At 35.7% G+C, this 57,671-nt stretch carries 66 protein-coding genes and 1 tRNA gene (1 of these 67 running past the window's edge); 47 read left to right on the top strand and 20 right to left on the bottom strand.

Going from position 1 to position 57,671, the window contains the following annotated elements; all coding sequences use genetic code 11:
• A protein-coding gene (locus C237_RS0102465; protein WP_018674905.1) for a CDP-alcohol phosphatidyltransferase family protein crosses the window boundary here: on the top strand, positions 1-293 show its end. The gene continues 307 nt to the left of window position 1, outside the view; the window shows 293 of its 600 coding nt (coding positions 308-600); its start codon lies off the left edge, out of view; its stop codon occupies positions 291-293.
• A gap of 77 nt (positions 294-370) precedes the next feature.
• Here C237_RS0102465 and kbl read toward each other — a convergent pair whose 3' ends face one another.
• Complete coding sequence (gene kbl, locus C237_RS0102460) at positions 371-1,564, bottom strand: glycine C-acetyltransferase (protein WP_018674904.1); 1,194 nt, start codon at positions 1,562-1,564, stop codon at positions 371-373.
• 33 nt (positions 1,565-1,597) lie between these two features.
• The gene (locus C237_RS0102455; RefSeq protein ID WP_018674903.1) at positions 1,598-2,539 is read right to left on the bottom strand and encodes an SPFH domain-containing protein; all 942 of its coding nucleotides are present in this window, start codon (positions 2,537-2,539) and stop codon (positions 1,598-1,600) included.
• A 302-nt stretch (positions 2,540-2,841) separates the two neighbouring features.
• On the opposite strand from C237_RS0102455, the gene C237_RS0102450 reads away from it, so the two are divergent.
• The gene (locus C237_RS0102450; RefSeq protein WP_018674902.1) at positions 2,842-3,156 is read left to right on the top strand and encodes a DUF4286 family protein; all 315 of its coding nucleotides are present in this window, start codon (positions 2,842-2,844) and stop codon (positions 3,154-3,156) included.
• On the opposite strand, the gene C237_RS0102445 is transcribed toward C237_RS0102450, so the two are convergent.
• Positions 3,151-3,570: an NUDIX hydrolase gene (locus C237_RS0102445; RefSeq protein ID WP_018674901.1), complete on the bottom strand. Its 420-nt coding sequence runs from the start codon at positions 3,568-3,570 to the stop codon at positions 3,151-3,153. The two genes, C237_RS0102450 and C237_RS0102445, sit on opposite strands and share 6 nt — an antisense overlap.
• A 46-nt stretch (positions 3,571-3,616) precedes the next feature.
• Between C237_RS0102445 and C237_RS0102440 the strand changes: the two genes are divergently transcribed.
• The 7 genes from C237_RS0102440 to C237_RS0102410 all read left to right on the top strand — a co-directional run bounded on the left by C237_RS0102440 (position 3,617) and on the right by C237_RS0102410 (position 11,266).
• A complete protein-coding gene (locus C237_RS0102440) occupies positions 3,617-4,498 on the top strand; it encodes a hypothetical protein (RefSeq protein ID WP_018674900.1) in 882 nt (293 codons plus the stop codon).
• A gap of 39 nt (positions 4,499-4,537) precedes the next feature.
• Entirely contained in the window at positions 4,538-5,515 is a 978-nt protein-coding gene (locus tag C237_RS0102435; RefSeq protein WP_018674899.1) for a polyprenyl synthetase family protein, read from the top strand.
• A gap of 189 nt (positions 5,516-5,704) precedes the next feature.
• A complete protein-coding gene (gene gldJ, locus C237_RS0102430) occupies positions 5,705-7,318 on the top strand; it encodes a gliding motility lipoprotein GldJ (protein ID WP_018674898.1) in 1,614 nt (537 codons plus the stop codon).
• A gap of 64 nt (positions 7,319-7,382) precedes the next feature.
• Positions 7,383-8,657, top strand: a complete 1,275-nt coding sequence (locus tag C237_RS0102425) for a UDP-N-acetylmuramoyl-tripeptide--D-alanyl-D-alanine ligase (protein ID WP_018674897.1) — start codon at positions 7,383-7,385, stop codon at positions 8,655-8,657.
• 71 nt (positions 8,658-8,728) lie between these two features.
• Positions 8,729-9,565 (top strand): 1,4-dihydroxy-2-naphthoyl-CoA synthase, encoded by an 837-nt coding sequence (locus C237_RS0102420; protein WP_018674896.1) that lies wholly within the window; start codon positions 8,729-8,731, stop codon positions 9,563-9,565.
• A 57-nt stretch (positions 9,566-9,622) separates the two neighbouring features.
• Complete coding sequence (gene menA / locus C237_RS0102415) at positions 9,623-10,555, top strand: 1,4-dihydroxy-2-naphthoate octaprenyltransferase (RefSeq protein ID WP_018674895.1); 933 nt, start codon at positions 9,623-9,625, stop codon at positions 10,553-10,555.
• A 30-nt stretch (positions 10,556-10,585) separates the two neighbouring features.
• Positions 10,586-11,266, top strand: a complete 681-nt coding sequence (locus C237_RS0102410) for a metal-dependent hydrolase (RefSeq protein ID WP_018674894.1) — start codon at positions 10,586-10,588, stop codon at positions 11,264-11,266.
• 71 nt (positions 11,267-11,337) lie between these two features.
• Here the strand turns inward: C237_RS0102410 and C237_RS0102405 are convergent, their stop codons facing one another.
• The 7 genes from C237_RS0102405 to C237_RS0102370 form a co-directional block, all read right to left on the bottom strand.
• Positions 11,338-13,485 (bottom strand): glycoside hydrolase family 97 protein, encoded by a 2,148-nt coding sequence (locus C237_RS0102405; protein ID WP_026315444.1) that lies wholly within the window; start codon positions 13,483-13,485, stop codon positions 11,338-11,340.
• 86 nt (positions 13,486-13,571) lie between these two features.
• Positions 13,572-15,164, bottom strand: a complete 1,593-nt coding sequence (locus tag C237_RS0102400) for a RagB/SusD family nutrient uptake outer membrane protein (RefSeq protein ID WP_018674892.1) — start codon at positions 15,162-15,164, stop codon at positions 13,572-13,574.
• An 18-nt stretch (positions 15,165-15,182) separates the two neighbouring features.
• Entirely contained in the window at positions 15,183-17,915 is a 2,733-nt protein-coding gene (locus tag C237_RS0102395; protein ID WP_018674891.1) for a SusC/RagA family TonB-linked outer membrane protein, read from the bottom strand.
• Positions 17,916-17,944: 29 nt separating this feature from the next.
• Complete coding sequence (locus C237_RS0102390; RefSeq protein WP_018674890.1) at positions 17,945-19,141, bottom strand: pyridoxal phosphate-dependent aminotransferase; 1,197 nt, start codon at positions 19,139-19,141, stop codon at positions 17,945-17,947.
• 156 nt (positions 19,142-19,297) lie between these two features.
• Positions 19,298-20,680, bottom strand: a complete 1,383-nt coding sequence (locus C237_RS0102385; protein WP_033398528.1) for a nucleoside permease — start codon at positions 20,678-20,680, stop codon at positions 19,298-19,300.
• Between the two features lie 11 nt (positions 20,681-20,691).
• Positions 20,692-21,279 carry a bifunctional nuclease family protein gene (locus C237_RS0102380; RefSeq protein WP_018674888.1) on the bottom strand — a complete coding sequence of 196 codons (588 nt, stop codon included), beginning with the start codon at positions 21,277-21,279 and terminating at the stop codon, positions 20,692-20,694.
• A gap of 345 nt (positions 21,280-21,624) precedes the next feature.
• Entirely contained in the window at positions 21,625-22,767 is a 1,143-nt protein-coding gene (locus tag C237_RS0102370; RefSeq protein WP_018674886.1) for an acyl-CoA dehydrogenase, read from the bottom strand.
• A 153-nt stretch (positions 22,768-22,920) separates the two neighbouring features.
• Between C237_RS0102370 and C237_RS0102365 the strand changes: the two genes are divergently transcribed.
• Positions 22,921-23,439 (top strand): nitroreductase family protein, encoded by a 519-nt coding sequence (locus C237_RS0102365; RefSeq protein WP_018674885.1) that lies wholly within the window; start codon positions 22,921-22,923, stop codon positions 23,437-23,439.
• 49 nt (positions 23,440-23,488) lie between these two features.
• Here the strand turns inward: C237_RS0102365 and C237_RS0102360 are convergent, their stop codons facing one another.
• From C237_RS0102360 to C237_RS0102310, 8 genes are all read right to left on the bottom strand, one after another.
• Complete coding sequence (locus C237_RS0102360) at positions 23,489-25,642, bottom strand: polyribonucleotide nucleotidyltransferase (RefSeq protein WP_018674884.1); 2,154 nt, start codon at positions 25,640-25,642, stop codon at positions 23,489-23,491.
• Between the two features lie 546 nt (positions 25,643-26,188).
• Positions 26,189-27,475, bottom strand: a complete 1,287-nt coding sequence (locus C237_RS13835) for a site-specific integrase (protein ID WP_018674882.1) — start codon at positions 27,473-27,475, stop codon at positions 26,189-26,191.
• Positions 27,468-27,761, bottom strand: a complete 294-nt coding sequence (locus C237_RS0102345) for a hypothetical protein (RefSeq protein WP_018674881.1) — start codon at positions 27,759-27,761, stop codon at positions 27,468-27,470. Before C237_RS0102345 ends, C237_RS13835 begins: the two co-directional genes overlap by 8 nt.
• A 5-nt stretch (positions 27,762-27,766) precedes the next feature.
• A complete protein-coding gene (locus C237_RS0102340) occupies positions 27,767-28,291 on the bottom strand; it encodes a hypothetical protein (RefSeq protein WP_018674880.1) in 525 nt (174 codons plus the stop codon).
• A 47-nt stretch (positions 28,292-28,338) separates the two neighbouring features.
• On the bottom strand, positions 28,339-29,199 hold the full coding sequence (locus C237_RS0102335) for a KilA-N domain-containing protein (RefSeq protein WP_018674879.1): 861 nt from the start codon (positions 29,197-29,199) through the stop codon (positions 28,339-28,341).
• A gap of 53 nt (positions 29,200-29,252) precedes the next feature.
• Complete coding sequence (locus C237_RS0102330) at positions 29,253-29,636, bottom strand: DUF3157 family protein (RefSeq protein WP_018674878.1); 384 nt, start codon at positions 29,634-29,636, stop codon at positions 29,253-29,255.
• 12 nt (positions 29,637-29,648) lie between these two features.
• Complete coding sequence (locus C237_RS14805; RefSeq protein WP_018674877.1) at positions 29,649-30,632, bottom strand: S24 family peptidase; 984 nt, start codon at positions 30,630-30,632, stop codon at positions 29,649-29,651.
• A 216-nt stretch (positions 30,633-30,848) separates the two neighbouring features.
• Positions 30,849-32,168, bottom strand: a complete 1,320-nt coding sequence (locus C237_RS0102310) for a coiled-coil domain-containing protein (protein WP_018674876.1) — start codon at positions 32,166-32,168, stop codon at positions 30,849-30,851.
• 133 nt (positions 32,169-32,301) lie between these two features.
• On the opposite strand from C237_RS0102310, the gene C237_RS0102305 reads away from it, so the two are divergent.
• From C237_RS0102305 to C237_RS0102180, 26 genes are all read left to right on the top strand, one after another.
• Entirely contained in the window at positions 32,302-32,532 is a 231-nt protein-coding gene (locus tag C237_RS0102305; RefSeq protein ID WP_018674875.1) for a hypothetical protein, read from the top strand.
• Positions 32,533-32,549: 17 nt separating this feature from the next.
• On the top strand, positions 32,550-32,780 hold the full coding sequence (locus C237_RS0102300; RefSeq protein ID WP_018674874.1) for a hypothetical protein: 231 nt from the start codon (positions 32,550-32,552) through the stop codon (positions 32,778-32,780).
• Positions 32,752-33,048 (top strand): DUF3853 family protein, encoded by a 297-nt coding sequence (locus C237_RS0102295; protein WP_026315442.1) that lies wholly within the window; start codon positions 32,752-32,754, stop codon positions 33,046-33,048. Before C237_RS0102300 ends, C237_RS0102295 begins: the two co-directional genes overlap by 29 nt.
• Positions 33,045-33,464 carry a hypothetical protein gene (locus C237_RS0102290; RefSeq protein ID WP_018674872.1) on the top strand — a complete coding sequence of 140 codons (420 nt, stop codon included), beginning with the start codon at positions 33,045-33,047 and terminating at the stop codon, positions 33,462-33,464. The genes C237_RS0102295 and C237_RS0102290 overlap by 4 nt, the downstream gene beginning before the upstream one ends.
• Complete coding sequence (locus tag C237_RS0102285) at positions 33,454-34,134, top strand: ERF family protein (protein WP_018674871.1); 681 nt, start codon at positions 33,454-33,456, stop codon at positions 34,132-34,134. The genes C237_RS0102290 and C237_RS0102285 overlap by 11 nt, the downstream gene beginning before the upstream one ends.
• Positions 34,134-34,307, top strand: a complete 174-nt coding sequence (locus tag C237_RS14460; protein WP_018674870.1) for a hypothetical protein — start codon at positions 34,134-34,136, stop codon at positions 34,305-34,307. Before C237_RS0102285 ends, C237_RS14460 begins: the two co-directional genes overlap by 1 nt.
• Positions 34,294-35,304 carry a PD-(D/E)XK nuclease-like domain-containing protein gene (locus C237_RS0102275; RefSeq protein WP_018674869.1) on the top strand — a complete coding sequence of 337 codons (1,011 nt, stop codon included), beginning with the start codon at positions 34,294-34,296 and terminating at the stop codon, positions 35,302-35,304. Before C237_RS14460 ends, C237_RS0102275 begins: the two co-directional genes overlap by 14 nt.
• A 1-nt stretch (position 35,305) precedes the next feature.
• Complete coding sequence (locus C237_RS12715; RefSeq protein WP_018674868.1) at positions 35,306-35,719, top strand: DUF1367 family protein; 414 nt, start codon at positions 35,306-35,308, stop codon at positions 35,717-35,719.
• An 11-nt stretch (positions 35,720-35,730) separates the two neighbouring features.
• Positions 35,731-36,411 carry a DUF6291 domain-containing protein gene (locus tag C237_RS13825; protein WP_018674867.1) on the top strand — a complete coding sequence of 227 codons (681 nt, stop codon included), beginning with the start codon at positions 35,731-35,733 and terminating at the stop codon, positions 36,409-36,411.
• Positions 36,412-36,423: 12 nt separating this feature from the next.
• Positions 36,424-38,238: a bifunctional DNA primase/helicase gene (locus tag C237_RS12705; RefSeq protein WP_083917621.1), complete on the top strand. Its 1,815-nt coding sequence runs from the start codon at positions 36,424-36,426 to the stop codon at positions 38,236-38,238.
• Positions 38,213-38,470: a hypothetical protein gene (locus C237_RS0102255; RefSeq protein ID WP_018674865.1), complete on the top strand. Its 258-nt coding sequence runs from the start codon at positions 38,213-38,215 to the stop codon at positions 38,468-38,470. Before C237_RS12705 ends, C237_RS0102255 begins: the two co-directional genes overlap by 26 nt.
• Positions 38,467-38,724, top strand: a complete 258-nt coding sequence (locus tag C237_RS0102250) for a hypothetical protein (protein ID WP_018674864.1) — start codon at positions 38,467-38,469, stop codon at positions 38,722-38,724. The genes C237_RS0102255 and C237_RS0102250 overlap by 4 nt, the downstream gene beginning before the upstream one ends.
• Positions 38,725-38,783: 59 nt before the next feature.
• Positions 38,784-39,194, top strand: coding sequence for a single-stranded DNA-binding protein (locus C237_RS13820; protein WP_018674863.1), 411 nt, complete (start codon positions 38,784-38,786; stop codon positions 39,192-39,194).
• Between the two features lie 11 nt (positions 39,195-39,205).
• On the top strand, positions 39,206-39,904 hold the full coding sequence (locus tag C237_RS13815; protein ID WP_018674862.1) for an N-6 DNA methylase: 699 nt from the start codon (positions 39,206-39,208) through the stop codon (positions 39,902-39,904).
• A gap of 79 nt (positions 39,905-39,983) precedes the next feature.
• Positions 39,984-40,193: a hypothetical protein gene (locus C237_RS0102235; RefSeq protein WP_018674861.1), complete on the top strand. Its 210-nt coding sequence runs from the start codon at positions 39,984-39,986 to the stop codon at positions 40,191-40,193.
• Positions 40,178-40,390, top strand: coding sequence for a hypothetical protein (locus C237_RS14455; RefSeq protein ID WP_018674860.1), 213 nt, complete (start codon positions 40,178-40,180; stop codon positions 40,388-40,390). The genes C237_RS0102235 and C237_RS14455 overlap by 16 nt, the downstream gene beginning before the upstream one ends.
• 149 nt (positions 40,391-40,539) lie before the next feature.
• Positions 40,540-41,172 carry a helix-turn-helix domain-containing protein gene (locus C237_RS14140; RefSeq protein WP_018674859.1) on the top strand — a complete coding sequence of 211 codons (633 nt, stop codon included), beginning with the start codon at positions 40,540-40,542 and terminating at the stop codon, positions 41,170-41,172.
• A 71-nt stretch (positions 41,173-41,243) separates the two neighbouring features.
• Positions 41,244-41,355 (top strand) — tRNA-OTHER (locus C237_RS14450).
• Positions 41,356-41,638: 283 nt separating this feature from the next.
• Positions 41,639-42,217, top strand: a complete 579-nt coding sequence (locus C237_RS13810) for a ParB N-terminal domain-containing protein (protein WP_156809703.1) — start codon at positions 41,639-41,641, stop codon at positions 42,215-42,217.
• A gap of 2 nt (positions 42,218-42,219) precedes the next feature.
• Positions 42,220-42,750 carry a ParB N-terminal domain-containing protein gene (locus C237_RS14135; protein ID WP_018674857.1) on the top strand — a complete coding sequence of 177 codons (531 nt, stop codon included), beginning with the start codon at positions 42,220-42,222 and terminating at the stop codon, positions 42,748-42,750.
• A complete protein-coding gene (locus C237_RS0102205) occupies positions 42,743-43,192 on the top strand; it encodes a hypothetical protein (RefSeq protein WP_156809702.1) in 450 nt (149 codons plus the stop codon). Before C237_RS14135 ends, C237_RS0102205 begins: the two co-directional genes overlap by 8 nt.
• Complete coding sequence (gene terL / locus C237_RS12680) at positions 43,185-44,657, top strand: phage terminase large subunit (RefSeq protein WP_018674855.1); 1,473 nt, start codon at positions 43,185-43,187, stop codon at positions 44,655-44,657. Before C237_RS0102205 ends, terL begins: the two co-directional genes overlap by 8 nt.
• A gap of 15 nt (positions 44,658-44,672) precedes the next feature.
• Positions 44,673-46,103, top strand: coding sequence for a phage portal protein (locus C237_RS12675; protein ID WP_018674854.1), 1,431 nt, complete (start codon positions 44,673-44,675; stop codon positions 46,101-46,103).
• Between the two features lie 5 nt (positions 46,104-46,108).
• Entirely contained in the window at positions 46,109-46,837 is a 729-nt protein-coding gene (locus C237_RS0102190) for a hypothetical protein (protein ID WP_221403453.1), read from the top strand.
• 3 nt (positions 46,838-46,840) lie between these two features.
• Complete coding sequence (locus tag C237_RS0102185) at positions 46,841-47,644, top strand: phosphoadenosine phosphosulfate reductase domain-containing protein (protein WP_018674852.1); 804 nt, start codon at positions 46,841-46,843, stop codon at positions 47,642-47,644.
• A complete protein-coding gene (locus C237_RS0102180; protein ID WP_018674851.1) occupies positions 47,625-49,361 on the top strand; it encodes a hypothetical protein in 1,737 nt (578 codons plus the stop codon). The genes C237_RS0102185 and C237_RS0102180 overlap by 20 nt, the downstream gene beginning before the upstream one ends.
• Before the next feature lie 143 nt (positions 49,362-49,504).
• Here C237_RS0102180 and C237_RS12670 read toward each other — a convergent pair whose 3' ends face one another.
• Positions 49,505-49,732 (bottom strand): hypothetical protein, encoded by a 228-nt coding sequence (locus tag C237_RS12670; protein ID WP_018674850.1) that lies wholly within the window; start codon positions 49,730-49,732, stop codon positions 49,505-49,507.
• 30 nt (positions 49,733-49,762) lie between these two features.
• A complete protein-coding gene (locus C237_RS0102170) occupies positions 49,763-50,137 on the bottom strand; it encodes a hypothetical protein (RefSeq protein ID WP_018674849.1) in 375 nt (124 codons plus the stop codon).
• Between the two features lie 173 nt (positions 50,138-50,310).
• On the opposite strand from C237_RS0102170, the gene C237_RS0102165 reads away from it, so the two are divergent.
• The 11 genes from C237_RS0102165 to C237_RS0102115 all read left to right on the top strand — a co-directional run.
• Positions 50,311-50,922, top strand: a complete 612-nt coding sequence (locus C237_RS0102165; RefSeq protein WP_018674848.1) for a hypothetical protein — start codon at positions 50,311-50,313, stop codon at positions 50,920-50,922.
• Between the two features lie 12 nt (positions 50,923-50,934).
• Positions 50,935-51,291, top strand: coding sequence for a hypothetical protein (locus tag C237_RS0102160; protein ID WP_018674847.1), 357 nt, complete (start codon positions 50,935-50,937; stop codon positions 51,289-51,291).
• A gap of 18 nt (positions 51,292-51,309) precedes the next feature.
• Positions 51,310-52,392 (top strand): major capsid protein, encoded by a 1,083-nt coding sequence (locus C237_RS0102155; protein WP_018674846.1) that lies wholly within the window; start codon positions 51,310-51,312, stop codon positions 52,390-52,392.
• A 27-nt stretch (positions 52,393-52,419) separates the two neighbouring features.
• Complete coding sequence (locus tag C237_RS0102150; protein WP_018674845.1) at positions 52,420-52,752, top strand: DUF6706 family protein; 333 nt, start codon at positions 52,420-52,422, stop codon at positions 52,750-52,752.
• Entirely contained in the window at positions 52,749-53,069 is a 321-nt protein-coding gene (locus C237_RS12665) for a hypothetical protein (protein WP_018674844.1), read from the top strand. Before C237_RS0102150 ends, C237_RS12665 begins: the two co-directional genes overlap by 4 nt.
• Positions 53,060-53,542, top strand: a complete 483-nt coding sequence (locus C237_RS0102140) for a hypothetical protein (protein WP_018674843.1) — start codon at positions 53,060-53,062, stop codon at positions 53,540-53,542. The genes C237_RS12665 and C237_RS0102140 overlap by 10 nt, the downstream gene beginning before the upstream one ends.
• Positions 53,539-53,940, top strand: a complete 402-nt coding sequence (locus tag C237_RS0102135) for a hypothetical protein (RefSeq protein ID WP_156809701.1) — start codon at positions 53,539-53,541, stop codon at positions 53,938-53,940. Before C237_RS0102140 ends, C237_RS0102135 begins: the two co-directional genes overlap by 4 nt.
• 12 nt (positions 53,941-53,952) lie before the next feature.
• A complete protein-coding gene (locus C237_RS0102130; RefSeq protein WP_018674841.1) occupies positions 53,953-54,453 on the top strand; it encodes a hypothetical protein in 501 nt (166 codons plus the stop codon).
• A 72-nt stretch (positions 54,454-54,525) separates the two neighbouring features.
• Positions 54,526-54,978 carry a hypothetical protein gene (locus C237_RS0102125; RefSeq protein ID WP_018674840.1) on the top strand — a complete coding sequence of 151 codons (453 nt, stop codon included), beginning with the start codon at positions 54,526-54,528 and terminating at the stop codon, positions 54,976-54,978.
• Positions 54,979-55,019: 41 nt separating this feature from the next.
• Positions 55,020-55,214, top strand: a complete 195-nt coding sequence (locus C237_RS14445; RefSeq protein ID WP_156809700.1) for a hypothetical protein — start codon at positions 55,020-55,022, stop codon at positions 55,212-55,214.
• On the top strand, positions 55,211-57,671 hold a 2,461-nt coding region (locus C237_RS0102115), incomplete at its 3' end, for a tape measure protein (protein WP_018674838.1). The genes C237_RS14445 and C237_RS0102115, both read left to right, overlap by 4 nt.

Here is a 57,671-nt window from a genome sequence, read left to right as displayed (position 1 = left end):
GATTGTGCTATGCGGTGAGTTTTATAAAATTTGGAAAAGAGACTTGCACCCATGCATTTTTATCCAAAATCTGGGGACTCTTATTGTTCAGCACTTTTGTTGGGATGATTGTGTTTTCGTATGGAGGAATTCTTTTAAAAATAACGATTATTTGGGGAATAATTTCACAGTTGGATGTCATTTTAATTATACTTTTACTCCCTAAATGGCAGAATGATATTCCAAGTGTCTACCATGCGTATCTTATCCGAAAAGGAAGACCCATCAAAAAAAGTAAATGGCTGAATAGTTGATAAAGCACTATAGTAGTTGAGTCATAATATCAATAAAAATCCCTTAACAGATAGTAGTTAAGGGATTGTGAGTTGAATTAAATAACGCCTAGTTCTTTACCGACTTTCTCAAAAGCAGCAATGGCTTTATCCAAATGCTCACGCGTATGGGCAGCAGACAGTTGCACTCTAATCCTCGCCTTGCCTTTCGGCACCACAGGATAGAAAAATCCAATGACATAAATGCCTTCATCCATTAGCTTTTCTGCCATTTTTTGGGAAAGTGGCGCATCGTATAACATCACAGGGACAATTGCGGCATCTCCATCTGGAATATCAAAACCTCGGATTTTCATCTCCGTACGAAAATATTGCGCATTTTCCATAACTTTGTCTCTAAGGCTAGTATTCTCGGAAATCATTTCTAAAACTTTTAAAGCAGCACCTACAATCCCTGGAGCCAATGAATTAGAGAATAAATAAGGGCGAGAGCGCTGTCTAAGCATATCTATAATCTCCTTTTTTCCAGAAGTAAATCCGCCCAAAGCACCACCTAAAGCCTTACCCAAAGTGGAAGTGATAATATCCACACGCCCCATCACTTCGTTGGCTTCGTGAGTTCCTCTACCCGTTTTTCCGATGAAACCCGTGGCGTGGGAGTCATCCACCATGACCAAAGCATTATATTTTTCGGCTAAATCACAAACCCCTTTTAAATCTGCCACAATGCCATCCATAGAAAATACACCATCGGTAACGATGATTTTAAAGCGGTGATCTTTTTCACTGGCGGCTTGGAGCTGGGCTTCCAAATCTGCCATATCATTATTTTTGTATCGGTATCTTGCTGCTTTACAAAGCCTTACCCCATCAATAATAGAAGCGTGATTCAGTTCATCGGAAATAATGGCATCTTGGTCGGTAAAAAGTGGTTCAAAAACGCCGCCATTAGCATCAAAACAAGCGGCATAGAGAATGGTATCTTCCATTCCTAAAAACTCGGAAATCTTGGCTTCCAACTGCTTGTGAATGTCCTGTGTGCCACAAATAAACCGCACTGAAGACATCCCATATCCGTGTGAGGCGATGGCTTCCTGAGAGGCTTTCATCACTTCTGGATGGTTGGAAAGTCCCAAATAATTATTGGCACAAAAGTTCAGTAATTTTTTACCATTAGCAACAATCTCCGCTGACTGCTGCGAGGTAATAATGCGTTCGTTTTTGTAAAGACCTTCGTTTTTAATATTTTGAAGTTCGTTTTGTAAGTGTTCTAAATACTGTTTTGAAATCATAAGATTATTAATTAGTTTATTTTAGCTATTGATTTATTCGGTAAAATTATTTTTCTTTTTCATTTCCTCACCAATGATGTTCGCCGTAGAGAAGGAAGCAATCATGTTATTCAGCATATCCCCAGCCGCACTTGGCGAGTTAGGCAGTAAAATTAAATTAGATTTGTTAGTACCTCCGATAGAAGATAATGTGTCGTAATGTTGAGTCACAACTATTAATGCGGATGCCTCTTGGGAGTTAATCCCCACCCTATTGAGTACATTTACAGATTCTTCCAATCCTTTGGCAATTTCTCGTCTTTGGTCGGCAATACCTTGACCTTGTAATCTTTTACTTTCGGCTTCGGCTTTTGCTTTTTCCACGATTAGAATACGCTGAGCATCCCCTTCATATTGAGCAGCAATTTTCTCTCTTTCGGAAGCGTTAATACGATTCATGGCGTGTTTTACTTGCTCATCTGGATCAATGTCTGTAACTAGGGTTTTAATGATATCATAACCGTAATCGTTCATCGCTTCTTGAAGTTCAGATTTTACGGCAATAGCGATATCGTCTTTCTTTTCAAAGACATCGTCTAATCTAAGTTTTGGAACTTCCGCACGCACGACATCGAAAATATAAGAGGTAATTTGTGCTTGGGGATTATCTAATTTATAGAAGGCATCATAAACTTTTTCTTTAATAACCAAGTATTGTGTAGAGACTTTAAGTTTTACAAAAACATCATCTTTAGTTTTAGTTTCTACCACTACATCTAATTGCTGAATTTTTAATGAAATACGCCCTGCAATTTGGTCGATAAATGGAATTTTTAAATTAAATCCAGAATTTCTTACGCTATGGAATCTCCCTAATCGCTCAACAACTACTGCCGTTTGCTGTTTTACGATAAACCATAATCCAAAGAAACTTAGGAAAATAAATCCAAATAGTACAATTAGTCCTATAGACCCGCTAATAAATAATATATTCATAATGTAATTTTTCGTAAAGATAATAATTATTTTTAATGTACTAATGGTTTAGAGGTTAGAGGTTAGAACTTAGAATTTAGAATTTAGACAATGAATAGCCATCGGCAATAAGCAGTAGGCAATAGGCACTAAGCCACTCACCACGGAAAACTTTTAACTCTTCACTTTTAATTTATAATATATAACTTAGCATTTATAATTTACTTAACCCTCATCACTCAAAGTTCTCAACTTAATTTATAATCTAAAATCTAGCTGAAAAAATGCTTAAATTTGCCAAATTATTTTAAAGCCAACTAAACATGAGTCTACTAAGTATTACCTTTCATTGTGAATTTGATGCACTAAATGATTGGGAACAATATAAAAATCAATCGCTTAAAAAAGTGGCATCAAAAATTCCACAAGTCAAACACTATATATTATCCGATGTGGAAACGGCAATGCTTCAAGAAGGAAAAAACACCAATCTTCTACTAATTTTTTCTGATGACCATCAGCGACAACTATTTTTAGAAAACGAACTAGCCTATATTCAGCAAGATATAGAATCGGTGTTCCAGACTAAGGTTCTAGTCTTTGTAACTTTACTCAATCCGTTTGAAACGACTTTATAAACCATTGGCTTCCTTCAACCTATCGAAAACCCTGTGATCGATAGGGAGTTTTAATGGATTTTCAGAGGCTAAAGGCACCCATTTTACAGCATCAATGCTTGGTTCTTTTATTTCTAATTCTTCAATATTCAGGATATTAACCAAGTAATAGACCGTTAATAGTTGTTCGTTAGCTCTAAACTTAGACACTAAAAAGTCCTCTTGGGTATAGAAATGTTTGTCTACGGTTACTTTTAAGTTAAGTTCCTCTTCAAATTCCCTTATCAAGCAATCGGTAAGTCCTTCGCCAAACTCTAAGCCACCACCAGGTAGTTTCACTAAATCTTCGTCAATATATTGTTCTTCCAAAACTAAAATTTCCCGCTTAGAGTTTAATGCAATTCCATAGACTCTTACATTAATTTTGTCTATCATTTCTAAAATCTTTTCTTATTTTTGCATGACAAAGTAACTTACTTTTATGTTTAAAAAACAAATTTTCGCCGCTATTATTACCTTATCATTTTTTAGCACCACCACAGCACAAGATTTAAAGTTTTTAAAATTAAAGAAAAAATACCGCACTTGTATTTTGGATAAAGCCTTAGAGGAAACTTCTGGATTGGCTTATGTGGATAACACTTTAATATCCTTTAATGATAGCGGAAATCAACCTTACCTTCACAAAATCAACCCTGAAAATGGCAAGATTAAAACCATAAAAACCAATGCTAAAAACTACGACTGGGAAGCGATGGCAACCGACGAACACAATATATACATTGGGGATTTTGGAAACAATAGAGGTAATAGAAAAGACTTGAAAATCTACCGTTTCCCCTATTCTAATGATGACCATTGGACTTTCGATAAAGTATATGAATTTCAATACGCACAACAAAAAGATTTTACCCCACGCAATGTAAAACACAATTTTGATGCAGAAGCCATGATTTATCATCATCAAAATCTTCAAATCTTTTCTAAAGAATGGGCGTCCTACGATACTAAACACTACGAATTAAAATTAAATGAAGCGGACAAACAAAGCTTAGCACCAATTGAGGAATATCATCTGGGCTACCTTGCTACAGATGCTACTTATAGAAATGGCAAGCTTTATATCATTGGCTATACCAAAAAGGCAGAAGTGTTTTTAACAGTCTTTACAGAGAGCCAACCCAACCGATTTTTTGAACTTAAACCTGAAAAATACTATTTGGGAATGAGTTTCAAATTAGGGCAAATTGAAGGTATCACTGCGACAGAAAATGGACTGTATATTTCTGGGGAACGATTTAAAACCCGCATCAGTGATGTAAAACAACCCTTATATTTTCTGCCTTACGATAAACTTAAATAGTGTATATTTGTAATTCTAAAACATAAGAATCTGTAATCTGTGGCAAATATTGTAGAAGAGATAAGAAAACCGATTAACGAAGAAATGAAACTTTTCGAGCAAAAGTTTTATGAATCCATGCAAAGCAAAGTCCCGTTATTGGATAAAGTGACCCGCTTTATCGTAACGACTAAAGGAAAGCAAATGCGACCAATGTTCGTATTCCTTTGTGCCCAGTTGATTGGAAGTGTAAATGAAAAAACCTACCGTGGCGCCTCTATGATTGAACTGATCCATACCGCTACTTTGGTGCATGATGATGTGGTGGACGAAAGTTTTAAACGACGAAATTTCTTCTCTATCAATGCCCTTTGGAAAAATAAAATTGCTGTTTTAGTAGGGGATTATCTGCTTTCTAAATCGGTATTGCTATCCACAGACCATCAGGACTTTGATTTGCTTGCGGTAATTTCTAATACCATAAGGGAAATGTCCGAAGGCGAATTGTTACAACTGGAAAAAGCCAGAAAATTAGACATTACTGAGGAAGTTTATTATGAAATCATCCGACAAAAAACAGCCACACTAATTGCCGCTTGTTGCCAGATAGGCGTTTTATCCAATAATGCCGATGCCGAAACAGTAGAAAAAATGAAAACTTTTGGAACACTCACAGGGATGGCATTTCAAATCAAAGATGATTTATTCGACTACTTATCTAACAATGTGATTGGTAAACCCATTGGGATTGATATTAAAGAACAGAAAATGACTTTACCGTTAATCTATACCCTAAAAAATGCCAACGAAAAAGACCGAAAGTATTACTTTAATACCATCAAACGCTATAATAATGATTCTAAAAGAGTAAAAGAATTAATTCAATTTGTAAAACAATCAGGTGGCTTGGATTATGCTATTGGAGTGATGAAAGATTTTCAACATAAAGCCCAGCAGATTTTAGAAGAATTTCCAGAATCTAAAGCCAAGCAATCTTTAAGGTTAATGCTGGATTATGTTATTGAAAGAAAATTTTAAACTAAAACAATAAAATACTTACAATATCGTTTTGAAGAATATTAAGGTTCTAAATTTTGTAAAATAGAATAATTTGATTTACTTTGTAGGTCTTAAATTTTAACCCATAAAAAACTATTGCTTTATTATTATAATATACTTAAAGTAATGATTAACAATAGTTTAATATAAACAATATAAACAATAAGGATGAAAAAACTAAAGTTATTTTCATTAAGTCTATTAGGCTCTACCCTACTTTTAGTAAGTTGCGGTGGTAATAATACCAAAAAAGGTGGCGGCACTAAGCGCTTTATAAGTCAAACAGGATGGAAACCCAACGATGCCAAAGGTTGGTTTTTTTCTGGCAAAAAAGAAAAGCCTAAAGCATCGCCAGGTATGGTGTATGTAGAAGGTGGAACCTTTACCATGGGCTTAGTAAAAGATGATGTAATGCACGATTGGAACAACACACCAAGAAGAATGCAAGTCAGTTCATTTTTTATTGGTGAAGCGGAAACTACAAATTATGACTACCGCTCTTATGTCACTTGGCTAAAGTATGTATTTCCACCGTCTGACCCGCAATTCAAGGATATTTATACAGGCGCATTACCCGATACTTTGGTGTGGAACAATAAACTATCTAGAAACGACTATGCCGAAACCTATTTTAGAAACCCAAGTTTCGACTATTATCCAGTGGTTGGGGTGTCTTGGTTACAAGCAACCAAATATTGTGAATGGCTAACTGATAGAGCGAATGAAAAAGCATTGATGGACCAAGGGGTAATTTCTAAAGACCTCTATGTAAACGATAGTAACAACCAAGGTCAGGCTTCTTTTACTTTAGATAAATATAAAAGTAACGACCCTGAAATGCAAGCCTATATCAATGAACAACGATTAAAAAAGCAAACGGGTATCAAAAATCCTAATGCTAGAGTCGTTGCGGTAAACAGAAATGCCACTTCTGGCGTAGTGACTAAATTTAGATTGCCTACTGAGGTAGAATGGGAATTTGCTGCTCTAGGACTTCAAAAAAATAGAGAGTATAATCTTTATGAAGGAAAAACTCCAGAAATCGATAGATTAAGAGGTAGAAAAGGTAGAAATAGAGGGATGTTCCTAGAAAACTTTAAATACGGTAGAGGGGACTACTCTGGAACGGCGGGTTGGAATAATGATGGTTCTGCCACTACTTCGGATGTAAGACAATATCCTTCTAATGATTTAGGAATTTATGGAATGTATGGCAATGTGGCAGAATGGACAGCCGATGTATATCGACCAATTATAGATGAAGAAGCCAGCGACTTTAACTACTATCGTGGCAATGTAACCAAGGAAGTAGTAAAAAATGCAGATGGTACTTATACTAAAGTTAATGGTTCTAATATCGCATTTGATACTTTAGCAGATGGCAGAAGAATATACAGAGGTATGCCTGGACAATTCAAAAGAGAAGTGGTGGGCGATGATAAAAACTTCCGCGATGGTGATTTTATGTCTTCGCTAGATGCAGGTTATGGTAGAGAGTTGGACAGTGCAGCAGCTAAAGATTTTAATATGTATAACTCGGCTAAAAAGAGGTTTTATGTAGATGCTAAAGGACGCGTGATTCTTGAAAAAGATAAAAAAATGCGTACCACCAATGTATCCAACGAATCTCGTGTCGTAAAAGGTGGCTCTTGGAAAGATACCGCTTACTGGCTAGACCCAGGACAAAGAAGATACCGAGACGAAAGCCGTGCCTACGGTTGGATTGGCTTTAGAGTAGCACAAGATGCTAAAGATGTAGCCAACAAAAGAAGCAAAAGATAATTTTTATCAAAATAAAACAATAAAATCCTTTCCGAATTGGGAAGGATTTTTATATTTTTGACTTATGAATGTTACTCAATTTTACCCTATATATCAACAATGCAAAAGCGTTGTTATAGACAACCGAAACCTAAAGAAAGATGATATTTTCTTTGCCTTCTCTGGTGAAAATTTTGATGCTGCTACACGCGCCAATCAAGCGATAGAAGATGGGGCATTAGCCGTCATCGTAGAAAATCCAACCTACGAAAATCCAGAGAAAAATATCTATTATGTACCCTCTACCCTAGAGTTTTTGCAAGCATTAGCTAAATACCATCGTCAGCAGTTGGATATTCCTATTATTGGATTGACCGGCAGTAACGGCAAAACTACTACTAAAGAATTAATAGCAACAGTATTGTCTAAGAAATTTTCTGTTCAGTTTACCAAAGGGAATCTTAACAATCATATCGGTGTGCCGCTTACCCTACTATCCATACGACCAGAACACGAAATAGCAGTGGTAGAAATGGGTGCTAATCATCAAAAAGAAATAGAATTACTTTGTAGTATTACCCAGCCTACTTTGGGGTATATTACCAATTTTGGAAAAGCCCATCTCGAAGGGTTTGGTGGATTTGAAGGGGTCATCAAGGGAAAATCAGAATTGTATGATTATCTAAAGTCGGAACATAAAACCATTATCGTCAATGAAAATGATGCCATACAAGTAGAAAAAACTAAAGATTACCCAAAAACTATTACTTTTGGTTCGCCCACCTCAGAGTTTAATTTTGAGTTGTTTTACCAGCATAATCAGGTGGGTATTAAATATCATAATCAAACTGCCTTAACCCAGTTGACAGGTGCTTATAACTTTACCAATATTTCGGTGGCTGTGGCTTTAGGACTTTATTTTAATATTGATTTTGAGCAAATTAAAGAAGCGATTGAAACTTATGAGCCTACCAATATGCGTTCTCAAATCATGCAAAAACATGGTAAAACTTTAGTCCTAGATACTTACAATGCTAATCCTAGCAGTATGGCATTATCTTTAGAAAATTTTTCAAAATTTGATGGCACTAAAACCATTATTATTGGCGATATGCTAGAGTTAGGGGAGTTTTCAAAACAAGAACACGAGCAAATTTTAAACTTAGCCAACAATTTAGCCTTTGAACAAATAATTACGGTCGGTCCATGTTTTAAGCAAGTTAATCAATCAAGCTTAGCCTTTGAAAACACTCAAGATTTATCCATTTATTTACAGCAACATCCGATTAACACTAAAAATATCTTATTAAAAGGTTCTAGAGGCATTGGGCTGGAAAAAGTGATAGATAATATTAAATAAGGCGATTGAAAAGCCTTTATACAGTTGCGATAAAGGCAAAATATCCTTAACTTTACGCCAAATTAAACATTATGATAGACTGGAAAACAGCAAAAGAATACGAAGATATCACTTATAAAAAATGTAATGGTGTTGCCAGAATTGCCTTTAATAGACCTGAGGTAAGAAACGCCTTTCGCCCTAAAACCACTTCTGAACTTTACGATGCTTTTTACGATGCTTACGAAGATGCTTCCATAGGTGTGGTATTGTTATCAGGTGAAGGTCCAAGCCCTAAAGATGGCGGTTGGGCATTTTGCAGCGGTGGCGACCAAAAAGCCAGAGGACATCAAGGTTATGTAGGTGAAGATGGCAGACATCGATTAAATATTTTAGAAGTTCAACGCTTAATTCGCTTTATGCCGAAGGTGGTGATTGCCGTAGTACCAGGTTGGGCAGTAGGTGGTGGACACTCGTTACATGTAACTTGTGATTTGACTTTAGCGAGTGAGGAACACGCTATTTTTAAACAAACCGATGCCGATGTAACCAGTTTTGATGGTGGCTATGGCTCTGCTTATTTAGCTAAAATGGTGGGGCAAAAAAGAGCCAGAGAAATTTTCTTTTTGGGTAGAAACTATTCTGCTCAAGAAGCCTACGAAATGGGAATGGTAAACAAAGTGGTACCTCATGCAGAGTTAGAAGATACCGCCTACGAATGGGCGCAGGAAATTCTTGCCAAATCGCCGACTTCTATCCGTATGCTGAAATTTGCAATGAACCTAACCGACGATGGTATGGTTGGTCAGCAAGTATTTGCAGGGGAAGCCACAAGACTTGCCTATATGACAGATGAAGCCAAAGAAGGACGCAATGCGTTTTTGGAAAAGAGAAAACCAGACTTTGGAAAAGACCAATGGATTTCATAATGGATATCAAGGTCTAAATTCTCATCTCTAAAGTCTAACATTTCCAAATCTAAATCAATGAAAACTTGGATTCAAGCCGCAAGGCTAAGAACACTACCGCTATCCCTAAGTGGTATCATTATGGGGTCGTTTATCGCAAGATGGCAACTAAAACAACAAGGCGAACCTTGGGATATTAGTATTTTTATTTTGGCTCTAGTGGTGACTTTGCTGTACCAAATATTATCTAATTTTGCTAACGACTATGGCGATGGTGTAAAAGGCACAGACCAACAAAGAATTAGTGAAGCCGAAAGCCGTGCAGTGGCATCTGGTAAAGTAACGGCTCAGCAAATGAAAACGGCAATTATCGTGACTGCCGTATTATCACTCATAGCGACAGTTGCTCTACTCTATTTGGCATTCTTTCCCAATTATATTAAGAAATTTTGGATATTTATTGGTATAGGTGTCGCTTGTATTTTAGCGGCAATAGGCTATACTGTGGGCAAAAAGCCTTATGGTTATTTAGGCTTAGGCGATATCATGGTGTTTATTTTCTTTGGACTTATTTCGGTGGGGGGTAGCTATTTTTTATTTACAAAATCTTGGGATTGGAGTATTTTGTTGCCCGCCTCAGCAGTTGGTATGATGAGTACTGCCGTCCTTAACCTTAATAATATGCGAGATATTGAAAGCGACCGAATGACTGGTAAAAAAACTTTAGCACTAAGGCTAGGTTTTAAATATGCCATGATTTACCAAATGGTATTACTGCAATTGCCATTGATTTTAATTTTAATATTTTTAGGTGTTAAAGATTTCTTTCACTCAGGGAATTATTATGCCTTTATCGTAATGGTTTTATTATTCCCAATGATGGCTCTACGCAGAAAAATTATGCAAGTGCAAGAACCAAAATTATTAGACCCTTTTTTAAAACAAGTAGGTATTTTAACTTTAGTTATGGCAATTTTATTAGCCTTTGGACTTAATTATTTTGACTATTAATAAAGGCATTAACCACATTAAACTATATTTATGACGATACAATTTCTAGGACAAAACTGTTTTTTGTTCACTTATAAAGGTAAGACCATTATTTCTGATCCTTTTTACAACTTCCAGAAAGATCAATCTGGGTTTGATATTTCAGCACAAACTATTGACTATATCTTGATTACCCATGCTCACGAAGACCATACCGCGGATGTAAAAGAAGTGTTAAAACATCACCCAAATGCTACGGTTATTGCCCAGCCAGAGATCTGTGGCTACTATGGGCATGAAAATAATATTGATATTAACTTTGGAGGTTCTACCGATATTAAAGGTTTAAAAATTTCTATGGTGCCTGCACTCCATACCAGCTCTTTTCCAGATGGTGCGTACGGTGGTGAGCCAGCAGGCTATATTTTTAATTTTGATGATAAAACTATTTATTTTGCAGGGGATACTGGGGTGATGCACGATATGTCTTTGTTCCCTAAAATTTATGGTAAAATTGATTTAAGCATTCTCCCCATTGGTTCACACTATACTATGTGCCCAGATAAAGCGAGTTTTGCTGCCGCAGAATTATTAGAATGTCCAAAGGTTATCGGTTGTCACTTTGATACTTTCCCTCCTATCAGTATAGACCACGATAAAGCCCAACAAGCTTTTAATAATAGAAATATAGAATTAATATTGCTAAAATTAGGCGAAAGTTTTGAGGTTTAAATCAAATAGATTCTTAAATAAAAACCTCCGTTAAAATTCAATTAACGGAGGTTTTTGTTATAAATAGTAATCTAATTAATTGGCTTAATAGAAATAGCATACCCTCCACTTCTTGCCATATTGACTGGCAGTTTAGTTTTACTTGTTACTACTTTTTTATAAATATGATACGCCTGTGGGTTATCTATATAATCAGCGTCTTTAGCATCTTCATAAATCGTGGCTTCATATTTTTTACCTTTATCTAAAAATGATAAATCTACGGTATAAGAACGCTTATTTTCATCGGTAATACCACCTACATACCATTCGTCTTTGCCTTTGGCTTTTCTCGCCGTATGGATATAGTCACCTGGCTCAGCTGATAAAATTTTAGTATCGTCCCAATCTGCAGGAACATCTTTTATAAACTGAAATGCGTCCATGTGTTTTTTATAATTTTCTGGTAAATCTGCTGCCATTTGTAGCGGAGAATACATCACCACATAAAGTGCTAATTGCTTTGCTAAAGTAGTTTTAACAAAGCGTGTATCATTAGGGAAATAATAATCCATTTTCGTCTGGAAAATTCCTGGCGTATAGTCCATAGGACCACCCATAAATCTGGTAAATGGCAGTATTGTCTGGTGTTCTGGGGTATTACCGCCAAACACTTCATATTCTGTTCCTCTTGCTGCTTCTGCTGCTATCCAGTTTGGATAAGTTCTACTTAAACCAGATGGACGAACAGATTCATGAGAATTTACCATTACCTTATATTTAGCTGCTTTTTCTGCAATTCTATTATAATGATTAATCATCCATTGGCTGTAATGATGCTCGCCCCTTGGAATAATATTACCTACATACCCCGTTTTTACGGAAGGATAGTCATATTGATTCATCAACTGATAGGCTTTATCTGCCCAAAGTTCGTAGTTTGCTGCCGACCCCGAAGTTTCGTGGTGCATCATTAACTTAATACCTTTTTTGTGAGCATAGTCGTTGAGTATTTTAATATCAAAATCTGGATAAGGCGTTATAAAGTCAAATACAAATTCTTTAGATTTTCCAAACCAATCTTCCCAACCTACATTCCAGCCTTCAATTAATAACCCATTGAAACCATTTTCTGCGGCAAAATCTATGTATTCTTTAACCTTCTCATTATTAGCAGCGTGTTTTCCTGTTGGCTTTAGTTTAGAAAAATCTGTTTCACCAATTTTTACATTATCTGCATCTGAATATGCCCAAGAAGATTTTCCAATAATCATTTCCCACCATACTCCCATGTATTTTGTAGGTTTAATCCAAGAGGTATCTTTATATTTTGTAGGTTCATTAAGGCTAAATAGCATTTTAGAATCTAAAACCTCTTCTGCTCTTGGGGATACAATAATTGTTCTCCATGGCGATACCGCCGATGTCTGGATATACCCTTTAGCTCCTTGTGCATCTGGAGTTAGGTGAATGGTAAATTTATAGTCTTTAGCATCTACATCTAGATTGGAGGCTGGATAATCTATTACAGCAGCTTCTGCTACATTAATATAGAGAGGAGATTTACCTTCACGCTTTAGCATTACTGGAGATTGTACCGCGTTTTTAATTGGCGTTTGAGATACATTCTGCTCTACCGATTGTTCCCATTTAGCAGGAATTTCTGAAACTTTAGTTGTTTGGTATAGATATTCTTCTGTATCATAATCTCCTGCAATCCACCATGCTTTCATATCTGTAGGAAAATCAAACTCAGTTAATTCCTCTTTAATGATAAAATAATTTAAGTTTTTTTGTTGCGGAAATTCATATCTAAAGCCTAGCCCATCGTTAAACAAACGGAATTTTACTACGATATTTCTGTTTTGTTCTTTATTATTTAAAGTAACTGCTAGTTCATTATAGTGGTTATTGTAAAATTTCTTTTCACCTAAAACAGGCTGCCAGTTTTCATTTTTAGAAGCTCTGGTCTCCCCTACTTTTACAAACCCTGAACTTAAATCCACACTCGGCTGATTAGTAATATCTTTAAGGTTATAAGTGGTTTCTTTATAAATCTGAAGTCCTAATTTTGAGTTTTCTAAAACTGGTTGTCCTTTATAGCTTAAATTATAATAAGGCACTCCATTTTCTAGAGAAAAATTCATTTCAAAATTACCATCTGGAGATTTTAAAGTTTGTGCAGACAAGTAACCTATTGATAATGTGAACAATGCCGCTGCTATATTTTTTTTAGTTATCATAAAATTAATATTTTTATGGGTTAAAAATAATAAAAGTGTTGCTAAAAAACAACACTTTTGTTTTATAATTTTAGCAATTTTGTTTAATAACCTTGGTTTTGCTTAAGGTTTGGATTTGCTATTAAGTCTTTAGACGGTATTGGATAAAGAGTTCTAAATCCGTCCACTGCTTTTCCTTCCTTCACACCTCCTTTCCATGCCCATAAGTAAGCTGCACTGGTAAATTTTCCGAATCTGATGAGATCTGTTCTACGAGAAGCTTCCCATGCTAGCTCTCTGGCTCTTTCATCTAAAATAAAATCTAAGGTTAGTTGTGAGAGGTTAATATTCCCCGATGTATTTCCATAAGCTCTCTCTCTCAATTGGTTAACATAAGAAAGGGCTTCTGCTGTACTGCCATTGGCACCTCTTAGCACTGCTTCGGCGTACATCAAATACGCATCTGCCAATCTAAACATTGGGAAGTCCGTATCTACAAAGTTTCCAGAAGAATCTTTACCTGCCACACCTGCCTTTGTTACATTTTTAAATTTAATTAATGGATAGCCATCTGCAAAATCTCCAATATTATTGATTTCATCATTTTGTCCATTGGTAAAGAATCTTCCTCTGATGTCTTTTGAGCCATTAGCGTCTGGGAATTTTTGAACTAGGTTTTTAGTAGTTCTAAGTCCCCACCATCCACCATTTACACCATATTTAGAGGGATCCATTTTACCGCCTATACCTGCATGGATAATGTAAGTAGTACCGCCCCAAGTTCTAGACTGGGCACCATCATAATTGATCGAGAAAATTACTTCATTATTATTAATATCATTATCGGCTAAAAATAACTCTTCATATTTAGGTTTTAGGGAAAAACCAGAATTGATGACTTTTTTTGCATAATCTGCAGCTTCATTATAATGGGCTTGTCCAGTATATACCTCTGCATTTAGATATAATTTGGATAATAACATCCACACTGCAGCTTGGTCTGCTCTACCATACTCATTGGTACGCGGTGCTTTTAGCTTAGATTCTAAATCTTTTAATTCTTTTTCTACATAGCTAAATAGATCCTTTCTTTCAATTCTTGGCGGTGGCGTTACTCCTACTGGTGAGTTTTCATCTACGAATGGAACATTACCAAATAAATCTATGGCGTGGTAATAGCTTAATGCTCTTAAAAATCTTGCTTCATTGCGGAATAGTCTGGCTTCTTCTGCTTGAGTACCAGAAATCCCACGAGAAGATAATTTTTCATCTGATGTTTCACGAATAAACTCATTTGTTAGAGTTACTTGATACATAATTCTATAGTACATTGCTGTAGTAAACTGGTTATCTGCCCCCCAGTTCATATTATGCAAATCTGGCAAGTTGGCATCTCCCCAACCGATTACTGCTTCATCTGTTGGCAATTCTTGAAGTTGGAAATACTGTCTTAAATAGTTTGACATTCCTCCGTCAATACCTCCTACATCTGCCCTATCATCACCGCCACCTTGTCCTGACAAAGATAGCCCTGCATAACATTTGGCTAATACTCCTTTGTAATTATTAAAATCTTGATAAATAGTTTCAGAGGTAACATCACTGCTATTAAATTCATTAAGATCTCTTTCGCAGGATATAAAGCTAAAATTAATAGCTAAGGCTGCTATGGCGATTTTTATATATTTTGAATTCATTTTTTATTTTTTTATGGATTAGAATTGTACATTAAAGCCTAGAGAGTACACGCGTGGTCTTTGATAGAAATTATTATCAATACCATTGAAAACTTCCGGGTCTATACCACTATATTTAGTAATTACAAATACATTGTTTACTGTAGCATTAAGTCTTAATCTAGATTTACCTATAAAGCTTGGGAAATTGTATCCTAGGCTAATGTTATCCATTCTAAGAAAAGATGCATCTTCTACATAATAATTTGAAAGATATTGATTTTCTTTAAATTTAGTATTTAAGTAATCTGTTGTAAGATTTGTAATATATCCTCCGTTACCTGAAATTCTAGCAGATGCTCCAAACTGGGAGTTCATATTATTATAAACATAGTTTCCTATACTAGCTCTAAGTGTAAAGCCAAAATCCCAATTTTTGTAATTCATAGTAGATGAAAAGCCAAACAGAGCCTTTGGCATTGGTGAGTGGTATTGATATAAATCTTGTTCATTTATTACACCATCATTATTTCGGTCTACATATTCTCCTTCAATAGGCTTGCCATTAGCATCATACTTTTGTTCTAATACATAAAAAGAGTTTGGGGTATATCCTACAGATTGTACTTGTACATTAGTCCCTGTAACCCCTCTGATGCCACCTGTTAATACAATTTGGTTAGGATTTTCTGTAACTGATAGTGAGGTAATTTTAGCCTCTTGCCAAGTAGCATTCGCTGTAAAATCCCATGTAAAATTCTCATTTTTAATCGCTTTTACAGTTGCAGCTATCTCCACTCCTTTAGATTCCATATCCCCTACATTGGTCATAAGTAAATTGGTAAAATTAGATCCTGCAGGAACAGGTACTACGCTTAACAAATCAGATGTTTTTCTACTATATGCATCTATTGCAAACAATAGTCTATCTTTAAACAATCCAAAATCTAAACCAATATTAGAGGTTTCTGTAGTTTCCCAACGAATATTTTTGTCATAACCATTAGGACGAATCAGTGTATAAAAGGAGTTCCCTAACTGGTATCTAGCACCTCCATCTGAATAGCCGTATACCGCTAAATAAGGGTAGTTACTAGTTCCTAAATCTTGCTGACCTGTGATCCCCCAACCGCCTCTTAATTTTAAAGTAGAAACTGTTGGACTACCTTTTAGGAAGCTCTCTTGATCTATTCTCCACGCCAAAGATACAGAAGGGAAATAGCCCCATCTATTTTCTTCACTAAACCTTGAAGAACCATCTCTACGCAAAGAAGCGGTTAATAAATATCTATTTTTAAAGGTATAATTTAGACGCCCATAGTAAGAAATCAATAGATTCTGTGTGAAGAAATCTACACCGCTAGAAGGGTTAGAAACACCCAAACCATTAATCGTTGGGGCAAATGGCGCACTTTCATTCCATTTTTGGTAAGAATACCCTGCCATTACATCTAAATCTGAATCTAAAGAAGGTAACTTTTTGCTATAGTTAAGATAAAATTCTAATAATCTATTTTTCTTTTCTTGGGTGTAGTGTCTTGTAGTTCCATTTTCATTAAAGACAGATGCTAAGCTTGGATCTTTCGTTTCACTACCATTAGAGTCTGCATAATCTAAACCTAAATTAAGATTAGCTCTTAGGGCAGGTAAAAAATGGAATTTATAATCAAACTGAACATTTCCCAATACTCTTCTCACATAGGATACATCATTTCTTTGGTACAACATAGACACTGGGTTTTTAGTTGCCAAGTTGCTTGGTTTTCCTGTTGCAGGGTCTACCCATTCCCAATATCCACCAAACTGTGGAACATTAGTGTCATAAATAGATTGCGTTGGATCAAAAGCTACCGCTTCTCCAATAGCTCCAGCATCTGCAAAACGGTTTTCTACATAAGTTCCTTTTACATTAAGGTTAATCTTTAAATGATTATTAAAAAAACTAGGATTGAGATTTAACCCTGCTGTACTTCTTTCAATAGAGTTAGTTTTTAAAATACCATCTTGATTTAAATAGCCCAATGATAATCTAAAAGGCACTTTACCTAGACCACCTGAAAAAGTCAAATTATTATCAAAACCTGTGGCTAATTGATAAATAGCCTCTTGCCAATTAGTATTACTTTTGCCTAAAAGGTGGGCTACAGCTGGCTGAACTTCATTGACAACATCGTGAAACTGCTTAGCATTCAATACATTTACCGTTCCAAATTTTTCAGAAACTGAAGTCGTCGCATTGTAACCTACTTTTAATCTTCCTCTGGTTCCTTTTCTAGTCGTAATGATGATGACCCCGTTTGTTGCTCTGTTACCATAAATAGCCGCAGCAGATGCATCTTTCAATACATTAAACGACTCAATATCGTTAGGGTTGATTAAGGCTAACGGATTAGCCGCTCCATTGATACCACCATTATCCAAAGGCATTCCATCGATTACAATTAATGGGTCGTTAGACGCATTAAGCGAAGCTGCTCCACGAATTCTAATGGTAGAACCGCTACCTGGCGCACCACCATTGGTCGTGATTTGAACCCCTGCCGCTTTACCTTGTATCAATTGCTCTGGTGAAGATACCGCACCACCATTAAAATCTTTAGCAGAAATGGCAGTTACCGATCCTGTAAGATCTGATTTCTTTTTGCTCCCGTAACCAATTAACACCACTTCTTCAATATTTTTGACTTTTGTGGAATCTTTAGTTTGAGCCTGTAACATTGCACCTGCCAAGAGAAAAGCAGGAGCAACTTTTAAAAATGTATAACTTTTCACAAAATTATGTTTTTAGTTAATATTAAGTTTTATTTTTTGTTGTATTGTTCTAGTGCGTCTTTTAAAATTTCGGCACTACGCTTTAAGTCGTTTTCATTAAGGACATACGCCATACGCACTTGTTTTTTTCCTAGTTCTGGATTAGAATAAAATCCGCCTGCTGGTGCTACCATAATGGTTTCCTTATTATTGTTATAAGACTCTAATAGCCACTGTGCAAAAGTTTCGGCATCATCTACTGGAAGTTCTGCCATACAATAGAACGCCCCTTTTGGCATAGGACATTTTACACCTGGAATTTCATTTAGAAGTTCTACTAATAAATTTCTACGCTTGGTATATTCTGCTCTTACGCTATTAATGTACGCCTCGTCATTTTGATGGGCTTTAGCCGCGATAATTTGACCAATTAATACGGGACTCAATCTCGCTTGTGCAAATTTCATGGCTGCCTCTTTTATCATTTTAGAACGCGTTACCATACAGCCAATGCGCACACCACACATAGAATAACGCTTAGACTCCGAATCAATCACGATGCAATGCTCTGCTAATTCTGGAAATGCTAACATAGAAGTTTGTTGTTCTCCATCATACACATACTCGCGGTATACTTCATCCGAAATAATAACAATATCGTGTTTTAAAGCAATGTTTGCTAACTTTTGTAATTCTTCTTTGGTGTACAAATAGCCCGTTGGATTTCCTGGATTACAGATAACAATCGCTTTGGTTTTATCAGTAATTTTTTCTTCAAATGCCTCCATACTTGGCAATGCAAAACCATTCTCAATAGAAGACGGCACTGCCACTACATTGACTTTAATATGATTAGAAAACCCATTGTAATTCGCATAATAAGGCTCAGGAATAATGATTTCATCGCCTTCATCACATAAAGTAGAAAGGGCAAAATTTAGCGCTTCCGAACCCCCATTGGTAACGATAAAATTATCCACGGTAATATCTTTAAATCCTAATCCTTGATAGTAAGTTTCAAGCGCTTTACGATATTCCAAATTCCCTTCTGAAAGAGAATATTCCAAAACTTTAAGGTGGATATTTTTTAACTCTTCCAACGCCGTTTCTGGTGTTGCGATATCGGGCTGACCAATATTAAGATGATAAACTTTCACCCCTCTTTGCTTTGCCTCTAAAGCATAAGGTACTAACTTTCTAATCGGAGATGCCGGCATTCCCGCCGCGCGTTGAGATATTTTTGGCATTATAATCATTTTTTATTTTCGACAAAAATACACATTTTTATTGAGATTTTTTTAACGCTAATCGTAAACACCTTATAGTAGTATTTATCCTCAGAATAAAAAAATGCTGCTCAAAATCTGAACAGCATCATTGTTATTTTCTTTAAAATAGTTTTATTAATGTTTAATATTTTCTACCGCCTTCGGATCGTGTTTATGTTTAAACATGATGGCAAATAATACCGCTACAACCAAGGCGTAGATGGCAAACGCCAACCATATCTGATACCAATCCCTAAGTGCTACCACTTGAGAAAGTGAACCATCGGACATAATTGTAGCATTAAAAGAATTTTTCAATATTTCTATAAACGAAGAATTATCGGTACTCGTCTGTAAATATTCTGCTAATTGCGAAGCAGAAGTAAAGGATTTAGTAAAGAAATGGTCGATGACCCAACCCGCCACATAACTTCCGATAATGGCACCGAAACCATTGGTCATCATCATAAATAAACCTTGTGCTGAAGAACGAATCTTTTTATCCGTTGTGGTTTCCACGAATAACGACCCAGAGATATTGAAGAAGTCAAACGCCATTCCGTATACAATACAAGATAGGATAATCATCCATAGCCCTGTACCAGGGTCACCAAAAGCAAACAATCCAAAACGAAGTACCCAAGCCAACATACTTAGCAACATTACTTTTTTAATTCCAAATTTCTTTAAAAAAAATGGTATGGCTAAAATAAATAGTGTTTCAGAAATCTGTGAAATCGACATGATAATTGTAGATTTTTCCACTACCAAAGACTGAGCATATTGAGGATAAAATTCAAATTCACTAAGGTAAACATCACCATAAGCATTGGTTAGTTGTAAAGCCGCGCCCAATAACATTGAAAATAAAAAGAACAAGGCCATTTTATATTTTGCGAATAATTGGAATGCATTAAGCCCTAATTGCTCACTCAATGGTGCATTTTTATCAATATTTTTTTGTGGTGGTGATGGTGGTAAGGTAAAGGCATAAATCCCTAATACAATAGCCACAGTACCCGCAATATAAAACTGACCTTCCGAGGCTTTATTCCCCGTAAGATTAGTAATCCACATAGCAACAATAAACCCTACGGTTCCCCAAACCCTTAGGCTTGGAAACACCTTTACCACATCGTAATTTCGTTCATTTAAAATATGGTAGTTAATAGAATTAGAAAGGGCGATTGTGGGCATATAAAATACCATTGCCAAAAGCATCAACCAGAAAAAAGCAGTGGGACTCTCAGCATGAGGTAAATAAAACAGCACCCCAGCATAGGCAATATGAAAAAAGCCATAAAGTTTCTCTGCATTAATCCATCGGTCGGCAACAATCCCCGCCAGAGTTGGCATAAATATGGAAGCGATTCCCATAGTACCAAATACGGCACCAAATTGAGTCCCATCCCAATGCTTGGTTCCAAACCAAAAATTAGCCATAGTAATCAGCCAAGCCCCCCAAACAAAATACTGCAAAAAGTTCAGTATTACCAATCGTAGTTTTATATTGTCCATATTTTGTATTATTAGTCTATTTTCTTTTGTCTTTGCTTTATTTTTTCTTGAATAATAACAGCAAGGTCAAAGTCTTCTTTTGCTACTGCTTCCTCTAGCTGTGCTTTGAGCTCGTCCAAACTTTCTTCTTCCATCAGCATTTCTACAATATCTTCTTCAGAATCTATGGCTTGGATTTCGAGCAAAATACCTGCTTCTTCCAAGACTTCTTTTGTGGAAAAGATATCCGCATTATAGCGCACGGCTAGAGATACCGCATCAGAAGTGCGTGCATCTAGGATGATGGAATCCTCCGTAATTTTATGTTTAAGATGTATATTTGAAAAGAATACCCCATCTATAATCTGATAAATCACCACATATTCAAAAACAAACTGAGAGGCATCAATAAAATTTTTAAATAAATCGTGGGTCATGGGTCTAGACAGTTGCTTAGCCGCTTCGCGTTCCAGTCCTAAAGAAATGGCTTGGGCACCATAATAGTCTATGACAATTGGTAATTTTATACCGCTTTCTTCCTCTTCTAATAACAAGGCATAGGCACCCGTCTGTGTCTGACTAGGGGAAATCCCTCGAATGATGAGTTTCTTATAATTCATAAGACAAATATAATAAAAAAACACCACCTCCATAGAAAGATGGTATTTTTTATTAGAAATTATGATTAAAATTAGTTAGTCTCTTTTATCCTAATACCATTTTTTTATCAATAGAGGTATTGTTTAACTATCATTATATGATAACTCTTATTTTGAACATCGTAATTTTGTAGTTGACGAAATACCGCGTGAGGGCGGAGGGCATTGTTGGAGCTCTTGTGGGCTTTCCTAAAAAAGCCCACAAAGCGACTGCCCGTAGACCGACGCTCTGCCTTTTCCTAAAAAAAGGCAGAGGGGCACGCCTAAATAAAAATTGCACCACTCTAAGTGAGCAAGGCATTGGATTTATTTTTTGGCAATACTTCTAGAAATTACAATTTTCTGAATTTCAGAAGTACCTTCGTAGATTTGTGTAATCTTGGCATCGCGCATCATTCGCTCTACATGGTATTCTTTCACATAACCATAGCCACCGTGAATCTGAACCGCTTCAATAGTCGTATCCATAGCGGTTTTAGAGGCAAACAACTTCGCCATCGCACCACTCTCGGAAATGTCTTTGCCTTGGTCTTTTTCTGCCGCTGCCTTATAGCACAGCATTCTTGCCGCCGTGATTTGGGTTGCCATATCGGCCAATTTAAACGCTACGGCTTGATGATGGATAATTTCCTTACCAAAAGCCTTACGCTCCTTAGCATATTTAAGCGCCAACTCATAAGCACCACTCGCAATCCCTAACGCCTGAGAAGCAATCCCAATACGACCACCATTTAACACCGCCATTGCAAAATTAAACCCAAAACCCTCTTCGCCAATACGATTTTCTTTTGGTACCTTTACATCGGTAAATAACAAAGAATGCGTATCACTCCCACGAATCCCCATTTTGTCTTCTTTTGGTCCAATATCAAAGCCTTCCCAATCGCGTTCTACGATAAAGGCATTAATCCCCTTATGCCCTTTTTCAGGATGGGTTTGGGCAATCACGATATAATAACTCGCAGTACCGCCATTGGTAATCCAGTTTTTGGTACCGTTTAATAAATAATAATCGCCTTTGTCTTCGGCAATGGTTTTTTGAGAAGTGGCATCTGATCCTGCTTCTGGTTCAGATAAGGCGAACGCCCCAAGCACTTCACCGCTGGCTAAGGGAACTAAATATTTTTGCTTTTGTTCTTCACTTGCATATTTTTCCAACCCTGCACATACCAATGAGTTATTTACTGACATCACTACCGCCGCAGAAGCATCCACTTTGGAAATCTCTTCCATAGCCAATACATAAGAAACACTATCTAAACCTGCACCGCCATACTTAGGGTCTACCATCATACCCAAAAAGCCCATTTCTCCCATTTTCTTCACTTGTTCGGTAGGGAATTTCTGGTCTCTATCTCGTTCTATAACACCAGGTAATAATTCGTTTTGTGCAAAATCTCTAGCAGCTTGTTGAATCATTAACTGCTCTTCTGTTAGATTAAAATCCATAGTCTATTAAAATTTGTTGTAGGGTGGTAAATTTAATGTTTTTATTTGAGACTTACAATAACGCTCTTTGAATGAATAGAAGTTTGTGTGGATACCAAAATAAAATCTTAAACTTCATTTTAAAAAAGTTATATTTGTAAAAAACATCAATCTATGAATGAATCCCAAATCCTTAAAGCGATTATTGAACAAAGAAAAAGTACTTATCCTAAAGATTACACAGGAGTAGATATTACTAAAGATATCCTCAACGAATTATTAAATGTCGGATGCCTTACGCCTAATCATAAAAAAACAGCACCTTGGCGCTATCAATTATTTCTAGGTAAACAAAAAGATGCTTTAGCCAAAGAAATGGCAAAACTCTATAAAACTTATACGCCAGAAGATAAATTCTTGGAAAAGAAATACCTGAGTATTATAGATAAAATCAAAGGTGCTTCTGCCATTATCAGTACAAGCGTTGCCATTAGCGATACTGTTCCAGAATGGGAGGAAATTGCCGCAGTTTCTATGGGCGTTCAAAATATGTATTTATTGTGTAGCACTTACCAGTTAGGGTGCTACTGGAGCACTCCTAAATTGGCTGCTTATCTATCCGAATTCCTTAATCTAAATGATAACGAGAAATGCTTAGGTCTGTTCTACATCGGCACTTTAGAGCATAAATAAAAAAGAGGCTATTAAATAGCCTCTTTATCAAAAAATTATTTTCTAAGTATTAACCATTATTTTGGTTATCCTTAGGTTTGTTATCTCTCGGTGGTTTTGGTAATAAAACTTTTCTTGAAAGTTTCATTTTCTTACGGTCATCATAACCCATAAATTTCACTTCTACCCTATCGCCTTCATTATAAGGTACTTTTTCAGTACGCTTCCAGTCGATTTCTGAGATATGAAGAAGTCCTTCCGTTCCTTTAGCCAATTGGATAAAAGCACCAAAGTCTACTACTTTTACCACTTTACCATTATACACCTCGCCCACTACTGGCACAAAGGTGATTTCATTGATTTGTCTAACTGCTTCGTTAATTTTATTTCTATCCATTCCAGAAATTTCAATATGTCCGATATCACCTTTTTCTTCAATAGTAATTACAGTTTCTGTATCTTTTTGTAACTGCTGAATTACTTTTCCACCAGGTCCAATCACAGCCCCAATGAAGTCTTTTGGGATCTCCATCATCAACATTTTTGGTGCATGAGGTTTCACATCTTGTCTAGGTTCAGAAATCGTTTTCAGCATTTCGCCTAAGATATGAAGTCTCCCCTCTCTGGCCTGCATTAACGCTTGTTCCATAATGTCCATTGTTAAACCTTGAATTTTAATATCCATCTGGCAAGCCGTAATTCCATTTTCCGTCCCCGTTACTTTAAAGTCCATATCTCCAAGGTGGTCTTCATCCCCTAAAATATCAGATAATACGGTAAATTTTCCAGATTCTTTATCGGTAATCAAGCCCATGGCAATACCCGATACTGGCTTTCTCATAGGAATACCTGCATCCATTAAAGCTAATGTTCCTGCACACACAGTTGCCATAGAAGATGACCCATTAGACTCTAAAATATCAGAAACTACACGGATCGTATATGGTGTTTCCTCTGGAATCATAATTTTAAGCGCTCTCTGTGCTAAGTTTCCATGTCCTACCTCCCTTCTAGAAGTTCCTCTTAATGGCCTTGCTTCACCTGTTGAGAATGGTGGGAAGTTATAATGAAGGTAAAATCTTTCCTCGTGTTGTGTAACAACGCTATCAATTCTGTTGGCATCCATCAAAGAGCCTAATGTCACTGTAGTTAATGACTGGGTTTCTCCTCTAGTAAATACAGAAGAACCATGTGCAGATGGCAAATAATCTACCTCGCACCAAATAGGGCGAATTTGTTGATTATTTCTACCGTCTAACCTTACATTTTCATTCAAGATTAATTGACGCACGGCTTCTTTTTGTACATCGTGGAAATATACTTTTGCTAAGTCTTGCTTCTCTTCTAATTCTTCTTCTGTATAGCGTGTTAAAAATTCTTCTACCACTGCTAAAAACTTATCCCCTCGTTCCTCTTTAGCACTTGGTGTTTTGGCTATATCGTAATATTTTTGGTACGCGTAGTCCCAAATTTCTTTTTTAAGGTCTTCATCGTGTGTTTCGTGGCAATACTCTCTTTTTGGTAATGATTTCCCTACTTTTTGGGCTAACGCTTCTTGAGCCGCTACTTGAGTTTTAATTTCATCGTGAGCAAAAGCAATCGCCTCTAGCATTTCTTGTTCTGTAATTTCGTCCATCTCACCTTCTACCATCACCACAGAGTCTTTAGTTGCTCCTACCATAATGTCCAGCTCTACGCCTTCTTGAAGCGTTTCCCAACTAGGGTTGATGCTTAAAACACCATCTTTTTTAATGACTCTTACCTCAGAAAAAGGTCCGTTAAATGGAATATCGGTAATGGCTATTGCTGCAGATGCTGCTAAGCCAGCTAATGAATCTGGCATTACTTTACCGTCATAAGAGATTAAAGAAATCATCACTTGAACTTCCGCATGGAAATCACTTGGAAATAATGGACGAATCACTCTATCCACCAATCGCATCGTAAGGATCTCATCATCAGATGGTCTTGCTTCTCTTCTAAAAAAGTTCCCAGGAATCTTTCCTGCCGAACCAAATTTTTCTCTATAATCTACCGTAAGAGGTAGAAAGTCTACGCCAGGATTTGCTTCTTTGGCAGCTACTACGGTGGCTAATAACATTGTGCCACCCATTTTTACCACTACAGCACCATCGGCTTGCTTGGCAAGTTTTCCTGTTTCAATAGTAATTTCTCTGCCGTCTTTGAGCAGAATAGTTTCTGTAATTGCTTGTGGTGCATTCATAAAATAAATTGGTTTTAAAATACCGAGGCATCGTTCACCTACGGCGACATCTGCGTAACTTCTTTAGGCAGATTTGGGTTAATATTCATTTTTAATATTCCCTGCAAAGGTAACGATTTTTTTTATATGATTAGATTGGTTATTGATACGAATCTCAATTCTATAATTAATGCCATAAGTATTATGAAAATTCATTTTTTTATAATTACATCCTAAATAAAATAACTGAAAACGATTTAAGATAGTAAAAATGTATTTTTTTCATTTCAAAAACTAAAGTAGCTTTTAATCCTATTAATATTGTTTATTCTAGATGAATTTAACATTCATGAGTTTAATTTTTTATAGGACGATTTAAAATTAAAAATAAGGGGCTGATTATCAAAAAAACTGAGAATATTTTTCGTAGAAAACGAAAAAAACCGCCCTATATATAGGGCGGTTTGTAGCGAGGACGGGAATTGAGTTGCGATTTATTATATTTTATTGAAGTTTGATTTTTCTTTATTTATAAGGCTTTACTTCATTAAGTTTTATTTTACTTCATTAAGTATCGTTTTTTCTGGGGATATTTCTGGGGGTAAAGTCACTATTAAACTTATTCATTTCCTTAGATTTTAACTCATCAACAATTTTAATATATGGTTTCATTGCTCTATCATCTTTGTGACCTGTCCAACTTCTTATAACAACTGTTGGAATTCCAAGTTTTAAAGAGTTAACAACAAAAGTTCTTCTTCCTGCATGGGTAGATAACACTTCTTTTTTCAATGAAGTGTTTTTATATCTTTTTTCGCCAACAAAAAAAACCTCTGTGACTGGATCATTAAATTCTAAAATCTCCGCGATTTCTTTTATGTATTCATTGGTCTTATCTTGAGAAATTATAGGCAAAGGCATATCATTATCTTTATAATCATTCAAGATACTTAATGCATAATTGTTCAAATCAACTTTCAATGGGTCAATAGTCTTTTCGGTTGTTACTAACATGTAATCATTTCTAATATCTTCTCTCCTCAATTTTTTCGCATCAGAAAATCTGACACCAGTGAAACAGCAGAAACAAAATACATCTCTAACATTATTTAGTCTATCTATCCCAAAGTCGTGGTTAAAAAGTTTCATCAATTCGTCCCATTCTAAGTAGACTATTTCTTTCAAATCTCCGCTTGTTCCTTTGAAAACAGGTTTGAAAGTATTATGTAAATCTCCTTCATAATACTTTTTATCAGACGCCCATTGTAGCATAGTTTTAAAGTCTGCAATATTTTTCTCTACTGTTGTATTTCGGTGTGGTTTTCTAGTTTTCTTTGTTCTGTGGTCTATAGGTGCTTTTTGGAAATATTGAATAAAACCCATTAAGTCCTTTTCTGTCAATTCATTTATCTTCCTATTAGGCAGGTAGTAAGACCAATGGTTTTTTATAGAGATATAACTTTTCCGAGTACCATCAGCCCATTGTTTTAGAATTGAAGCATTTTCTATAAATAGATCAAAGATATCTAAAACTAAATCCTTGTTTGTAATATCACTATCACTAAATAGTGCTTTAAACTCTGCTTTAAGTTCTTTGGATGTAGGATATCTATTCTTTTCGTAATCGTACTTTTCAAAAACAGAATCAATATGAGATACAACTTTAGACATTTTCTTTTTAGCAATTATATCCCCTTTTATTACTTGCTTAGTATTATCAAATTGCGAGGGTTTTATCATTATCCTTGGGTAAAGTTCTATACGTAAAGAATTAAACGATACCCTAAGTCTTAAAGGTGTCGGTTCATCAGTTTCATTGTTTTTAATAGAAAATTTTACAGAATATTTAAGCATTTTCTTTTTGCTCTAATTTTTTCTTTTTTATTACTGTTTGCTTTTTTGGCTTCATTTCTCCCTCGCCTGTAAGTAGCCAATGTGCTGAATAGCCGAGTTTAGCCATTACCGCTAGCCACTCTGGGTGAAATTTTCTGTATGGTTCTTTTCTAATTCTTAAAATATTTGCTCTTGGCAAATCATATTTAAGACAAAAGGCTTTAAACTCGTTAATCTCGCTAGTGAGGAGGTAATGCTCTATAGCCACAAAAAAACGACGGACGATAGGATAATCTTTTTTAGGCATTGTAGTTATTTTTCTTTGCTTATAAGATAATCTAATAGGTTGTGATATTCCAGACCAGTAAAATCAAATGAATAACTGTCGTAATCATTTTTACGAGATTTAGAAATGATTAAATATTCATCGTCGTTAATTTTAAATCCTTTTTCAGTAGTAAATTCTTTATTTCTAAGATCTAAATAGTTTACCAGTTCTTGATAATTTGTTAGGTCAAAAACTATCATTATTTTTTCAATAATTTTTCCATTTTTTACATAGAAAATTATATTACATTCATCAAGTTTATATACATATTTATAAGCATCCATTTTTTTATTATAATCTACGGATGGTTCTTCGTCAATAGCTGATTTATCAAATATACTTCCCATTTTGAATTTAGAAATAACATCATAAAGAGCCTTTCCTAAACCTTCAGATTTTGCTAGATATTCTCTGTATTCTTTTACATTGTTAGATGCCAATTTCTTTTTTTGCGAAAAACATAAGATTGGTATTATGGAAAGCATAATCGTTAATAATAATTTTTTCATAATTTTAATTTTTAATAGCTTTATACTATTTTTCTTATAACTCGTTTTTATTTTTCATTTAAATAAGTTGTATCTGATATTTTTTTTACGGATTTAAGTATATCTGTTTTATCTAATATGGCTAACTGTTGTTTAGCGGTTTCTTTCAATTTATTAAACCTTGTTTCCTTGTCTATGTTTGCTTTTATTAGTTCGGAGTTTAAGGACTCAAGATTCGATAATACGGCAAGCTCATTGATACTTGCAAAGTCTCTCATATTTTTCCCTTCTAAGGTAAGCTGAGGATTTACCTCTTTCCATTGTTTTGCTGTACAACCGAACAATGCCATATTTAACAAATCGGCTTCCTCTGCATACTCAATCCATTGTTTATTTACTGTAAATTTTGACTTAGGGATGAGATGTTTTTTTACGGCGTCTGTCTGAATATGGTAGTTTATTTTGCTTAATATTCTTTTGACATTCCATTCCAGATTATACTCATTAGATTCTATTTCTTTTAATCTTTGAAATTCTTTTATTAAAAGAAGTTTAAACATGGGACTAATCCAAGCACCAAATTCAAATGCAATATCTTTATGAGCATAAGTTCCTCCGTTTCTACCACTTTTTGAGATAATTCCTATAGCATTAGTGGCTTCTATCCACTTTCGTGGTGTCAAATTAAAAGAGTTCAGCCCTGCTTCTTTTTTAAAGGTGTCGAATTCGACACCTTTAAAATTTGGATTATACAACTGTTCCCATATACCAAGAAATTCGACTGTATTCCGATTTCTCATCCAGTTCCTTATATGGTCATTGCCTTCTTCTCCACGAACCATATCTGTTAGACAAATATAATCATCATTATTATGCGAAGTTATTGCTATAATTTTATCACTAACTTCTATTTTGTTTGTTTTTGCCATTGGTAGATTTTAAGTTTATTTATAAAAAATCTTTTGCTCTATTCCAGTGCTTGTTATCTATGTTGCCAACATCTACCTCCTCCCGAAACTCTCCGAGAACACGCTCCCCCTTTTTTAGTTGGTGTGCCACAGTATCCTGAGTATGAAGATGAAGAATAAGACTTTAAACGACTATTTGTCTTATATTTTCTATTCTTAGTTTTTGCAGGTAAACTTTTGTTGTTACTATAACTCTTATTAGTATAACCACTATTTGACTTTGATATAGAAGACGAAAAACCATAGACTTGTACATCTGTTGTTTCATACTTCCAAGTATTATCATCAAATAATGTAACAGTATTGCCATTAGATAGTTTTACTGTTTCAATTTTTTTCTGTGAAAATCCCAATAATGGAATAATAAACATCATTAATAAAAATAATTTTGTTTTCATATTTTTAAATTTTTAATTTATTTCTGGTATAAATGGTCTAAATGACACTATTTTTCTAAAGACAAATATTTGCAATACATTTTCAAGACTTAATTTAAAATCACTATAATTTTTATTATAAGCCCTACATATAATATATCCCTCTTCTGAATTATGCTCTATAATTTGCTTAAATGTATTCCCCTCACTGGTTACTATTACAAATAAATTATTTCTGATAGGCAGTTTCTCATTTTGAGATAGAAAAACTTGCTTAATTAATATTTCTGTTCCATGTGGAATTGATATACTTGTCCCATCGTCCATAGAATCCCCATAGACTGTTACCACAAGATATTTTCCACTGTCAAATTCTTTAGGGACAAGCCTTGTTTTAGTCTCTGGAAGTTCATAAGGGTTATCTCCTCCAAGCAATCCTGCTGCGGTTGATAAGTCTGCATACTCTACCATCATATAATTATCAAAAGGCACTGCCTTTACTTCATCACCTTTTACAGGGCTTTCTTCCGAAGATTTAAGCATTTCGCCTTGTGGTAAACTTTCATACTTTTCAACTAAGTAGTTATATATTGAATTAACAGTAATTTCTCTTGGATTTTTAGTTTCACCATTAGTTATACTTCCCAATCCAGCCTCAGAAATTCCTGTATTCTTAGAGATTTCATAATTGCTAACATTATACTTTTCTATAATCTTAAAAATTTCTTTTAATTTATTTTGCTTAGAAATATTAGTATTATTTTCTTCATTCATATCGTCTTCATTAGAAGATTTAAGCATTTCGCCTTCGCCAAGTAATAACCAAACTTTATTTAATTCAGGAAAATTAGGGGCTACTTGCTCATCATAAGTTTCAGATTTAATAGATTTTCTCATACTATTGACATATCCATTAGAAAATCCACAAATTTCCTCAAACTTTTTTTGTGAAAGCTTTTTATATTTCAAAAACTCTTTTAATCTTGTTTTTACCGAGTTTTGTTCTATTTTTTTCATATCTTTGTATTATAAAAATTATTTCAATCTAAATTTATCAATTATGTCACCGGAGAAACAAGACCTCTATATAACAGTTTCTATATATGAATTTTATGACTATGTATTTTACATATGGGTAAATTTATCACTTATGATACTTACCTCTGTCATAGTGTCTGGTTGTTTATATTTTCTTGCAAAACTAATTCACAGAAAAATTGAAAATAATGATTTTTAATTTTTTATCTCTTTCACGGTTTCTTTTAATTGTTTTATGAGATTGGTCATTTTTTTCATATTAAGTTCTTTATCTTTTTTACTATCAATAGAAGGTTCTTTGTAAATGCTTTCTACTGATTTTAAAAGCATTATTTGTCTAGAAGCTCTTTGAGAAACATCTCCATTGTCATCGTCTTTTAATAAGTCAGCGTGGTTTCTCATCGTCATTGCAACGGCAGATTTAAAAGCGTAAATCTCTTCCAGTTTTCGTTCATTATTGTAACGACCAATCATCCAAACAAAAAACCACCATGCAGGAGCTACTTTTATAAAATTAAGTAATACTCCAGCCCAAACAGGTAAACCACTATCCTGTGGATTAACACTGAATGTAGTGTAAACTTTAAAAGTCCACCATATTGCAAAGCAAAAAACAATAGGAACAAAAACAAGAAAAGCAATAGAACTATGGCTAATTAATTTTCTTCTTTCTTCAAATTTAGTCCCCAATGAACCATCTGCTGCTGCACCAAGTAAATTCTCTACTTCTTGTTTTTTGTCTAAAATTTCTTTTTGCAATCTAATTGCTTCCTTCATATTGGTTAAAGAATCTTCGTTTTGAGATTTTATCTCAGAGAAGTCCTTTTCATATTTATTTATATTTTTAGCTATTTGGGTTTCATGATTGTTTATGGTAGTTTTGGTAGTTTCAATATCTTTAGAGTTTTGCTTAGCAAGTGCAAGTATTGTGTCTATTTCTGATTTATCATTTTGGATTGTTTCTTTATTATTTAAAAGCTTATTATAAAGACTATCTGCTTTTTTATTAAGCTTTTCACTTGCTACAGATTGATTAGCTATTTCTTCTTTCAATTTTTCTAAAGCCACTAAATTAGCCTCCAATTTCGTTTGAATAAGAGTTTGCTTGGATTCTAAGTCAGAAACATGCTGATGATTAATGGTTATTTTGGTATTACTATTCGACCCTCCGAATAAGAGTGTATAGGCGATTATGTTTTTAATACTTTCATAAGCACTATACCTATCGTCATTATCTAAATTATATATAAGATCCTCTAATTCATTAATTATATTAAAAGATTCATTATCATTCATATAATTTTCAGGGAGCAAATAAAACATCTCGGATTTAATAATTTCATCAAACCAAGATATCACCCTATTCAAGACTTTTTTAAACTGAATCGCATCTAAACTACCAAAACAAATCTCTGTAAGTTCTTCATCTTTATAGTTTTCAGCAATATACTTATCAAAATCAAACTTTTTTAGCCTTTGAAATTCATCATGATTAAAACTATCACCTAAACTCATATTAAATTTTTGTTTCTGATTATCAGTATTTTAAATAATAAAATAGAAAATTGTTCTATTTTTATTTTGATATATTAGAACATTGCTCTATATTTGCATTATTAAAATCACTCAGTAAAAATACTAATTAAAAATGAAAATAAAAGAAAATGTAAAAGAATTTTTATTAAAGCCAAAGCAATTAGGGCTTTTAATAAGTAAAACAGAGATGTCATACTTCACAGTTAAAGACTGGATTGATAATGATAGTAAAAAATTGACTCAATTAGAAAATATAAAAATTTTACAAGAGATTACAGGCTTAACCCAAGAGCAAATCTTTGAACCCGAAGAAGACAAACAAGCCATTTACGATACTATATAAAACCAAAAACCAAAACAATGTCACACATCCAAGTATTAGCAAAACCAAACATCAATACCTCTCAGAAAGGTAAAGCAGGATTAGGAAATATGATTCACAAAACCCTGCAAGAGTGCGATAATATCCATACGGCAGATGACCTTATGCTGGTTGCCTATGCGAAAAAAGTTCCAAACTATGCCCAAATAGAGCAATTGTATCATTCAAAATTCCAAAGCAATGAAAACCGTACCACAACATCTACTTGAAAAACCATTACTCACAATGACTGGCGAAGAAGTTTTAGAATTGTTTTCGGTAGTCTTTGAACAAGAAACCACAAGATTAGATTTTACAAGCGAAAATCTGGTTTACGGGTTAGCAGGATTAGCGAGGTTAATGGGGTGCGGAAAAACCAAAGCCCAACAGGTTAAAAACTCGGGAGTAATCGACGATGCGATTATCCAAAATGGAAGAAAATTAATCATCGACGGACCAAAGGCATTAGAACTTATCAAAAACCAAAACGAATTATGACACTTACAGTCACCACCCACGACACCGCCATACAATTTCTAAAAGAAGAGAAGATGTCAATAGGTATATTTATTAGCGACCATGTCGAAGATTCACAAATCTATGGTTACAATTCAGTAAAATTTACAGACCATATCATTACGATTAAAGACCACTTTGTGGACTGGGACGAATTCTATTTTGGGCTTGATATAGAAGTTGGTTTTGATGCGACAGCAATACACAGGAGAGCCACTCTGGAATACCCAGAGGAAAAAGAATTAGACATCACAGAGATAAGACCAGAAGTCAATGTTCTTTGGGTGCAGAAATGGGATGAGGAAAAAGAGGAACACATTGATTACAAACTTTCTCAAACCGAGAAGAAAGAAATTGAAGACTACTTAGAGAACACATTAATCCTAAATGACTGTTAAAATGAATATCTACCAAAAACTATTGCAAATCCAGGCCAAAGTAAACGGTTTAGGTAAAGACGCTTCTTCTGGAAGTGGAAACTATGGCTACCAATATGTATCTGGTACGAAAGTTTTAGAGTTTGTAAAACCATTGATGAATGACTTGGGACTTATTCTAAAACAAGAGATTTTGAGCATAGAGAACGACCGCCAAGACTACACTACACGGAATGGCTCTAAATCCGAAATTTTATCTAAAGTAATGATGAAATTTACTTGGATAGACACGGAAACGGCCGAAAAGGACGAAAACCTTTTTGGTGCCAATGGGCAAAATGATTGGGAAAAAGGTTTAGGTTCAGCACTTACCTATGCAGAGCGTTATTTCCTACTAAAATACTTCCATATTCCAACAGATGAAGACGATATAGATAACGACCTTAGAAAGAAAGTAAGTGAGGACAAGCCTGCGAAACCTGCTACTGCAAATACCTCTACAACCAATCAAAACAACAGACAAAAAGTTGATGAGTGGCTAAGTGAAGAAGCCTTTGAGAAGGCAAAAGTAGCGACAAAAGCACAAATCCAAAATGTACTTAAAAAATATAACGGTAAGCCTTACAAAGACGGAAAGGTTTACGCGATGAAAAAAGAGTACAAATCAACCCTTGAAAACTTAGCGAAATAATGGAAAGAGCCATACAACTACTAAAGCAAGACCAAGAGCATTTAGAAAAAATAATCAAATGCTATCCTGAAAATTCTCAATACAAAGAGAAAGAGAAGCGATTGAAAAAGGATTTGAAAGGAATTATCAAAGCAATAGAAATTTTAAAACACAACAACAATGGGAGCAACTAAAGCATTAGCGATTGATATCGCAGAACAAGAAGCAAGAAGCACAGAAACAAAGCATATATCAGAAGTTTTGAGAGATGCAGGATTGTCGCCAAGGGATTTGATTATTCAAAGACTTATCAATAAGGAACTGCCAATGTCTTACTCAAAATTAAAGTATCTGGATAGTCCTGTAAACTTCATAAACAATTTGCTAAAGCCAAAAGAAAAAAACGCATCGATGACTTTCGGGAGTCTGGTGGATTGCTTGGTACTTGAAGAACACAAGTTTGAAAAGCGTTTTGCTATCGTAGAAGATGAGCCAACAACAGAAAATCAGAAAGAATTTGTAAGGATTTTTTGTGATTATGTGTCCCCATTGGGAACTTTTGAGGAGCGTGTAGAATACGCTTTTAGCAAGGCTTACAAGCGAGGAACGGTAAAGAATGTAGAATCGCTTTTTTCTTACCTAAGAGCTATAGAAAGTGGTAAGGAAGCCGTAAGTACAGAAGTTTACGAAAAGGCTGCTAAAATCGCAGAGAACCTTAAAAGAACCGATGATGTATGTGCAGAGTTAGAACAATGCGAAGCCTTTCAGAAATTTATAGAATTTGAACTAGAGGGTTGGCAATTTAGAGGAATATTGGACACTTATTCATCTACTCTGTTCCACGATATGAAATATACTTCTGACTGTAATCCAGACAACTTTGCAAGAAGCATAGAGAAGTTTGGATATGAAATCCAATTTGGGCTATACAGCATAGGATTAGAACTTTTAGGAATGGCAGAAAATCCAAAATTCAAATACATTCTGTTTGACGATAAATTCAACTATTCAATTGCAGAGGTAGGCGAAGATTATATGCACTACGGCAGACGCAAGGTTGAGCATTATATCAAGCGATTGAACAAGATGGTAGATGAGCGAGGGTTTTACAAGTCGTTTGATTATTTCAAAAGTAAAAACATTCTCCACAAACCACGCTGGATTGCTGGATTTGACGAAACAATTTTTTAAGATGAAATTATATGTGCAAAAACAACTGAATGGCTCTTTGATTCCTTGTCATAATTCCGATTGGGAAAAAGCAAAGAAACTGAAACCTAATAATGAGTATTTGGTTGAGATAAAGCAACCGCGAAATATCAAGTTTCACAGAAAGTTTTTCGCTCTTATCAATATGTTATTTGACAACCAAGAGCAATACAAGAACATTGAAAGGCTACGAAAGGATTTAATTATTGAAGCAGGGTATTACGATGAGTGGGCAGACCTAAACGGAGTAGTACAGCGAGAAGCAAAGAGCATCAGTTTTGCACAAATGAATGAAGAAGAATTTAGCGACCTATACAACCGAGTGATCGATGTAATCGTCCAATACTTCCACTTCGATAAGCAAGATATAATTGACAATGTAGAGCAATATTTTTAAAACCAAAACCAATGCAAAGAGATAGTTTTATCTTTTATAGAAGTTTCTACGAAGCGATTAGAGAATTGCCGAGAGATATTCAGGGAGAAGTACTCACAGCCATAATGGAGTATGGCTTAGACGGAGCAACAACTGAAAATCTAAAGCCAGTAGCAAGGGCTATTGTTACTCTAATAAAACCGCAAATAGACGCTAATAATAAAAGATTTGATAACGGTAAAAAAGGTGGAAGACCGCCTAAATCTAAAACCGAACAGAAACCAAACGATAACCAAACAATAACCGAACAGAAACCAAACGATAACCAAACAATAACCGAACAGAAACCAAACGATAACCAAAGTGTAACCAAACCAAAACCTAATAAAAATGTAAATGATAATGTAAATGTAAATGATAATAAAAAAGAAAAAGTAAAAAAAGAAAGTTCGCCTATCGGCGACACCCACAAATCTTTTAAATCATTTTCATTACAGGATTTTGCAGAGCAGTTGAAGCCCTATGTTGAGGAATACGGACAAACAATGATTAGGCAGTTTTACGACTACTGGACAGAACCCAACAGCAGGAACAAGCCAAAATTCCAATTGGAGAAAACTTGGGACACTGCAAGAAGATTGAGGACTTGGAAACAGAACGAGGAGAAGTTTGGTATAAAAACCCAAACAGGAAACAGACGAAGTGTATTTTAAAACTAAACAGCAATGCTAACGAAAATCTATTGCATCAACACATCAAAAGTTCACGAGGTGGAACTAAAAAACAGCGGAGAGAACCTTTTGCTCTGCCCAGAGTGTTCGCATACTCGCAAGAAGAATAAGTTGAAATGCTTAGGTTTTAACGCGAAAGAAGGTATTGGGCATTGCAATCACTGTGATAGCCGATTTGTAGAATACAGACCACTAAAAAAGGCATCGGATAAGCAATACAAAATCCCAACACAGGTAAATCTTACGCAACTTTCGGACAATGCCGTGAGGTGGTTTACCAACCGAATGATAGGTCAAGATGCACTTAACAAAATGCAGGTTTCGACATCAAAGCAATGGTTTCCGCAGGTAGAAAAAGAACGCACTTGCATCGCTTTTCCATACTATCGAAATGGGCAGTTGGTAAATGTGAAGTACCGCGATGGGCAAAAGAATTTCAAAATGGAAAGTGGTGCAGAACTCATCTGGTGGAATTATAATGCCATTCTCAATCACAAGGAAATTATCATCGTAGAGGGGGAGATTGATGCTTTGAGTTTTATCCAAGAGGGGTTTGATAATGTGATTAGTGTTCCGAATGGTGCAAATGCTGTGAATATGCCTTATCTGGAAAGCAGTTTGGATGACCTCGAACAGATTGAAAAATTCTACATCGCTACGGATATTGATGAGAAAGGTTTGCAGTTGCGAGATGAGTTGGTGCGTCGCTTAGGGCAAGAGAGGTGTGTTTTATGCTCTTTTGAGCAATACAAAGACGCAAACGAATACTTGACCCACAAAGGTTATAAAAGTCTCGGAAATGTGCTAAAAAACGCTAAAGAGATAAAAGTAGATGATGTCTTCGAAGCAAAAGACTTTTTTAATGAGATTGACGACCTTTTTAAAAATGGTTTAAAGCCGGGTCTAAAGATTGGTTTTTCAGAATTAGACGAAAATATTACTTGGGAAACAAAACGCTTAGCGATTGTAACAGGTCCTCCTGGTTCTGGAAAGTCGGAATTTGTAGATGATGTGCTTTGTCGATTGAACATTCTATACGATTGGAAAACGGGATACTATTCACCTGAAAACTTTCCTGTAAAACTGCATTACGCCAAGTTGCACGAAAAACTAACAGGCAAGCGATTTGGCGAAAGATATTCATCAGCGGAGGAGTTTTATACGGCTTTGGAATACATACACGAAAACTTTTTTTGGGTGGCACCACCAGAGGATTTTACAGTTGATGATATACTGAAAAAGTTTGAGTATTTGGTGAAAAGAAAAGGGATAAAGGTTTGTGTGATAGACCCTTTTAACCGAATTGATAAACCCAATGGGCAGAACAAATTAGATGCTATTGCAGAGATACTCATCAAACTATCCAATTTCGCAAAAAAACATGATGTGTTGATGGTCCTAATTGCCCACCCTCGTAAGTTGGAAAAGGACAAAGGTGGTTATTATCCAATCGCAACGATGTACGATATTGCAGGTAGTGCCGACTTCTGGAATATGAGTGATTACGGAATATCCGTAGGTAGAGACCAAGACCCTGAAACGAAAAAGTTTCAGTCTACAGGTGTGATTTCTATCCAAAAAGTGAAGTTTAAGCACTTAGGTAAAACAGAAATAATCCCTTTCAAATACAACTACAATAACGGAAGATATGAGGGGGAAAATACGACAGTAAACGATTGGGATAATAGCAGTTGGATAGCGAAAAAGAATGAAAATGTAGCAGAGGTATTTGCGAAAAAAGTAATCGCAAATCCAGAAGTGGCTTTTGAAAACAATAATGATGATGAGTACGAAGATTTCCCATTCTGATTTGAAAGATGAGATTTATAGGGTCATCATTGAAAGACACCAGAAGTCTGGGGGACACAACGGAGTCTATGGTGTAGAATTAAAAAATAAAACTAACGTAGATTGGCAGATAGTCAGAGGAGTTTTAGGCAAACTATACAAAGAAAACAAAATACAGGTCCGTGAGGGCTCAAAAGGAAAATTGTTTTTTCCAAAAATTAAGAATAACAAATTAAAAACAATACAAAAATGAAACGATTTAATTTTGAAAAACTCTTATTAGAGAATGGTTACGAAAAAAAAGTGATTAAGGATTGGAATGGTACTGTCTATGCCACAACTTATCAGAAAGAGGTAGAGCCAGATAATTGGAATTCTATTACAATCCACACAAACGAAAAAATGACTGCTTGTCCACCAACTGGGATTTTGAGCCATGTAGACGCTGAGGTTCCTCAAACGAAAAAGGAAGCAGAGAAACTATTATCAATAATCGAAAAAATTTAATCATTCGTGTACCCATTGGGAACAAATTGAATAAATATTAATCCTAAAGTTATAATAAAATGTTAAATGCAACAGCAACAGGTAATCTTACAAAAGATGCTCAAGTGCGACAAGTAAGCACGGAAAAAGGAACTATTTACGCTATTCAATTTACAATAGCAATGAATGAAAAGTATGGTGACAAGGAAAATGCCACATTCATACCTTGTACTTACTGGTGTAAGTCTGATAAAATTGTGGAACACTTAATCAAAGGTAAAGCGGTTATTGCTCAAATAGACTGGTATTCTAACAACGAAAAAGAAGGTAGATACTACCAAGATTTTAGAATTAGAAAGTTGGAATTTCAAAGGGGCGAAAAGAAACCAGAAGTACCACTAAGTCCACCGCTAAACATTACACCGCAATCATCAAAAAACCAAAGTCCTGCGGAAATGTTAGAGGAAGAAGTAGATGATTTACCATTTTAATTTAGGACAAAATGAAACACTCCGAGATCGCAAAGAAATTAGGAAATCTATTAGGTGATTTGGCTTATAGTGAGTCTTACCATAAAGCCTTTGAGTATTTGTTAGACGGCTTGCTATACAACCTAATCACTTATGATGAGTGTGGTTTGCGTAGAAATCCGCTGGAGAAGTTGGATAAAAGTAAACACCAAGTCTTAGCAGAAGCGATGGTTTGTTTAGGCGAAGTAATGGAAGAAAATGGAGGGCTTTATGATGCCTTAGGTGATTTGTTTATGGAGCATGTTTCTGGAGGTAAAAATGGGCAGTTTTTTACACCGCAACATATCTGCGACGGCATTGCAAGAATGCAAATACCAAGCAATGTAGAGAAATCAAAGACGGTAACAGACCCAACTTGTGGATCAGGAAGAATGTTACTTGCAGGGGCAAAAATAAATAAAGATTTGATATTCTTCGGTAGCGATATTGACCATAATTGCGTGAAGATGTCGGTTGTGAATTTAGCATTGAACAACCTTGTAGGAGAGATAGTTTGGGGAGACCCTTTGAAACTTGAAACCTATGCCTCTTACAGAATTGAAAGAATGCCAATTACAGGGTTTCCTATAATTAGAGTTTACAAAGAGAGTATTCAATTCCCTAAAGTAGAAAAACAAATAGAAAAAGTAAAACCAAAACAGACGGAACACAAGCAGTTAAGTCTGTTTTGATAAAAATACAACACAGGATGTAGTGAAGACTCACAGCTAACCTTGTTACCCGCTGGCTGTCCTAAATCTACCAAAACAGATGCAGTCAGAAATCTGGAAGGTATCCGTAGAGGCACACTTCGGGGTTCGAGTCCCCGAGCGGAGCAAAGTTAAATTTTTAAAAAAAATAACATGGGAAGAAAAAGAAAATACGCTAGATGGGGCGAAGATTATGAAAAAGAGGAATGCACGAAATGTAAATGGCAAGAATAATCTTACAAAAAGAAGTATAAAATGGAAAAATTGGTAACAGTGGAATACAGGGATTTTCAATCCTTGGTTATATCCCAAGTAAGGTATTCATTAGGCAGAATGACAATGATGCCTTTTTTAACCTCTGGAATTATTAAAGAGCATATAGAGGACTTATCTAAAAACACTATGAAAGTATCTAAAGGAACTCCAGTAATTGGTTTGCAAAAGTGGGTTCAGCAGATAATCATGTAATAGTGGCAGGATGTCAGATACATTATGCTGTTAAATGTAATGCAAGACCCGATACAGGTGAGGTAACAGAATCATTACCTGAGAATGGTAGATATATACAGAGTACAAGAGAAACAGAAATTTATATCGCAGAGTAAAATAATAAAACAATGAATAAAAAACTAAGCCAAATCGCAAGAGTTGTCAATGCAGAAATGCAAATAACTATGCGAGAACTCAAATCAAAAGACCGAGAGCAAAATAAAGTATTTGCACGGATGCTAGTGGCTAAATTAGCCTACAAACATTATAATATTTCCCAAATGGAAATCGCCAAGTTTTTAAAAACGGAACAGCCGACGATTTCCTATTATCTTAAAACTATAGAAACAGACCTAAACACCAATAAGTCCCTATTTCTAAGACACAATAAGATAATAATCAAACTATCTAAATTCGGCAACAGAAAACTAAAAACACTGCAAAAAAAAGACTACTCCCTATTCCCTAAACTTTGCTTAGAAGCAATAGGCATAGAGCCGGTGAAGGAATTAAAATTCCATCCTACTCGCAGATGGCGTTTTGATTTTGCTTTTGTCAATGAAAAATTAGCAATCGAGGTTGAAGGCGGCGTTTGGACTGGGGGAAGACACACCAGAGGGGACGGATTTTTAAAAGATATGGAAAAATACAATGAAGCCGCAAGGCTAGGATGGCGTCTTTTGCGAACCACGCCGAACCAAGTTGAAACCAAACAATTTATATCATTGATTAAAAACACATTAGATAAAAAAAATATATAGCCGTGTACCCATTGGGAACACAATTTTTACTATATTTGCACAGTAATTGAAAGTTGAACATCTCATTTACAGAAGTGGTGGCGGAATTGGCAGACGCTGTTGTCCTGAGCAATTGGAGGTGGTGCACCGCCTTTCAGAGAAGAGATAATAACCCAAATGCAGGTTCGAATCCTGCCCACTTCTCAAATCTTTGTAATCACATTGTTTTGGTTTCCCCGACTGACTGTGGTGGTCGGTTGGGGATTTTAAAAAATAGAGGTCATCACTTAATTTCATACCTTTAAATTGTTGTAAGACAAGTGTTTGTATTAGAAATGTTAGATAAAAAAGTTGCTATATCTTCATAGATCAAACAAATATATTCAGTTTATAATGGTAATTCATTAAAAACCAATGATGGAAGAGCGTCGCAATATGTATCTAAATAATGACCTCTATTAAAAAAAATGAAAAACACTCACATCAAATGGCAAATAAAACAAAAGTAAAAAGCGAAACAAAACAGGTTTTGCTGTCAGAACTAATAGAACACTCGGATAATCCTAATGTACACCCAGAAGCCCAAATAAAGGCTATTGCAGAAAGTATAGAGAAATACGGTCAATATTATCCTATCATTTGTGATGATAAACTAAACATTCTCTGTGGTCACGGAAAGAAAAAGGCTTTGGAATATAAAGGAGAACAATATGCCGAAGTTAGAATTATTTACAACCTTACAGAGAAACAAAAGAAAAAACTTCTCATTGAGGATAATAAAATTCAATCCCTATCCTACACTAACTATGACAAGGTAGAGGATATCATCCGTGACATTGGCGATACTGATATTATTGGGTTTCCAGAGGAGTTTTTAAACACGATCATCAATGATATATCTGTGGACAATATGGGGGTAGATTTCTCAGAAAAACCAAAGGTTGAGAAAATATTCACTCCAGAAAAGCAAGAACAACAAACAGAATCTGTACAGCAATTTGAGGAAGATATGGTAAGAGCCAACACTATTACTTGTCCTCACTGTAATAACGAAATAACTCTTTAACAATGGCAGAGCAAAAAGACTTATTCAAACCTTTAAAGGAAATAAAGTTTGTAGATAGAAACACACTTAATCCTAACGACTACAACCCAAACAAAGTCTTAGAGAAAAACTTGGAATTGCTCACGCAGTCTATTTTAACTAATGGTTTTTGTTTCCCAATCGTCGTAAGACCAGATATGACCATTATAGATGGATTCCACAGATGGACCGTATCAGGAAGAGAGCCTAACGCTGATTTAGCGTTTTTGTATTACGATACGGATATGTTTAGAAGCAATAAACAAGGAAGAAAGCACAGCGAAAAGAAAGATTATAAAAAGATACTTTCTGACGCTATTAAAAAGGCAACAGAAAACCCAAGTAATTACGCTGATTTTGACACAGCAAAGAAGTTGTTATCAAAAATGATATTGCCAAATTATCCAAATGCGGTATATCAGAAAGTATATCAAATCTTGATAGCAGGCGACCCAAAGAAAAGAGAATACAGGGCTATTCTTTCACGAATAAATAAAGAAAATAGTAATGGCTAAGAAAATACGAGTTGCTAAGGCTCACGGAATGACAGCAGAGGAAAAGACACAGCATAACAAAGAATTGTTATTGTCGTGCTTGAAAGATACTTTAGGCATCGTAAACTCGGCGTGTATCAATGCAGGGTTGTCGAGGGAAACTTATTACCGCTGGTATCGAGAAGATAAAGATTTTAGGAAAAGAGCCGACGATATTACAGAAACGCAAATAGATGTTGCAGAAGCATCATTGCTAAAGAAAATTAAGAATGGCGACACCACCTCAATTATTTTTTATTTAAAAACCAGAGGAAAAGAAAGAGGTTATGTAGAAAAACGAATTGTAGAAGCCGATGTCAATACTACAATCAAAAACCCAGAGCAAGCATTAAAGAAACTAACCGCTAAAGAGAGAGCGTCCTTATTGAAGTTGGCAGAAGAATTAGACCAAGAAAATGAGTAATACAGACAAAATAGAGAAGATAGCACCATTAGCATACCTCGTTCAAGCGGACGAGTGTAAACAGTCTTTTTTCTATTTTGTAAAATTATTCTGGAAAGAAATTATCCCAGAGACACCTGTTTGGAATTGGCATATCCCTTACCTATGTGATGAACTTCAAAAGGTTTCTCAGAATGTAGTCGATAGAAAAGAAAAGTTATACGACTTGCTTATCAATATTCCACCTGGTACAACAAAATCTACTATTGTAACCATTATGTGGCCTGCATGGCTTTGGGCAATAGACCCAACCATTAGAATTATCTCTAATTCCTATGCTTCTGATATAGCAACAGAACACGCAACAAAAAGTAGGGATATCATCACCAGCGACAAATACCAACAATTATTCCCAAATGTTAGAATTAGAAAAGATAAGAGCGGAAAGCAAGCCTATGATAATACACAAAACGGCGCCAGATATACAACTTCCACGGGAGGTGCTATTACGGGAAAACACGCCCATATTATCATCAATGACGACCCGCAAAACCCAAAGCAAGCAGAAAGTGAAGCCCACAGAAAACAAGCAGAAGACCACACCAAAACACTATCGTCGAGGAAAGTCAACAAAGTGGTTACGGTAACAGTAACGGTAATGCAAAGGCTTCATGAAAAAGATGTATCGGGGTATCTTTTAGAGAAAAAAGGGGAAAATCTAAAACATATTAAACTACCTGCGGAAATAACCGAGAAAACAAAGCCAATTCCTGTCGATTTAGAGCATAATTATACTAACGGACTATTAGACCCTGTCCGTTTAGATAGAAAAGCGTTAGACGAAGCAAAAATAGATTTAGGAACACGAGGATATAATGGGCAATTTTTGGAAAATCCAACCTCAGAGGGTGGCGATATTGTAAAGAAAGAATGGTTTACAATCATCAGTCGATCGGAATTTTATAAACTAAAGTCCAGACAGCGAACCACCATTCATTTCTTTATGGACACGGCTTACACAGATGATTCAGAAAATGACCCAACAGGCATACACGCTTCTTGTGCGATTGGTAATAACCTATACATAACAGATAGACGCAAGTTTTATAAAGAATTTCCAGAATTGATAAAGTTTGTGCCTGATTATGTGAAATCGCAAGGCTATGATGGTTATTCTACAATTAGGATAGAGCCGAAAGCGTCTGGGAAGTCCGTAGTGCAGACACTCAAATCATTAACAAAACTAAATGTAGTTGAAATCCCTGCACCATCGGATAGTAAAAAGACCAGATTACACGCCGCCGCTCCAAAGGTAGAAAGCGGAAGAGTCTTTTTAGTTGAGGGGGCTTGGAATGATGATTTTTTGGATGAAGTCTGTGGATTTCCTAACGCTGCACACGATGAAGATGTCGACTTACTTGGTTATCAAATCGATTATCATTTAGAGAGCAATAATTCTCAAGGAATGCAAAATATTTTATGGTAAAAAAACTAAATAACAATGAAAATATCAGAATTTACACAAACAAAAGACTTAGAAGAGCAAATAAAAATCCTTACTAAAGAACGCAAGGGCAAGGCGGATATAAAAGAACTAAAAGAAGAGTGGGATGTTAAAACCCACAAAGTGATGAAGACAGAACACCTGCCAGATAAGGTGATAAAAGATAAAAATGGTAACCAAACAGGCACGAAAAAAGTCAATCGTATATCCGCACCATTCCAAAAGAAAATCGTTAATACAGCGGTGGTGTTTGGGTTTGGTAATGAGGTGGAATTGGTAAAAAGCCATTTCGAAGAGAAATCGGAGGAGGAAATGGTATTTAACGCCGTTAAGAAGATATTAGATGATAATAAGACCGCTACATTCAACAGAAAGGTAGCAAGAGAATGCTATAGAGCCACAGAGGTAGCCGAAGTGTGGTATTATGAAAAAACAGAAACGCACGAAGAATATGGTTTCCCTTGCGATTACAAAATCCGAGTGAAATTGCTGACCCCTTGGAATGGCGAAAATCTTTATCCTCATTTCGACAGTTACGACAAACTAAAAGCATTTGTAAGGGCTTTTGCAGTTGGAAAAGACGAGTATTTAGATGTTTACACTTCATCGGAATATCAACGCTACAAAAAGGTAGATGGCTTTTGGGAAGAAGACAAAGTTGCGGACAAGGACAATGAAATCCCTGTATATTTAGATTTAAGCAAGACGATCAATAAAATTCCTGTTATCTACACCTCACAAGAGGGGGCGGAATGGAGCGATGTTCAAACAGATATAGAGCGTCTGGAGTTGTTGTTTTCTCGCCACGCAGAAATAAACGATTATCACGCCGCTCCTAAAACATTTGTTGAGGGGGAATTGGTATCCACCCCACAAGCAGGAGAAGCGAATGGGTTATTGCAAGGCTCAATAGGTTCTAAAGCCTATATTTTATCTTGGGACCATTCACCAGAAAGTATCAAGTTAGAAATATCGACACGCCTATCCAATATCTTCAAATTCACTCAAACGCCAGATGTATCTTTTGAAAGCGTAAAAGCATTGAACCAAATCAGTGGCGTAATGTTGAAAATGCTATTTATGGATGCTCACTTGAAAGTGTTAGAGAAAGAGGAAATTTGGGATGAGTATTACGAAAGACGATTTAATTTACTCAAAACCTATGTGGGAAAATTGCTCAATCCAAAATTAGAAAAGGCATCTAAAAACCTAAGTATTAAGCCCAAATTCAATCCATATATGATTGATGATATAAAGGCTAAAATAGATATGCTAATGACTGCCAACGGCAACAAGCCTGTTATCTCTCAACAAAAGTCTGTTGCATTAGGAAACTTAGTAGAGAATAGCGAAGAAGAATGGGAAATCATAAAGGCAGAAAGCGAAGAGGAAAAACAAAAAGATATATTTCAACCAGTAAATTTATAATAACCATGGAAAAACTAATGAAAATCAACCCAGATTCAGAAAATGAAATCCACGATATTGCAGGGTTTCAAGACCCTAATTTCAATGTGGTAACACCAATTATGAAACTGCCAGCGGAAGTCGCCAAAGTGGTGGTTTGCGAGTTTCAGCAAATTGTTAGAAACGCATCTACATCAGAACAAGCCAATACACCAGATGAGGACGGTATTGTTCGTTATCAAACCTTTGAAGAGGGCGAGGTATATATGGCGGAAAAACCTTTTGATGAATACTTTGCCGACCGCTACATTATGGATTTCTTCAATGTAGAAGAAAGAGGGATTTGCTCGCGTATGCACCTACATACTGGACTTAGGTTTGTTCGTATGATGACCGGTCCAAACACCCAAATTAGAGTAGGTTCATTAACGCCATTTAAAGTAACAAATATTAAGGGCGTAACACCTTTTCAGCCAGAAATATTTGAGGATATTTTACCAGATACACCAGAGGGCGTGGAAAGAACAAGATACAATTTGATTGTCCCAGAAAATTGCTTTGTAGATATGCAAGTGCCAAGAGGTGTGTCGCATCAGTTTAATGCTATTGGTCAATATGCAGCAATAGATTCTGTACACCCAGAGGAAAGTATCGAAACCTTTAGAGAGAAGATGAGCGGATTTAAAATGATGGCTCAAACTATTTTCCTAACAGAAGATAGACCAGAGTTAGAAAGTTGTGCACTTAAAAAGTAATAAATGGCAAAGTTAGTATTAGGGAAAAAGCAAAATTCTAAAAACGAGGATTTTGTAAAGGTTTGGAATAATATTGAAGATTATGTTTCTAAGGCTGAAATATCGGCTCTGATTGATGAGACGGTCTTGGATATTAAAGTAAAGACAAAAGGCAAAAAGACGGCTTATTCTTGGTCTGGCGGTAAGGATTCTATCGCTTTACAGATTGTTTGTGAATTGGCAGGAATTGAGAATTGTGTTTTAGCCGTGTCTTCGCCTATTGAGTATCCAGCCTTTACGGAATGGGTAAATAAAAATAAACCTAAAGGGCTTACTATTTTTGATGCGAATATCGGTTTAAACCATGTGGCATCAAACCCTCAAATGCTTTTCCCTAATTCTACAAACGCTGCTAAATGGTTTAAGAAAATACAGCACAAAGGGCAAAAGCAATATTTTAAAGAAAACGATTTAGATATTATTATTCTGGGAAGAAGATTGCAAGACGGCAACTATGTAGGTAAAGGGACTAATATCTATGCCAACAAAGAGGGTATTACACGCTTTTCACCTCTCTACAAATGGAAACACGAGCATATTTTAGCCGCGATCCATTATTTTAAAAACAGAAATATCCCGCCAATATATAATACGCCTAATGGCTGGGTGGTTGGTACAGGTGTATGGCCCGCAAGGCAATTTGCAAAAGATGAAGCCACAGCATGGCAAGAATTGTATTTAATTGATAGAAATATTGTTTTAGAGGGCGCTAAATATTTTGACGGCGCAAAAGATTGTATAAATAGAAATGAGCAAACTGCACGATGATTTATTCGATAGACTTCACTACAACCGCATAGAACAATATGTAAAAGAAGTTGCTAAAATATACCACGCCTTGATACAAAAAGTATCAGGGCTTTCATCATTGCGTAATGTAGACAAGACAAAACCTTTTCAATTAAAAGACTATCCAGCATTACAAAAGCAAATAGACCAACTTTTTGAAAACTTTGCCAAAAACATTGAAGTTACAATCCAAAACAACTCATCCAAAGAGTGGTTATTGGCAGAAAAGAAGCAAAAACAATTAGTAGAGGCTATCGCTAAAAAGACCAACCTAAACAAGGCTCTAATCAACAAATACAACCGTCCCAATATGGAAGTCCTTTTTGCTTTTCAAAATAGGAAAATCGGTGGTTTACGCCTTTCTGATAGAGTTTGGAACTATACCAATCAGTTTAAGAATGAAATAGAATTAGGCTTAGATATTGGCTTAGGGGAAGGTAAATCGGCATCGGAACTATCAAGGGATTTGAGAGGTTATCTCAAAGAACCAGACCGCTTATATCGAAAAGTGAGAGATAAGCACGGACAATTGGTGCTTTCTCAAAGAGCCAAACAATATCACCCAGGTCAAGGGGGGTATCGTTCGAGTTATAAAAACGCCATGCGATTGACCAGAACGGAAAACAATATGGCTTATCACGAAGCGAATTACTTAAAATACCAAGAGTTTGATTTTGTAATTGGTATTGAAGTTAGATTGTCTAACAATCCTAATCATTGCCCTTTCTGTGCGGAAATGGCAGGGAAATATCCAAAGGATTTTAAGTTCTGGGGGTGGCATCCTCAATGTAGATGCACAACTATTCCAATATTAAAGTCTTTTGAGGAAATACAGGTAGATAATGAACGGATATTAGAGGGTAAAGAACCTTTGAAAAGCTCTAATGAAGTAGTAAGGCTACATGATCCACTTACCAATTGGATTAAAGATAACAAACATAAGATTGACACAGCAAGAGCATTACCTTATTGGATGCAACAGAATAGAGGTTATCTGTTTGGGGAATACAACACTATTAAAGACAAGATAAACAGATATAACACTATAGCACCCAAAAAGTTTAATACAAATATTGTCTTTTCAGATGCTACAGGTGGCTTGGCTTCAATGGGTTTTAAAGGGATTAGTCAAGCAATCAACTACTATAACAGGCTTGAGGTAAATGCCGAAAAAGTGTCTATATTAAAAGCCATTACTCAAATGAAAGAATTTGAAGTTATTAGACATTTGTCTAATGCTAAAAATAAAGTATATGGATTTAATGTAAAGCAATTTGACGAACTTTTGAAGGCTCACGAAATGCCTAAGAATATAACCATTGCTAAAAAACTTATCCAAAATGGATATGATGTGTATCTATTGCCTAATGTGTCAGGTTCTAAAAGTGCCGATTTTATCGGAATTAAAGGCAACAGATATTATTATCTTGAAGGTAAAACTATCAATGGGAAAAGTACTATAAAACAACGACTCGTTGAAGCAAGTACACAGTCTGATAGAGCGATATTGGATATTGTAGGCATGAAAGATACAAATGAGATATACGGAAATATTAAGTGGTTCTTTGAAAATAATGATAATGTGAAAGAAATAATTATGTTTAAAGGTAGCCGTTTAATTTCTGTAACTCGACGACACTTGGATAGTAAAATTTCTAAGAAAAATTTTATAAAAAAATGGGAACAAAAAAAATAAGAGGTTCTATAAAATAGCCCCTCTTAATAAATATACTAACCGTAGTGGTATATTTTCTCGAACTTAATCGGATTCTGACCGAGATTTTCAGGGCATCACTGCCTTTATGTCCACCTCCCCGTCAATGCAAATATACAAAATTTCTAATTATCCTTAGTTTTTCGTATCAATTTTTCTTTTTTGATGGTGCAATATTTTGTGCGGTGTTCATCGCCAAAGTCCATTTTAAGATTATACAATGTAGAAGTTGCCACCCCTACTTGCTCAGTCTTAAATCGGCTGAATATGGCGGAAATACTACCAAAGTAATAGTCTTTTTTTCCTTCAACTGGTTCGAAAAACCTAATGTGATATATTGTGGTTTCTTTCATACCACAAAAGTAAGGATAATTTCCCATTTTCTATTTCAAAATGGATAGCCAATTGTATAACTCATAGGCTATTTTTCTATTTACCTCTATTGTACTGATGTACTTTAGGTTATAATATTGATTTGAACTAACACCAGAAAGACTATCTTCCATAAGAGAATTGAGGATTACTTGTCTTCTCTGCATTAAATATTTTTCTATATCCCCAGAATTAGCAACAGAAATATAATTTAAAGTCCTCTCATATTCGCCAATCAACACCTGTGTTTTTAAAAGGTTTTCTGAATGTACATCAAAATACCCATAGAAATTGGAAAGCAATCTCGCTTTTAGTTCTGATTCTTTATTTTTTAAATCAGTTACTTGCTTACTGATTCTTTCAATTAATTTTTCTGCTTTGTTCATATATTTTTATAACAAGTTATCTATATGCAAAAATAGTAAATATATTTGATATATCAACTATAAAAATAAAATAAGTTATCATATAAAAATATAAAAATACATATAATCAATTACTTAACTTGTTCCCAATGGGAACACAAGCGTATCTTTGAGCAAATTAATATCATTTACAAATGACAAAAGCAGAATTTTTACGAATTATCAAGGCTCATTTTACAAAGTTTGGGCTTTCTGAAAGCACATTGGGCGAAATTACCAAGTTGATTGAGGGTTCTTATACAGAAAACTCAACAGCAGAGGAAATCATCGAACAATGTAAAAACTACGAATCCTTAGCAAAGGTGTTACAGTCTGAAATAGACACAAGAGTAACCTCGGCAGTAGAGAAAGTGAAGAAAGAACAAGTACCTGATAAGAAGTCTGGGGCAGACAAAGACCAATCTGAACCAAAAAACAACGATTATCTAAAAAAGATTTTGGAACGCCTTGACAATATTGAGAAAGGTCAAGTAGTAAAATCTTTGAATGAGAAAGCCGTGGTAAGGTTGAAAGACCTTAAGATGACAGATAAGGAAATAGAATCTGCAATGTTCGGTAGAAACTTTGACAACGAAGAATCATTAAATGAGTTTGTGACTAAGCAAGCGGAGATTTATGAGGAAATCGTAAAAGAAAGGGTTTCAAACAACGCAGGAAATGGTTTCCCACCAATGTCGCCAACGGGTAACAGCGTAAGCAATACTGCAATCAAGAATGATATTGACGAATTCAATAAACATTATTAAAAACGAACAATCATGGGAAAATATTTAGAACCTAAAAAGGTGTCGGAAAGCAGAAGTATTCCTGTGTGGGCAAAAGTTTTGGAAACTGCAAAAGGTGGTTTCTCTTTAAACAAAACTGGACTCACTGTTGGGGATATTCTTCCTGCAGGAACACCGATAGCATTTGATGAGACCACTCGAATTGCTAAGAAAGCGAAAGCAGATGGAACAGATGTAGGAGGAATGTTATATGACGATATCATAATTGGGGAAAATGCCCCTTTAACGGTGGTAACAAGAGGAACGGCATATGAAAAGCGTATCACTGGTATAACACCACAAATCAAAGAGAAATTAAAGGGACTTATAATCTTTTCTCAATCTTATTAATCTTAAAACTAAGGAATAATGGCAGAATTATCAGTATTCGGAGCATATGCAGAAAACATGCAAACGCTCATAGACACAAGACAAGACAAGTTTAACCAACCTTGGTTTACGAAATATTTTGATTGGGACACCCCTCAGATTTCATTAGACTATACCTCTGTATTGGGGGAAGCGGTAATCAATGCAATGGCAACAGTTGTAGCGAGGGATTCTGAAACGCCTTTGGCAACTCGTGAGGCATTGGCAAAAATTACAGGAGAAATTCCTGCGATTAAGCGAATGATACCGCTAAACGAAAATCAATACAGACACTATATGTCCTTATTGAATATGCCAGGGGTAAAAGACCAACAAAAGAAGATGCAAGCCCTAAAATTGATTTGGGACGATGTAAAAAAGGTGGTTGATGCTGTTTATAACAGAATTGACTATTTGGCATTACAAGCGGTTTCTACGGGGAAAATTGATATCAACATTGATAATAACCCTGATGGTATTATCGTGCCTGATATTGACCTTCAGATGCCTTCTGAAAACAAAACTACGGTTAGCACCTCTTGGAGTGATGCCAATAATGCAACGCCTATCCAAGATATTCAGAATATAGTGAATGCTTCTAATAGTGATGTGGCTAAGGTCTTAATCACGAAGACTAAAATGTTGGAAATGATGAGAACGAAAGAAGTCCGTGATACTCTCGGTGCTTTCTTTGGTTTGACAAAAGCTTCTACATCAGCGGAAACAGCACCGCTAACTCTTAGCAGATTAAACAAATATATGGCAGAATCAGAAATGCCTGTATTTGAAGTTGTAGACAAGAAAGTTTCTGTTGAGAAAAACGGAGTGCCAACAATTACAAGTCCTTTTGAGGCTAAAAATATTGCGTTTATTCCTGATGGAAAATTAGGTGTGATTAAAAACGCTTTGGCAGTTGAGGAAATGAACCCTGTGGAACATATTAAGTATGCAAACTCAGGGCGTGTATTAGTGTCTAAGTGGAAACAAAACGAGCCATTTAGAGAATACACAAAGGCAGAGTGTAACGCGTGGCCAGTAATTGAAGCGATCAATAGTATTCGTATTCTAACCACAGAAAAGTAATCATTTTAAACCTTTCATAATTTTAGGATGTCAGTAACGGTAAAGGATTATTTCTTAGCGAAGATGAGAACATTAGGTATTACAATGCCTGATGAAAGTTTAAAGGTCTTTCTTCTTTCTAATGCATTAGATGAGAACACAATAGTGCTTCCAGATGATGCCAAAGAGTTGGACAAAAACTTTTTAGAAATAATCCTAAACCTACTGATTACACCAGATGTAACAGAAGATGACTATTCTATAAAGTATGATCGAAAAAGTATAATGAATTGGTATGCTATGGAGTGTAAGCGATTGGGGATTTCTAATCGACTGAGCGACGGAGCAAACGAGGTAAAAGATGTGAGTTTTTTAGCATGATTAAGCAATATCCTTATGACTTATATATAATGCAAACCACCGCAGGCAGTAGAGATGAGAATGGCTTTCCTATTCCCTCAACCGAGCAATGGGTGTTTCATTCAAAATGTAGAGATATACCTGCTGGTGCAGGGAATATCGTTGCCACAGAATCTGGGGAAGCCTTGAAATATGCGTCTAAAGTGGTAATGCCTATTGGAACCCCTGAAATATCTGCAAACACAAAAATAAAGGTGTTAGAGGGGTCTAACACAAAGCTTGTAGGTCATGTGATACGATTTTCAACCGCTCAATTGCATTGCAGATTATGGGTATAGAAGCCAACTTTGATATGGCGAGTTTGGAAGCCTATATGCAGCAAAAGAAAAGGCAGTTAGAAAATCTTTTACGCAGAAATCTCAACCATTTAGGAATGCACTGTGTGGTTCTTGCAAGAACGCTCAATACCTATCAAGACCAAACGGCAAACCTTAGAAACTCAATAGGCTATGTAGTAGTAATCAATGGGAAAATTAGGGATAGTTTCTTTAAGGCAGACGAGAGAGGAAAAGATTTTGACCCTAATGGTCCTAAAGGCGAGGAAGTTGGCGAAGCGTTGGCTAAGAAATTAGCAGAAGAATTTACAGAGGGCTATGCTCTTATTGTAGTTGCAGGAATGAACTACGCAAGTTATGTAGAAGATGTACATCACTTGGATGTTTTAAAACCTGCGGAAACCTTTGCTAAAAGCCAAATCAACCGAGTAGCCAAAGGAATTATAGAAGCAATGAGAAGAAAAGAAGGATTATGATAACCTCATTAGAATTAGCAAGTTTAGTTTATAAGATGGTTTCCTCTGGAAGCATCAGAACAATTATAGACGGCGATGTTTATTTAGGGGAAAGACCATTTAACAGCGACAAAAACGATGTGGTTATTGGTGCTTTATCCGTGCCAAATACCACACTCCAAGAGTCGGTTGTGTTAGTCAATATCTATGCTAAAAATCTTTTTGATGGGCATAGCCATTTGCCAAATCTCAAACTTCTTAACGATGCTACAAAGTTACTAATGCCTTTGTTTAAGGATTACTACATCGCTGATAAGAAAACTTACATAGACATAGAATACCAACGAAATTATAAAGTACAAGGCGCTCAGGAATGGGTGTCAGTCATAAGACTAAAAACAAGAACTATTAACCAATAAAAATTAAACACAATGGCTTGGACATTTGGAATAGCCCAACTCTTATCAGGGGAAAAAGCGACAGATGGCGGTATGGGTACTGCCTTAACAGAACACGACGAAACGCTCAAAGGTACAGCAACCTTAGAAACGAGCGATGAAACTATCAACTGGATAGAAACAGAGGAAAAAGGAAAACGATTACCTATCGGTAAAAACGACTCTGAAACGACCTTGAAATTTGAGGTTGCCAATCCGTCTTTGGAAACACAGGCATATTACCTCGGTGGTACAGTGAAGAACGCATCAGGGAAGAAAAGTTACTCACCACCAGTGAGTAGACCTAATATTGAACGCTCTTTTTTGATTAAAACTAAAGAGGGGTACAACATTCAAATTCCTAACGGAAAAGTGAATGCTAAACCTTTGGGCGGTCAAATCGGAACGGACAATGTATTGACAATGCAGGTTGTAATTACCGTGCAACTACCAACCAAAGAGGGTGTGGACGCAATTACCTATATGGAAAAATAAAAACCTTGAAAACTCAATAAACAAAAGCCACCTCTAACTATGCTTATGTGGTGGCTTTTTTACTTAAAAACTATGAATAAAGAACAGGTTTTATTAGAGCAAAAAGAAGCGGAGTTACTCATCGAAAAAGGGTTTGTGTTTAATGCTGGTGAGAATGAATATCATATCAAACCGATGACCTATGGGACTATCCTACACGCCAACAAATATGCGGTGGATTTAAAGTTCAACTTAGTAAGTGAAGATACTAACTCACTAATCAATGAACTCAATCAGAATGTAGAACCGATGATGCGATTTATCGCAGTTTGTGTGTTAGGAAACAAACAAGACATAGAAACCAAAACAGAAACTTTAGCAGAAGAACTAAAACAGCATTTAAGACCTAAAGATGCGATGAATATATGCGTCGCTATCCTACAAATGTATGATTTAGCAAATTTTATATCCTCTATCAGATTGATCGGGACAATGACGATGACCACGCCGAGGACACCGACGACGGAGACGCTGATAGATGGGTAACAAAAGGTCTCCAAACGCTCTATGGCAACATAGGAATGATTATGAAAGAAGTAGGATTTTCCTATCGAGAATTGATGTGGGAAGTCCCTTGGGGGATAGTCTTAAGGATATTGGCAGATATGCCAAGACAAGTCAAAGAAAAACCAAACAAGAGAAAGAATAAAGTATTGACCGAGCAAACCGCAGAGGACTTTAAAAAGCATATAGAACAACTAAACAAGAAGATAAAAAAATGAGCGACGGAGCACTACATTTCAACGCCTTACTAACCACTCGCGATTTCGAGAGAGGAATTGAACGCATACGCAATGATATTCGTAGAGCGTCAGGACTTGCTGTACAGGAAACTTCCAGAATGGATAGTGCTTTCAAAAATCTATCTATCGGTATTGCAAGTTATTTTTCTGTCCAAGCGTTAATGGGGTTTGTACGCCAACTTATCAATGTTAGAGGGGAATTCCAAAAAACAGAAATCGCTTTTGGAACGATGCTCAAAAGTAAAGAAAAAGCAAAAGCCTTAATGGGTGAAATGGTAGATTTAGCCGCTAAAACGCCGTTTTCATTGCAAGATGTGTCAAATGGAGCAAAACAATTACTCGCTTTTCAAGTTCCTGCCAATCAGGTTGTAGATACCCTTAAACGAATGGGAGATATCGCGGCTGGATTAGGTGTACCCCTTTCTCGGATTAATTTGGTTTATGGGCAAGTTAAGGCTAAAGGAAAACTAATGGGTGATGACCTACGCCAGTTTACAGAAGCGGGAATCCCAATGTTAGCAGAATTAGCCAAGAAGTTTGGTAAGACCACAGGCGAAATACAAAAAATGGTGTCTGAGGGGAAAATTGGATTTAAAGATGTAAAAGAAGTGCTATTTAGCCTTACGGACGAGGGCGGTATGTTCTTTAACTTGATGGATAAGCAATCCGAATCTTTATCTGGGAAAATTTCCAATTTGGGTGACGCTTTTGACCAAATGTTGAATAAAATAGGGGAAAGTAACGAAGGGATTTTAAATAGTGGTATTGATGCGGTGGCTGGTTTAGTGGAAAATTACGAAGAGGTAATGGAAACTATTAAAGAATTGGTAATTGCATATGGAGTATATAAAGCCGCTCTTATTACTGTAACTGTAGCCCAAGAATATTCAAAAAAAACAATTCAATCAGAAATAGCCTTATTGGGTATCTCTGAAAAAATGAAATTAGGCAGAGCTTTAGTCACTCAAAAACAAGCCGTAGTAAACTTAGAAGAAGCCCGCACAGAGCATATTGCTACTCAAGAAAAATATTTAGCATTGCAAATGGAAGTGCAATCACTAAATATAAAAAAACAGAAAGCCATTGCCTTAGCAGTAGAAAAAAGACAAGTATTAAGCAACGCTCAAGCGGAGTTATTAACTGCTCAACAAAAGTTATCTGCACTAGGAGCTGAGGCGACTGCTAGAGAGGTAAGCATTGCAACAAAAAGAATTGAAAAAGCAGAAAACGCTGTATTGAAGGCACAAGAAAAAGCGGAAATAGCAAGAAAAGGAGCTTTGACCGCCTCGTCTAAATTCTACACTACGCAGAAAGAATTAGAAACAGTCGCGACGCGTGTAAGTACAAATGCTAAGAAAGTGGAAGCGGCACAAGAAGCCTTATCTGTGGCTACAAAAAATGCAAATACTATTGCTACTACTAGATTAACTATTGCTCAGAGATTACAAACTTTTGCACTTCGTACTGGAGCGAAGGCACAAGCGCTACTTAATAGTACTATATTAGCCAATCCCTATGCACTAGCAACCGCTTTAATAGTAGAATTAACATACGTTATGTATAAGTTTTGTTCACAGCTAACATTAGCACAAGAATTACAAGAAAGCCTAAACGAAACATTGAAAAATACAAAGCAAGATGTAGATACTAAAAAAGCAAAAATAGAAGCTTTAATTACTACCATTAAGTCCGAGAACACTACCAACGAGCAAAAAGAAAAGATACTAAGGCAAATCGAAAGACTAACGGATAATAAGATTAAAAACTTAACAATCGAAGATGCGAAAACAGGCAAATTAAATAAAAGTGTACAAGAATATATCAAAACACTCTATAAGCAGGCTGAGGCTATGGCTTATTTCCAAGAGATGACCGAAGTAGAACGGAAAATAATTAAAAATGATGAGTTAAAAGAAAGAGCGAAGAAAGGACAAGTAGGCTGGAAAGATGTCGCTACAATATTGGGAGATGTTGACACTTACAAAGATGGGGGGAATATAAGAATATTCAAGCCAGAAGATTATATTTTAAACTATACTAAAAACAGAGAAAAGGCTTTAAAAAAGCAAAAAGATTTTTTGCAAGCAAAAACAAAAGAAAATGGCAATCTTATAGCAGAATCAGAGCTTGTAACAGATAAAGATATTGATGTTTTAAAAGATAAAGCCAAGAAACACCAAAAAGCCTTAGCGGAAATATATTCTAAAGATTCTATTAAGGATTTAGAAGAGCGGATTTCGCTTTTAAACAATGCTTTAGAACGGGCAAGTAAAGGGAAAGACGGTAAATACAAGGTAAAACTTAGAGCCAAAGACAAATACGGAAAGGAACACGAAACAGGGCAAATTGTAAGCAAAGATAAAGCCTTAGCAGAACTTAAAGCNCTCAATGAAGCCAAAGCCAAAATAGAGGAAGAATTTCGTATCAAAACCACCG

This window comes from Riemerella columbina DSM 16469 (assembly GCF_000374405.1).
Lineage (GTDB): Bacteria > Bacteroidota > Bacteroidia > Flavobacteriales > Weeksellaceae > Riemerella > Riemerella columbina.
Note: the sequence above shows the minus strand (reverse complement) of the source record. Positions and strands in the feature narration are given on the sequence as shown.

Coding starts and splice junctions, on each gene's coding strand:
- C237_RS13815 (WP_018674862.1), top strand. CDS start 39,206: ATGAAACACTCCGAGATCGCAAAGAAATTAGGAAATCTATTAGGTGAT.
- C237_RS0102425 (WP_018674897.1), top strand. CDS start 7,383: ATGAATGTTACTCAATTTTACCCTATATATCAACAATGCAAAAGCGTT.
- C237_RS0102290 (WP_018674872.1), top strand. CDS start 33,045: ATGACACTTACAGTCACCACCCACGACACCGCCATACAATTTCTAAAA.
- C237_RS14460 (WP_018674870.1), top strand. CDS start 34,134: ATGGAAAGAGCCATACAACTACTAAAGCAAGACCAAGAGCATTTAGAA.
- menA (WP_018674895.1), top strand. CDS start 9,623: ATGAAAACTTGGATTCAAGCCGCAAGGCTAAGAACACTACCGCTATCC.
- C237_RS0102360 (WP_018674884.1), bottom strand. CDS start 25,642: ATGAATGCACCACAAGCAATTACAGAAACTATTCTGCTCAAAGACGGC.
- C237_RS0102255 (WP_018674865.1), top strand. CDS start 38,213: ATGAGTACGAAGATTTCCCATTCTGATTTGAAAGATGAGATTTATAGG.
- C237_RS0102420 (WP_018674896.1), top strand. CDS start 8,729: ATGATAGACTGGAAAACAGCAAAAGAATACGAAGATATCACTTATAAA.
- C237_RS0102390 (WP_018674890.1), bottom strand. CDS start 19,141: ATGCCAAAAATATCTCAACGCGCGGCGGGAATGCCGGCATCTCCGATT.
- C237_RS0102340 (WP_018674880.1), bottom strand. CDS start 28,291: ATGAAAAAATTATTATTAACGATTATGCTTTCCATAATACCAATCTTA.
- C237_RS0102130 (WP_018674841.1), top strand. CDS start 53,953: ATGGCTTGGACATTTGGAATAGCCCAACTCTTATCAGGGGAAAAAGCG.
- C237_RS0102380 (WP_018674888.1), bottom strand. CDS start 21,279: ATGAATTATAAGAAACTCATCATTCGAGGGATTTCCCCTAGTCAGACA.
- C237_RS13825 (WP_018674867.1), top strand. CDS start 35,731: ATGCAAAGAGATAGTTTTATCTTTTATAGAAGTTTCTACGAAGCGATT.
- C237_RS14140 (WP_018674859.1), top strand. CDS start 40,540: ATGAATAAAAAACTAAGCCAAATCGCAAGAGTTGTCAATGCAGAAATG.
- C237_RS14445 (WP_156809700.1), top strand. CDS start 55,020: ATGAAAGAAGTAGGATTTTCCTATCGAGAATTGATGTGGGAAGTCCCT.
- C237_RS0102165 (WP_018674848.1), top strand. CDS start 50,311: ATGACAAAAGCAGAATTTTTACGAATTATCAAGGCTCATTTTACAAAG.
- C237_RS12675 (WP_018674854.1), top strand. CDS start 44,673: ATGAAAATATCAGAATTTACACAAACAAAAGACTTAGAAGAGCAAATA.
- C237_RS0102235 (WP_018674861.1), top strand. CDS start 39,984: ATGCAGTCAGAAATCTGGAAGGTATCCGTAGAGGCACACTTCGGGGTT.
- C237_RS0102160 (WP_018674847.1), top strand. CDS start 50,935: ATGGGAAAATATTTAGAACCTAAAAAGGTGTCGGAAAGCAGAAGTATT.
- C237_RS0102385 (WP_033398528.1), bottom strand. CDS start 20,680: ATGGACAATATAAAACTACGATTGGTAATACTGAACTTTTTGCAGTAT.
- kbl (WP_018674904.1), bottom strand. CDS start 1,564: ATGATTTCAAAACAGTATTTAGAACACTTACAAAACGAACTTCAAAAT.
- C237_RS0102445 (WP_018674901.1), bottom strand. CDS start 3,570: ATGATAGACAAAATTAATGTAAGAGTCTATGGAATTGCATTAAACTCT.
- C237_RS12715 (WP_018674868.1), top strand. CDS start 35,306: ATGAAATTATATGTGCAAAAACAACTGAATGGCTCTTTGATTCCTTGT.
- C237_RS0102140 (WP_018674843.1), top strand. CDS start 53,060: ATGGGTATAGAAGCCAACTTTGATATGGCGAGTTTGGAAGCCTATATG.
- C237_RS0102345 (WP_018674881.1), bottom strand. CDS start 27,761: ATGCCTAAAAAAGATTATCCTATCGTCCGTCGTTTTTTTGTGGCTATA.
- C237_RS0102310 (WP_018674876.1), bottom strand. CDS start 32,168: ATGAGTTTAGGTGATAGTTTTAATCATGATGAATTTCAAAGGCTAAAA.
- C237_RS0102275 (WP_018674869.1), top strand. CDS start 34,294: ATGGGAGCAACTAAAGCATTAGCGATTGATATCGCAGAACAAGAAGCA.
- C237_RS12670 (WP_018674850.1), bottom strand. CDS start 49,732: ATGAAAGAAACCACAATATATCACATTAGGTTTTTCGAACCAGTTGAA.
- C237_RS0102450 (WP_018674902.1), top strand. CDS start 2,842: ATGAGTCTACTAAGTATTACCTTTCATTGTGAATTTGATGCACTAAAT.
- C237_RS0102455 (WP_018674903.1), bottom strand. CDS start 2,539: ATGAATATATTATTTATTAGCGGGTCTATAGGACTAATTGTACTATTT.
- C237_RS0102155 (WP_018674846.1), top strand. CDS start 51,310: ATGGCAGAATTATCAGTATTCGGAGCATATGCAGAAAACATGCAAACG.
- C237_RS0102190 (WP_221403453.1), top strand. CDS start 46,109: ATGGAAAAACTAATGAAAATCAACCCAGATTCAGAAAATGAAATCCAC.
- C237_RS14805 (WP_018674877.1), bottom strand. CDS start 30,632: ATGAAAAAAATAGAACAAAACTCGGTAAAAACAAGATTAAAAGAGTTT.
- C237_RS0102250 (WP_018674864.1), top strand. CDS start 38,467: ATGAAACGATTTAATTTTGAAAAACTCTTATTAGAGAATGGTTACGAA.
- C237_RS0102335 (WP_018674879.1), bottom strand. CDS start 29,199: ATGGCAAAAACAAACAAAATAGAAGTTAGTGATAAAATTATAGCAATA.
- C237_RS0102330 (WP_018674878.1), bottom strand. CDS start 29,636: ATGAAAACAAAATTATTTTTATTAATGATGTTTATTATTCCATTATTG.
- C237_RS0102125 (WP_018674840.1), top strand. CDS start 54,526: ATGAATAAAGAACAGGTTTTATTAGAGCAAAAAGAAGCGGAGTTACTC.
- C237_RS0102410 (WP_018674894.1), top strand. CDS start 10,586: ATGACGATACAATTTCTAGGACAAAACTGTTTTTTGTTCACTTATAAA.
- C237_RS0102185 (WP_018674852.1), top strand. CDS start 46,841: ATGGCAAAGTTAGTATTAGGGAAAAAGCAAAATTCTAAAAACGAGGAT.
- C237_RS13820 (WP_018674863.1), top strand. CDS start 38,784: ATGTTAAATGCAACAGCAACAGGTAATCTTACAAAAGATGCTCAAGTG.
- C237_RS0102205 (WP_156809702.1), top strand. CDS start 42,743: ATGGCTAAGAAAATACGAGTTGCTAAGGCTCACGGAATGACAGCAGAG.
- C237_RS13810 (WP_156809703.1), top strand. CDS start 41,639: ATGGCAAATAAAACAAAAGTAAAAAGCGAAACAAAACAGGTTTTGCTG.
- C237_RS0102400 (WP_018674892.1), bottom strand. CDS start 15,164: ATGAATTCAAAATATATAAAAATCGCCATAGCAGCCTTAGCTATTAAT.
- gldJ (WP_018674898.1), top strand. CDS start 5,705: ATGAAAAAACTAAAGTTATTTTCATTAAGTCTATTAGGCTCTACCCTA.
- C237_RS12665 (WP_018674844.1), top strand. CDS start 52,749: ATGATTAAGCAATATCCTTATGACTTATATATAATGCAAACCACCGCA.
- terL (WP_018674855.1), top strand. CDS start 43,185: ATGAGTAATACAGACAAAATAGAGAAGATAGCACCATTAGCATACCTC.
- C237_RS0102440 (WP_018674900.1), top strand. CDS start 3,617: ATGTTTAAAAAACAAATTTTCGCCGCTATTATTACCTTATCATTTTTT.
- C237_RS0102300 (WP_018674874.1), top strand. CDS start 32,550: ATGTCACACATCCAAGTATTAGCAAAACCAAACATCAATACCTCTCAG.
- C237_RS13835 (WP_018674882.1), bottom strand. CDS start 27,475: ATGCTTAAATATTCTGTAAAATTTTCTATTAAAAACAATGAAACTGAT.
- C237_RS0102150 (WP_018674845.1), top strand. CDS start 52,420: ATGTCAGTAACGGTAAAGGATTATTTCTTAGCGAAGATGAGAACATTA.
- C237_RS0102295 (WP_026315442.1), top strand. CDS start 32,752: ATGAAAACCGTACCACAACATCTACTTGAAAAACCATTACTCACAATG.
- C237_RS0102365 (WP_018674885.1), top strand. CDS start 22,921: ATGAATGAATCCCAAATCCTTAAAGCGATTATTGAACAAAGAAAAAGT.
- C237_RS0102370 (WP_018674886.1), bottom strand. CDS start 22,767: ATGGATTTTAATCTAACAGAAGAGCAGTTAATGATTCAACAAGCTGCT.
- C237_RS14455 (WP_018674860.1), top strand. CDS start 40,178: ATGGAAAAATTGGTAACAGTGGAATACAGGGATTTTCAATCCTTGGTT.
- C237_RS12705 (WP_083917621.1), top strand. CDS start 36,424: ATGCTAACGAAAATCTATTGCATCAACACATCAAAAGTTCACGAGGTG.
- C237_RS14135 (WP_018674857.1), top strand. CDS start 42,220: ATGGCAGAGCAAAAAGACTTATTCAAACCTTTAAAGGAAATAAAGTTT.
- C237_RS0102180 (WP_018674851.1), top strand. CDS start 47,625: ATGAGCAAACTGCACGATGATTTATTCGATAGACTTCACTACAACCGC.
- C237_RS0102285 (WP_018674871.1), top strand. CDS start 33,454: ATGACTGTTAAAATGAATATCTACCAAAAACTATTGCAAATCCAGGCC.
- C237_RS0102305 (WP_018674875.1), top strand. CDS start 32,302: ATGAAAATAAAAGAAAATGTAAAAGAATTTTTATTAAAGCCAAAGCAA.
- C237_RS0102170 (WP_018674849.1), bottom strand. CDS start 50,137: ATGAACAAAGCAGAAAAATTAATTGAAAGAATCAGTAAGCAAGTAACT.
- C237_RS0102135 (WP_156809701.1), top strand. CDS start 53,539: ATGATAACCTCATTAGAATTAGCAAGTTTAGTTTATAAGATGGTTTCC.